This window comes from Streptomyces sp. NPDC031210 (assembly GCF_055570395.1).
Window position 1 is genome coordinate 242,482 of the sequence record NZ_JBVIHH010000002.1, and the last position, 57,671, is coordinate 300,152.

The 57,671-nt window shown below is 71.5% G+C and carries 41 protein-coding genes and 1 tRNA gene (1 of these 42 running past the window's edge); 21 read left to right on the forward strand and 21 right to left on the reverse strand.

What is annotated here, in order from left to right; all coding sequences use genetic code 11:
- On the reverse strand, window positions 1-309 hold a 309-nt coding region (locus ACZ45Z_RS04845), incomplete at its 3' end, for an AraC family ligand binding domain-containing protein (RefSeq protein ID WP_468356132.1).
- 137 nt (window positions 310-446) lie between these two features.
- Between ACZ45Z_RS04845 and ACZ45Z_RS04850 the strand changes: the two genes are divergently transcribed.
- Window positions 447-1,097, forward strand: a complete 651-nt coding sequence (locus ACZ45Z_RS04850; RefSeq protein ID WP_468356135.1) for an NAD(P)-dependent oxidoreductase — start codon at window positions 447-449, stop codon at window positions 1,095-1,097.
- Between the two features lie 73 nt (window positions 1,098-1,170).
- On the opposite strand, the gene ACZ45Z_RS04855 is transcribed toward ACZ45Z_RS04850, so the two are convergent.
- The 3 genes from ACZ45Z_RS04855 to ACZ45Z_RS04865 form a co-directional block, all read right to left on the reverse strand.
- Window positions 1,171-1,246 (reverse strand) — tRNA-His (locus ACZ45Z_RS04855).
- Between the two features lie 107 nt (window positions 1,247-1,353).
- Window positions 1,354-1,974, reverse strand: a complete 621-nt coding sequence (gene orn, locus ACZ45Z_RS04860; protein ID WP_468356138.1) for an oligoribonuclease — start codon at window positions 1,972-1,974, stop codon at window positions 1,354-1,356.
- A 5-nt stretch (window positions 1,975-1,979) separates the two neighbouring features.
- Window positions 1,980-3,275, reverse strand: a complete 1,296-nt coding sequence (locus ACZ45Z_RS04865) for a GlxA family transcriptional regulator (protein WP_468356141.1) — start codon at window positions 3,273-3,275, stop codon at window positions 1,980-1,982.
- Window positions 3,276-4,296: 1,021 nt separating this feature from the next.
- Here ACZ45Z_RS04865 and ACZ45Z_RS04870 point away from each other — a divergent pair.
- Window positions 4,297-4,818, forward strand: coding sequence for a universal stress protein (locus ACZ45Z_RS04870; RefSeq protein ID WP_468356144.1), 522 nt, complete (start codon window positions 4,297-4,299; stop codon window positions 4,816-4,818).
- Between the two features lie 147 nt (window positions 4,819-4,965).
- Here the strand turns inward: ACZ45Z_RS04870 and glmS are convergent, their stop codons facing one another.
- Together glmS and ACZ45Z_RS04880 are read right to left on the reverse strand one after the other, a co-directional pair.
- On the reverse strand, window positions 4,966-6,795 hold the full coding sequence (glmS, locus tag ACZ45Z_RS04875) for a glutamine--fructose-6-phosphate transaminase (isomerizing) (RefSeq protein ID WP_468356147.1): 1,830 nt from the start codon (window positions 6,793-6,795) through the stop codon (window positions 4,966-4,968).
- 66 nt (window positions 6,796-6,861) lie between these two features.
- A complete protein-coding gene (locus tag ACZ45Z_RS04880; protein WP_468356150.1) occupies window positions 6,862-7,137 on the reverse strand; it encodes a hypothetical protein in 276 nt (91 codons plus the stop codon).
- Between the two features lie 205 nt (window positions 7,138-7,342).
- Between ACZ45Z_RS04880 and ACZ45Z_RS04885 the strand changes: the two genes are divergently transcribed.
- The gene (locus ACZ45Z_RS04885) at window positions 7,343-8,938 is read left to right on the forward strand and encodes a beta-N-acetylhexosaminidase (protein ID WP_468356153.1); all 1,596 of its coding nucleotides are present in this window, start codon (window positions 7,343-7,345) and stop codon (window positions 8,936-8,938) included.
- 26 nt (window positions 8,939-8,964) lie between these two features.
- Here ACZ45Z_RS04885 and ACZ45Z_RS04890 read toward each other — a convergent pair whose 3' ends face one another.
- The 4 genes from ACZ45Z_RS04890 to ACZ45Z_RS04905 are packed head-to-tail and all read right to left on the reverse strand — an operon-like array spanning window position 8,965 to window position 14,750.
- Window positions 8,965-10,125 carry an acyl-CoA dehydrogenase family protein gene (locus ACZ45Z_RS04890; protein WP_468356156.1) on the reverse strand — a complete coding sequence of 387 codons (1,161 nt, stop codon included), beginning with the start codon at window positions 10,123-10,125 and terminating at the stop codon, window positions 8,965-8,967.
- 4 nt (window positions 10,126-10,129) lie between these two features.
- The gene (locus ACZ45Z_RS04895; protein WP_468356159.1) at window positions 10,130-11,071 is read right to left on the reverse strand and encodes a hydroxymethylglutaryl-CoA lyase; all 942 of its coding nucleotides are present in this window, start codon (window positions 11,069-11,071) and stop codon (window positions 10,130-10,132) included.
- Entirely contained in the window at window positions 11,068-13,110 is a 2,043-nt protein-coding gene (locus tag ACZ45Z_RS04900) for an acetyl/propionyl/methylcrotonyl-CoA carboxylase subunit alpha (RefSeq protein ID WP_468356162.1), read from the reverse strand. Before ACZ45Z_RS04900 ends, ACZ45Z_RS04895 begins: the two co-directional genes overlap by 4 nt.
- Window positions 13,111-13,118: 8 nt before the next feature.
- On the reverse strand, window positions 13,119-14,750 hold the full coding sequence (locus ACZ45Z_RS04905) for a carboxyl transferase domain-containing protein (RefSeq protein ID WP_468356165.1): 1,632 nt from the start codon (window positions 14,748-14,750) through the stop codon (window positions 13,119-13,121).
- Between the two features lie 134 nt (window positions 14,751-14,884).
- On the opposite strand from ACZ45Z_RS04905, the gene ACZ45Z_RS04910 reads away from it, so the two are divergent.
- The 3 genes from ACZ45Z_RS04910 to ACZ45Z_RS04920 all read left to right on the forward strand — a co-directional run bounded on the left by ACZ45Z_RS04910 (window position 14,885) and on the right by ACZ45Z_RS04920 (window position 17,772).
- Window positions 14,885-15,526 carry an SACE_7040 family transcriptional regulator gene (locus tag ACZ45Z_RS04910; protein ID WP_468356168.1) on the forward strand — a complete coding sequence of 214 codons (642 nt, stop codon included), beginning with the start codon at window positions 14,885-14,887 and terminating at the stop codon, window positions 15,524-15,526.
- Window positions 15,527-15,646: 120 nt separating this feature from the next.
- Window positions 15,647-16,804, forward strand: coding sequence for an acyl-CoA dehydrogenase family protein (locus ACZ45Z_RS04915; RefSeq protein ID WP_468356171.1), 1,158 nt, complete (start codon window positions 15,647-15,649; stop codon window positions 16,802-16,804).
- A gap of 20 nt (window positions 16,805-16,824) precedes the next feature.
- Window positions 16,825-17,772, forward strand: coding sequence for an acyl-CoA thioesterase (locus ACZ45Z_RS04920; RefSeq protein WP_468356174.1), 948 nt, complete (start codon window positions 16,825-16,827; stop codon window positions 17,770-17,772).
- 122 nt (window positions 17,773-17,894) lie between these two features.
- Here ACZ45Z_RS04920 and ACZ45Z_RS04925 read toward each other — a convergent pair whose 3' ends face one another.
- On the reverse strand, window positions 17,895-18,692 hold the full coding sequence (locus tag ACZ45Z_RS04925) for a phosphatase (RefSeq protein ID WP_468356177.1): 798 nt from the start codon (window positions 18,690-18,692) through the stop codon (window positions 17,895-17,897).
- Between the two features lie 191 nt (window positions 18,693-18,883).
- Between ACZ45Z_RS04925 and speB the strand changes: the two genes are divergently transcribed.
- The 6 genes from speB (at window position 18,884) to ACZ45Z_RS04955 (ending at window position 28,162) form a co-directional block, all read left to right on the forward strand.
- The gene (speB, locus tag ACZ45Z_RS04930; RefSeq protein WP_468356180.1) at window positions 18,884-19,855 is read left to right on the forward strand and encodes an agmatinase; all 972 of its coding nucleotides are present in this window, start codon (window positions 18,884-18,886) and stop codon (window positions 19,853-19,855) included.
- 260 nt (window positions 19,856-20,115) lie between these two features.
- Window positions 20,116-20,517, forward strand: coding sequence for an SseB family protein (locus tag ACZ45Z_RS04935; protein ID WP_468356183.1), 402 nt, complete (start codon window positions 20,116-20,118; stop codon window positions 20,515-20,517).
- Window positions 20,518-21,135: a hypothetical protein gene (locus ACZ45Z_RS04940; protein WP_468356186.1), complete on the forward strand. Its 618-nt coding sequence runs from the start codon at window positions 20,518-20,520 to the stop codon at window positions 21,133-21,135.
- Window positions 21,132-25,982 carry a putative T7SS-secreted protein gene (locus ACZ45Z_RS04945; RefSeq protein WP_468356189.1) on the forward strand — a complete coding sequence of 1,617 codons (4,851 nt, stop codon included), beginning with the start codon at window positions 21,132-21,134 and terminating at the stop codon, window positions 25,980-25,982. The genes ACZ45Z_RS04940 and ACZ45Z_RS04945 overlap by 4 nt, the downstream gene beginning before the upstream one ends.
- 11 nt (window positions 25,983-25,993) lie before the next feature.
- On the forward strand, window positions 25,994-26,416 hold the full coding sequence (locus ACZ45Z_RS04950; protein ID WP_468356192.1) for a hypothetical protein: 423 nt from the start codon (window positions 25,994-25,996) through the stop codon (window positions 26,414-26,416).
- 1,425 nt (window positions 26,417-27,841) lie between these two features.
- Window positions 27,842-28,162, forward strand: coding sequence for a DUF1266 domain-containing protein (locus ACZ45Z_RS04955; RefSeq protein ID WP_468356195.1), 321 nt, complete (start codon window positions 27,842-27,844; stop codon window positions 28,160-28,162).
- A 170-nt stretch (window positions 28,163-28,332) separates the two neighbouring features.
- On the opposite strand, the gene ACZ45Z_RS04960 is transcribed toward ACZ45Z_RS04955, so the two are convergent.
- From ACZ45Z_RS04960 to ACZ45Z_RS04970, 3 genes are read right to left on the reverse strand one after another with little or no spacing between them, the layout of a single operon-like run.
- The gene (locus tag ACZ45Z_RS04960) at window positions 28,333-29,016 is read right to left on the reverse strand and encodes a TetR/AcrR family transcriptional regulator (RefSeq protein ID WP_468356198.1); all 684 of its coding nucleotides are present in this window, start codon (window positions 29,014-29,016) and stop codon (window positions 28,333-28,335) included.
- Between the two features lie 2 nt (window positions 29,017-29,018).
- The gene (locus ACZ45Z_RS04965) at window positions 29,019-31,271 is read right to left on the reverse strand and encodes a YhgE/Pip family protein (RefSeq protein WP_468356201.1); all 2,253 of its coding nucleotides are present in this window, start codon (window positions 31,269-31,271) and stop codon (window positions 29,019-29,021) included.
- A complete protein-coding gene (locus tag ACZ45Z_RS04970; RefSeq protein WP_468356204.1) occupies window positions 31,243-32,178 on the reverse strand; it encodes an ATP-binding cassette domain-containing protein in 936 nt (311 codons plus the stop codon). The genes ACZ45Z_RS04965 and ACZ45Z_RS04970 overlap by 29 nt, the downstream gene beginning before the upstream one ends.
- Before the next feature lie 305 nt (window positions 32,179-32,483).
- Here ACZ45Z_RS04970 and ACZ45Z_RS04975 point away from each other — a divergent pair, with 305 nt between their 5' ends.
- Window positions 32,484-35,690 carry a discoidin domain-containing protein gene (locus tag ACZ45Z_RS04975; protein ID WP_468356207.1) on the forward strand — a complete coding sequence of 1,069 codons (3,207 nt, stop codon included), beginning with the start codon at window positions 32,484-32,486 and terminating at the stop codon, window positions 35,688-35,690.
- Between the two features lie 161 nt (window positions 35,691-35,851).
- Here ACZ45Z_RS04975 and ACZ45Z_RS04980 read toward each other — a convergent pair whose 3' ends face one another.
- Complete coding sequence (locus tag ACZ45Z_RS04980; protein WP_468356210.1) at window positions 35,852-36,658, reverse strand: maleylpyruvate isomerase family mycothiol-dependent enzyme; 807 nt, start codon at window positions 36,656-36,658, stop codon at window positions 35,852-35,854.
- A gap of 122 nt (window positions 36,659-36,780) precedes the next feature.
- Window positions 36,781-37,626 (reverse strand): hypothetical protein, encoded by an 846-nt coding sequence (locus ACZ45Z_RS04985; RefSeq protein WP_468356213.1) that lies wholly within the window; start codon window positions 37,624-37,626, stop codon window positions 36,781-36,783.
- A 266-nt stretch (window positions 37,627-37,892) separates the two neighbouring features.
- Here ACZ45Z_RS04985 and ACZ45Z_RS04990 point away from each other — a divergent pair, with 266 nt between their 5' ends.
- Both ACZ45Z_RS04990 and ACZ45Z_RS04995 read left to right on the forward strand, forming a co-directional pair.
- Window positions 37,893-41,900, forward strand: a complete 4,008-nt coding sequence (locus ACZ45Z_RS04990) for an ABC transporter ATP-binding protein (protein WP_468356216.1) — start codon at window positions 37,893-37,895, stop codon at window positions 41,898-41,900.
- 164 nt (window positions 41,901-42,064) lie between these two features.
- Window positions 42,065-43,486: a S28 family serine protease gene (locus ACZ45Z_RS04995; RefSeq protein WP_468356219.1), complete on the forward strand. Its 1,422-nt coding sequence runs from the start codon at window positions 42,065-42,067 to the stop codon at window positions 43,484-43,486.
- A gap of 86 nt (window positions 43,487-43,572) precedes the next feature.
- Here the strand turns inward: ACZ45Z_RS04995 and ACZ45Z_RS05000 are convergent, their stop codons facing one another.
- The 4 genes from ACZ45Z_RS05000 to ACZ45Z_RS05015 form a co-directional block, all read right to left on the reverse strand.
- Window positions 43,573-45,417: a glycoside hydrolase family 3 protein gene (locus ACZ45Z_RS05000; RefSeq protein ID WP_468356222.1), complete on the reverse strand. Its 1,845-nt coding sequence runs from the start codon at window positions 45,415-45,417 to the stop codon at window positions 43,573-43,575.
- Window positions 45,418-45,575: 158 nt separating this feature from the next.
- Window positions 45,576-46,427, reverse strand: coding sequence for a sugar phosphate isomerase/epimerase family protein (locus ACZ45Z_RS05005; protein WP_468357347.1), 852 nt, complete (start codon window positions 46,425-46,427; stop codon window positions 45,576-45,578).
- 180 nt (window positions 46,428-46,607) lie between these two features.
- Entirely contained in the window at window positions 46,608-47,654 is a 1,047-nt protein-coding gene (locus ACZ45Z_RS05010; RefSeq protein WP_468356225.1) for a bifunctional helix-turn-helix transcriptional regulator/GNAT family N-acetyltransferase, read from the reverse strand.
- A 26-nt stretch (window positions 47,655-47,680) separates the two neighbouring features.
- Window positions 47,681-48,769: a LacI family DNA-binding transcriptional regulator gene (locus ACZ45Z_RS05015; protein WP_468356228.1), complete on the reverse strand. Its 1,089-nt coding sequence runs from the start codon at window positions 48,767-48,769 to the stop codon at window positions 47,681-47,683.
- A gap of 157 nt (window positions 48,770-48,926) precedes the next feature.
- Here ACZ45Z_RS05015 and ACZ45Z_RS05020 point away from each other — a divergent pair, with 157 nt between their 5' ends.
- The 5 genes from ACZ45Z_RS05020 to ACZ45Z_RS05040 all read left to right on the forward strand — a co-directional run bounded on the left by ACZ45Z_RS05020 (window position 48,927) and on the right by ACZ45Z_RS05040 (window position 56,057).
- Window positions 48,927-50,078: a Gfo/Idh/MocA family protein gene (locus ACZ45Z_RS05020; RefSeq protein WP_468356231.1), complete on the forward strand. Its 1,152-nt coding sequence runs from the start codon at window positions 48,927-48,929 to the stop codon at window positions 50,076-50,078.
- Entirely contained in the window at window positions 50,075-51,214 is a 1,140-nt protein-coding gene (locus ACZ45Z_RS05025) for a dihydrodipicolinate synthase family protein (RefSeq protein WP_468356234.1), read from the forward strand. The genes ACZ45Z_RS05020 and ACZ45Z_RS05025 overlap by 4 nt, the downstream gene beginning before the upstream one ends.
- Window positions 51,211-52,113 carry a sugar phosphate isomerase/epimerase family protein gene (locus ACZ45Z_RS05030; protein ID WP_468356237.1) on the forward strand — a complete coding sequence of 301 codons (903 nt, stop codon included), beginning with the start codon at window positions 51,211-51,213 and terminating at the stop codon, window positions 52,111-52,113. The genes ACZ45Z_RS05025 and ACZ45Z_RS05030 overlap by 4 nt, the downstream gene beginning before the upstream one ends.
- 268 nt (window positions 52,114-52,381) lie before the next feature.
- Entirely contained in the window at window positions 52,382-54,592 is a 2,211-nt protein-coding gene (recD2, locus tag ACZ45Z_RS05035; protein ID WP_468356240.1) for an SF1B family DNA helicase RecD2, read from the forward strand.
- A 175-nt stretch (window positions 54,593-54,767) separates the two neighbouring features.
- Window positions 54,768-56,057 carry a citrate synthase gene (locus ACZ45Z_RS05040; protein ID WP_468356243.1) on the forward strand — a complete coding sequence of 430 codons (1,290 nt, stop codon included), beginning with the start codon at window positions 54,768-54,770 and terminating at the stop codon, window positions 56,055-56,057.
- Window positions 56,058-56,615: 558 nt separating this feature from the next.
- Here ACZ45Z_RS05040 and ACZ45Z_RS05045 read toward each other — a convergent pair.
- Window positions 56,616-56,897 (reverse strand): heavy-metal-associated domain-containing protein, encoded by a 282-nt coding sequence (locus ACZ45Z_RS05045; RefSeq protein WP_468356246.1) that lies wholly within the window; start codon window positions 56,895-56,897, stop codon window positions 56,616-56,618.
- 187 nt (window positions 56,898-57,084) lie between these two features.
- Between ACZ45Z_RS05045 and ACZ45Z_RS05050 the strand changes: the two genes are divergently transcribed.
- Window positions 57,085-57,671, forward strand: the 5' portion of a protein-coding gene (locus ACZ45Z_RS05050; protein ID WP_468356249.1) for a DedA family protein. The gene runs 358 nt beyond the window's last position; 587 of the gene's 945 nt are visible here — the first part of the coding sequence; the start codon lies at window positions 57,085-57,087; the stop codon falls past the right edge of the window.

Here is a 57,671-nt window from a genome sequence, read left to right on the forward strand (position 1 = left end):
CAGCCGCCCCTCCGCGCCCGTCAGGTCGCCGAAGTGCTGGACCTGTCCCGGCCGGGACCACAGCAGGTCGCCCGGCGTCAGCTCGTGCTCCCGGAAGTCGACGCTGTGCGTCAGCCGGCCCCGGTCCAGGAGCAGCAGGTGGTGGAACCCGGGCCGGTGCGGGGTGGCGAGCCGGCAGGCGTCCGCGCGCTCCCGCAGCTCGGCGAGGGTCAGCACCTCCACGCCGGCCGGCCGCCCGGCCGGCGCGGAGAACGCCACCTCCCGGATCTCCGGAACCGGCGTCTCCGCCACATGTCGCATTCTGACCATGCCCCGTCTCCTGGCTACCCCGGAAAGCCCCGCTGACACCCCTAGCGTAGAAGACGCCGAAGGGCACGCTGACAGAAACCGGAAATCCTCGGTGGCCGCCCTTCCCTCACCCCTCGACCCACAGATGGAGCCCCGCCATGTCCACGATCGCCCTCTTCGGAGCCAACGGCACCATCGGCAGCCGCATTCTCGACGAGGCCCTGCGCCGCGGCCATCAGGTCACCGCGGTCGTCCGCGCCCCGGCAAAGGTCACCGTGCGCCACCCGGCTCTGACCGTGACGACCGGCGACGTCCTCGACCCGGCCTCCGTCACCACCGCGGCCAAGGGCCACGACGTACTGGTCAGCGCGGTCGGCGGCGGCGACGGCCCCGGCCACCTCGCCACCATCGCCCCGGCCGCCGAGTCCCTCGTCGCCGGTCTGCGCGCCCTGGGCGACGCGGCCCCCCGCCTGATCACCGTCGGCGGCGCCGGCTCACTGCGCACCCCGGACGGCAGGCGGGTCTGGGACGCCGAGGGCCTGCCCGCGTTCCTGCTCCAGATCATGCGCGCGCACGGCGACGCGCTCGACTACTACCGCACCGTCTCCGACATCCGCTGGACCAACCTCAGCCCGGCCGCCACCATCGCGCCCGGCGAGCGCACCGGCACCTACCGCACCGCCACCGACGACCTGGTCACCACGGCCGACGGCACCAGCCGCATCTCCACCGAGGACTACGCCGCCGCCCTCCTGGACGAGATAGAGGCCCCCCGCCACCTCGGCGAGCGTTTCACCGTCGGCTACTGACGACCCGCCGCACCGTCAAGACCCCGGACACGACGAAGGCCCGATCCGCTCTCGCGGACCGGGCCTTGGCCGTTGGGGTGAGTAACGGGACTTGAACCCGCGACATCCTGGACCACAACCAGGTGCTCTACCAGCTGAGCTATACCCACCATGACCGGTGCTGTGTGGTTCTTTTTCCCCACCGGCTGAGAAAAAGTGTACAGGGTCCCGAGGGGTGCTCGCTCCCGGGTTTCCCCTCACCCGGGAGCGAGCCGGGTCACTTCGGTGCGGACCGCTCCTCGGCGGCCAGGACGTGCTTGGCGGCGATGGCCTTCGCGGTTTCCGAGTCGGGACCGGGCGGCGGCACGAAGACCGCCTCCCGGTAGTAGCGCAGCTCCGCGATGGATTCGCGGATGTCCGCCAGCGCCCGGTGGTTGCCGTTCTTGTCCGGACTGTTGAAGTACGCCCGCGGGAACCAGCGCCGGGCCAGCTCCTTGACGGAGGAGACATCGACGATCCGGTAGTGCAGGTAGTTCTCCAGGCCGGGCATGTCGCGCAGCAGGAAGCCACGGTCGGTGCCGACGGAGTTCCCGCACAGCGGGGCCTTCCCCGGCTCCGGCACATGCTTCTTGATGTACGCCATGACCTGCGCCTCGGCGTCCTCCAGCGTCGTGCCGCCGTCCAGCTCGTCCAGCAGCCCGGAGGAGGTGTGCATCTGGCGCACCACCTCCGGCATGGTGGTCAGCGACTCGGCCGGGGGGCGGATCACCACATCCACCCCGTCGCCCAGCACATTCAGCTCCGAGTCGGTGACCAGCGCGGCCACCTCGATGAGCGCGTCATTCGCCAGCGAGAGTCCGGTCATCTCGCAGTCGATCCACACCATGCGATCGTTCATATGCCTCACCCTACGGGGCGCTCACGCTGGCTGGGCAGCACGGGGCGGCCCGCGCCCCTGCCTACGGGTGCTTCCGGCAGCCGCGAGGCGAACGCGTCCGACTGCGGTTTGCCGGCTTCACCCGTTTCGGTGCCCCCCAGTGCGGACGCCGGCCCGTGACCCGCGCCCACCGCGGCGGCGGAGAACCGCTCCGCGCCGCCGACCGCCGCCGTACGCTCCCCGCGCTCCGGCCGCTCGGACCGCTCCGGACGCAGCGCGGGCTCGGGAGCCCCGTTCTGCGGCCGGCGCGCGCGGTAGGCCGCGCGGTAGGCCGCCGGCGAGGCGCCGAGCTGCCGCCGGAAATGACCGCGCAGCGCGACCGGCGAGCGGAATCCGCAGCGCCCGGCGACCTCGTCCACCGAATAGTCGGAGGTCTCCAGCAGCCGCTGGGCCTGCAGCACCCGCTGGGTGATCAGCCACTGCAGGGGAGCGCTCCCGGTCAGGGAGCGGAAGCGCCGGTCGAAGGTGCGCCGGCTCATATAGGCGCGCGCGGCCAGCGTCTCCACGTCGAACTGCTCGTGGAGGTGCTCCAGCGCCCAGGCGACGACCTCGGCGAGCGGGTCGGCGCCGATCTCTTCAGGTAATGACCTGTCCAGGTAGCGCTGGTGCCCCATGTCGGAGGCCGTCCGGCGCGGCGGTACGACGAGCCGGCGGGCCAGCGCGTTCGCGGCGTCCGCGCCGTGGTCGGTCCGCACGATGTGCAGGCACAGGTCGATGCCCGCCGCCGTCCCCGCGGAGGTGAGCACGTCGCCGTCGTCGACGAAGAGCTCGCGGGGGTCGACATGGACGGACGGATAACGCTTGGCCAGCGTCGGCGCGTACATCCAGTGCGTCGTGGCGGGCCGGCCGTCGAGCAGTCCGGCCGCGGCGAGGACGAACGCCCCCGTGCACAACCCGACGATTCTGGCCCCTTCTTCGTGCGCGCGGCGCAGCGCGTCGAGCGCGGCGGGCGGCGGGGCCTGGGTGATGGAACGCCAGGCCGGTACGACGACCGTCCCGGCCCGGGAGATCGCCTCCAGCCCGTAGGGGGCCGATAGTTCGAGCCCCCCGGTCGTGCGCAAAGGCGCGTCTTCGCCCGCGCACACAAGAAGCCGGTACCTCGGAACGCCTGCGTCTTGGCGGTCGATGCCGAAGACCGAGAGCGGAATGGAGCTCTCGAAAATGGGGCCGCCGCTGAAGAGGAGCACCGCGACTATTTCGCGGCGTCGTCGGGCGGCGAGCTTGCGTGCGGCATCTGGTACGGCAGCGGAGTCCTGGCTCATGGCACTTAAGCCCCCCTCGGTCGTCTCGCCCTCTCGGTCCTGCACAGTTCCCCCGCCGTTACTACCAAGATCGAATCTACTGTGTCCCGTGAGGATGGAGTGCCAAGTTCACCACCCGCTGGTATGTCGATATGGCAACTTGGCGCGAAGCATTCGATCACGAAGCGTTCCACTCGTCAGGTCTGCATGGGAAGTACGCCTCTCGGCTCTGCCCGTTCGCCGTAGGGCACAACCATGCCCAGCGGTCCTTTCCGCCCTGCTCACGCCCGGGTTGGGGGGTGGTTGGGGCAAGGCGAGCGACCCGGCCGGAAGTTGGCTGAAAACGGTCGCGCGCAGACTTGCGGGAGCCTCAATCGACCGGCGTGCGCCCTACGGAATGCCGTCCGCCGCCGTGCGCCCCTGCCCCGGTATGTACCCTTCTGACCCGGTGCCGTCCGGCTTCCTGGGCCAGGACCCGGGCCGCGGTCCGTTCGGATCGCCGCAACAGGGTTCGACAGGCGCAGGTCACCGCGGCCAGCCCGGCCGCGGTGGCTGCCGCGCCACCGAAAGAGGCCCCGCTCAGGAGGAGGACGCAGGGCACCAGGACGCAACTGAACGCCCCCCAGCGCACCACGTCGCTCACTGGGTCGGGTGAGGTGTCGGACGGAACGGGCACCGCGTACTCCCTTCAGGCAGGCAGCTACTACAACGCGGCCGGCGATCACGGGTCACCGCGAGGGGCGCGTACAGGGGCATGGCGGGGCATTGCCATCCGCGCCACGCTCCGGCATGCTCCGGGGAACCGTTCGAGGCCCGAGATCCGCCGCGCGGGGGCCCGAGATCCCCGGCGGACCCTGGGCAGCGGGGGAGTGGCGCCGTACTCTTGGGGTATGGGCTTGGGAAGATGATTCCCGGTCGTATCGTTCCTCATTGAACTATGGCTCCGCTCCTCGATCGGGCAAGCTGAAGTCAACTGCCGGATCAAGTCAATCGCCGTTCCCCGTTCGCCCCTCCGCAAGAGGACGTCCTCGCCGAGACATCGATGGCCGGTCACGAAATCCCCGAACCCGCGGACCGCAAGCAGGTCGCCGATCCGATGGCGGACCTCCAAGCGGCGGAAGAGACACGCCACTCCTGCGACCCCGCCTTCCAGCACGGCGTCGTGGTCGGCTTCGACGGCTCCATGTCGAGCGAGCGGGCGTTGGCGTATGCAATCGGTATGGCCCGGCGCCTCGGCTCCGGCCTGATCATCGTCCATGTGGCCAACCGGCTGCCGACGACCGTCTGGGCGGGCTGCGAGCCCCCGGTCTTCGTGGACGTCCCCGATCACCGTACGGAAGTCCTGGGCCTGGAGCTGGCCTGCGCCGACCACCTCACCGAGGTCCCCTGGATCCTCGTCGAGCGCGGCGGCGACATCTGCCACGAGCTGGAGGAGGTCGGCCGGGAGTACGAGGCCGACGCCATCGTGGTCGGCTCCACGCACGGCCTCGTCGGCCGGATCTTCGGCTCGGTCGCCGGACGGCTGGCCCGCCGTGCCCAGCGCCCGGTGATCACGATTCCCTGACCGGCGGACGACCGGCCGGCCCCCCCCCCCCCGCGCGCCGGCCGGCATGCCCTCGCCCCGGCCGATGCCTCCCGGCCCGCCACCGGCTGAGCACCCCTCACGCGGGGCCCGGTCGCCGGCGGCCGGGAGGCGGCGCGTCCCGGCGGACTACTCCACCGTGACGGACTTGGCCAGGTTGCGGGGCTTGTCGATGTCCCGGCCGAGGGACAACGCCGTGTGGTAGGCGAGCAGTTGCAGCGGGATGCCCATCAGGATCGGGTCCAGCTCCGGCTCGTTCTTGGGCACGACGATGGTGTGGTCGGCCTTCTCCTGCTCCTGGTGGGCGACGGCCAGGATCCGGCCGCTGCGGGCCTTGATCTCCTCCAGCGCGGCGCGGTTCTTCTCCAGCAGGTCGTCGTCCGGCACGATCGCGACGGTCGGCATCGCGGGCTCGATGAGGGCCAGCGGGCCGTGCTTCAGCTCCGACGCCGGGTAGGCCTCCGCGTGGATGTAGGAGACCTCCTTGAGCTTGAGCGACGCCTCGCGCGCCACCGGGTAGCCGCGCACCCGGCCGATGAACATCATCGACTTGGCGTCCGCGTACAGCTCGGCCAGCTTCTTGATGTCCGCCTCGCCGTCGAGGATCTCGGTGATCTGCGCGGGCAGTTGGCGCAGGCCCTCGATGATCCGCTTGCCGTCCGCGACGGACAGGTCGCGGATCCGGCCCAGGTGCAGGGCGAGCAGCGCGAAGGAGACCACCATGTTGGTGAAGCACTTCGTGGAGACCACGCAGACCTCGGGACCGGCGTGCACGTAGATGCCGCCGTCGGTCTCCCGCGCGATCGCCGAGCCCACCACGTTGACCAGGCCCAGCACCCGCGCGCCCTTGCGCTTGAGCTCCTGGACGGCCGCCAGCACGTCGTAGGTCTCACCGGACTGCGAGACGGCGACGTACAGCGTGTCGGGGTCCACGACCGGGTTGCGGTAGCGGAACTCGGAGGCCGGCTCGGCGTCCGAGGGGATGCGGGCCAGCTCCTCGATCATCTGCGCGCCGATCTGGCCCGCGTGGTAGGAGGTGCCGCAGCCCAGGATCTTCACCCGGCGCACGCCGCGCGCCTCACGGGCGTCGAGGTTCAGGCCGCCCAGGTGCACGGTGGAGAAGCGGTCGTCGATCCGCCCGCGCAGCGCGCGGTCCACCGCGTCCGCCTGCTCGGAGATCTCCTTGTGCATGTACGTGTCGTGGCCGCCCAGGTCGTACGACTCGGCCGCGTACTCGACGGTCTCCGGCGTCGCCGTCGTACGGGAGCCCTCGGTGGTGTACGTGCGGTAGTCGTCGGCCTTGAGGGTGGCCATCTCGCCGTCGTCGAGCGTGACGACCTGGCGGGTGTGCGAGACCAGCGCGGCGACGTCGGAGGACACGAACATCTCGTGCTCGCCGATGCCCAGCACGACCGGTGAGCCGTTGCGGGCGACGACGATGCGGTCGGTGAAGTCGGCGTGCAGCACGGCGATGCCGTACGTGCCCTCGATGTGCCGCAGCGCCTCGCGGACCTTCTCCTCCAGCGTCTCGGCGGCGGAGCGGCCGATGAGGTGGGCGAGCACCTCGGTGTCGGTCTCGGAGGCGAAGACGATGCCGTCGGCGGTCAGCCGGGCGCGCAGCTCGGAGGCGTTGTCGATGATGCCGTTGTGGACGACCGCGACCTTGCCCTCGGTGTCGAGGTGCGGGTGCGCGTTGTCGTCGGTGGGCGCGCCGTGCGTGGCCCAGCGGGTGTGCGCGATGCCGGTGGTGCCCGCGAAACGTTTCGGCAGCCGGGCCTCCAGCTCACGGACGCGGCCCTTGGCCTTGGCGGTCTTCAGGCCGCCCGCGGCCTTGCCGGGGCCCTTGGCGTGCAGGGCGATGCCGGCCGAGTCGTAGCCGCGGTACTCCAGGCGCTGAAGGCCCTCCAGGAGCAGCGGAGCGACGTCGCGTTTGCCGATGTATCCGACGATCCCGCACATACAGTGACCCTCCAGTTGTTCGTTCGTGGGTGCCCGGCCGCCCGGCCGGTCGGTGCCGCGGCCCGCCTAGCCGTAGACGAGGCGGCGAAGCTGGCGCAGCGAGAGTTCCGGCGGGGTCACGGCGCGGTGCGGCAGCTCCTGGGAGATCCGCTCGAAGATCGCCTCGTTGCGCAGCCCCTGGGACTGCAGCTCGCGGTGTCTGCGGCGGACGAACCCCTCCGTGGTCTCGTCGAAGTACGCGAGCACGTCCAGGACCACCCGCGCGGCCTCGCCGCGGTGGAGCGGCGTGCTGCGTACCAGGTGGTCAACGAGGTCCTCATGGGACGGACGGCGATCGGGCACCCGACGATACTGCGGGGCGGCGCGGAGATTCGCAAGAAATCTGCCCGCTATCGGGCACGTCCCCGGGATGGCGGCTGGAAAGTGGTCTAAACCTTGACCTGATCTCAGGCTCACGGTACGCATGGTCACCGTTCGGTCGCTCCATGCCATGCAGAAGGTGCCACCCCCAACGTGCCCTGCACGAAGCTCGCCGAAGGGACCGTAGATGAGACGACGCAGACTCCTCCTCTCGCTGCTGCTGGCCGTGGCGGCGGGAGCGGGAACCGCCGCCGTACCGCCCCAGCCCGCCGCCGCGCCGCCCGTCACCCCCCTGGGCCAGGTGGTTCCGGCCCCCGCGTCCGTCCACCCCGCCACGGACGGCTACCGCCTCGGCGAGCGGACCCGCATCCGCGTCACCGCCGGCGGCGCCGAGGCCCGGCGGGTGGCCGGCTACCTCGCCGGCCTGCTGCGGCCCGCCACCGGCCTCGCCCTCCCGGTGACCACCGAGGACGGCCGGGACGGCATCGTCCTGCGGCTCGGCGGCTCCGCCGGCAAGGGCCTGGGCCCGGAGGGCTACCGGCTGACGTCCGGCGGTGACTCCGTCACCCTCAGCGCCGCCCGCCCCGCCGGCCTCTTCCACGGCGTGCAGACGCTGCGGCAACTGCTGCCCCACAGCATCGAGCGGCGCACCACCCAGGCGGGGCCCTGGCGGCTGCCCGGCGGCACCCTCACCGACTCCCCGCGCTACGGCTACCGCGGCGCGATGCTCGACGTCTCGCGGCACTTCTTCACCGTCGCCCAGGTCAAGCGCTACATCGACCAACTGGCGCTCTACAAGATCAACAAGCTGCACCTGCATCTCTCCGACGACCAGGGCTGGCGCATCGCCATCGACTCCTGGCCGCGGCTGGCGACCTACGGCGGCAGCACCCAGGTCGGCGGCGGACCCGGCGGCTTCTACACCAAGGACGACTACCGCGAGATCATCCGCTACGCCGCCGCGCGCTATCTGACGGTGGTCCCCGAGATCGACATGCCCGGCCACACGAACGCCGCGCTGGCCTCCTACGCCGACCTGAACTGCGACGGCGTGGCACCGCCGCTCTACACCGGCACCAAGGTCGGCTTCAGCTCCCTGTGCGTGCCGAAGAAGGTGACGTACGACTTCGTGGACGACGTCATCCGCGAGGTGGCGGCGATGACCCCCGGCCGCTATCTGCACATCGGCGGCGACGAGGCGCACTCCACCAGCCACCAGGACTACGTGGCCTTCATGGACCGGGTGCAGCCGGTCGTCGCCAAGTACGGCAAGACGGCGATCGGCTGGCACCAGCTCACCGGCGCCCACCCGGCCAAGGGCGCCGTCGCGCAGTACTGGGGCTATGACAAGACCGGCGCGGCGGAGCGCGAACAGGTGGCCGCCGCCGCCCGGAACGGCACCCCGCTCCTCCTCTCGCCCGCCGACCGCGCCTACCTCGACATGAAGTACGACAAGGACACCCCGCTGGGCCTGGCCTGGGCCGGATACGTCGGCGCCAAGCGCTCCTACGACTGGGACCCCGGCACCTACCTGAACGGTGTGCCCGAGCGGTCCGTCCTCGGCGTCGAGGCGCCCCTGTGGACGGAGACCCTCTCGACCTCCGCCCACGTCGAGTACATGGCCTTCCCGCGGCTGCCCGGGATCGCGGAGCTCGGCTGGTCGCCCGCCGCCACCCACGACTGGGACACCTACAAGGTGCGCCTGGCCGCCCAGGGGCCCCGGTGGGACGCCATGGGCATCGGCTACTACCGCTCACCGGAGGTGCCGTGGCCCCCGAAGTGAGGCCGGCCTGACCCGAGGGAGAGGGCCTAGCCCGGGAGCCCCAGCTCCCGGGCGATCAGCATCCGCTGCACCTCGCTCGTGCCCTCGCCGATCTCCAGGATCTTGGAGTCGCGCCACATGCGGGCGACCGGGTATTCGTTCATGAAGCCGTAGCCGCCGTGGATCTGGGTGGCCTCCCGGGCGTTGGTGACGGCGATCTCCGAGGAGTACAGCTTGGCGAGGGCCGCCTCCTTCTTGAACGGCTCGCCGTGCACCAGGCGGGAGGCGGCGTCGCGCCAGGCCAGCCGGGAGGTGTGGGCGCGCATCTCCATGTCGGCGAGCTTGAACTGGATCGCCTGCTGCGCGCCGATCGGCTTGCCGAAGGCGTGCCGGGCCTTGGCGTAGGCGAGCGACTCGTCGACGCAGCCCTGGGCGAGGCCGGTGGCCAGGGCCGCGATGGCGATCCGGCCCTCGTCGAGGATGCGCAGGAACTGGGCGTAGCCGCGGCCCTCCTCGCCCAGCAGGTTGGCGGCCGGCACCCGGACGTCGGCGAACGACAGCTCGCGGGTGTCGGAGGCGTTCCAGCCGACCTTGGAGTACGGGGCGGCGACGGTGAAGCCGGGGGTGCCGGACGGCACGATGATGGCGGAGATCTCCGGGCGGCCGTCCTCCTTGCGGCCGGTGACGGCGGTGACCGTGACCAGGCCGGTGATGTCCGTACCGGAGTTGGTGATGAAGCACTTGCTGCCGTTGATCACCCACTCGTCGCCGTCGCGCACCGCGGTGGTGCGGGTGCCGCCGGCGTCCGATCCGCAGTCGGGCTCGGTCAGGCCGAACGCGCCGAGCAGCTCACCGGCGCACATCCGCGGCAGCCACTCGCGCTTTTGCTCCTCGGTGCCGAAGTGGTACAGCGGCATGGCGCCCAGCGAGACCGCGGCCTCCAGGGTGATGGCCACCGAGGAGTCGACGCGGGCCAGCTCCTCCAGGGCGATGCCGAGCGCGAGGTAGTCGCCGCCCATGCCGCCGTACTCCTCGGGGAACGGCAGCCCGAACAGGCCCATCCGCCCCATCTCCTGGACGATCTCGTAGGGGAAGGTGTGCTGCTCGTAGAACTCGCCGATCTTGGGCGCGACGACGTCGTGTGCGAACGCCTCGACCGTGCGCCGGAGTTCTTCCAGCTCCGAGGGGAGGCGGTGGTCCAGGGACATGGGGTCACTCCTTGTGGGAGAGGGCGCGGACGGTACGGGAGGGGCTCGGGCGGCCCAGGTTTTCGGCCATCCACACGCTTGTGGCGGTGAGCCGGCCGAGGTCGACGCCGGTTTCGATGCCGAGGCCGTGCAGCATCCAGACGAGGTCTTCGGTGGCGAGGTTGCCGGTGGCGCTCTTGGCGTACGGGCAGCCGCCCAGGCCGCCCGCCGAGGCGTCGACGGTGGTGACGCCGTGCTGGAGCGCGGCGAGGGTGTTGGCCAGTGCCTGGCCGTAGGTGTCGTGGAAGTGGACGCCCAGCCGGGAGGTGGGCACCCCCGCGTCGTTGAGGGCGGCCAGCAGCGCCTTGACGTGGCCGGGGGTGGCGACGCCGATGGTGTCGCCCAGGCTCAGCTCGTCGCAGCCCAGGTCGGTCAGGGCGCGGCAGACCCGGACCACCCGCGCGACGGGCACCGGGCCCTCCCAGGGGTCGCCGAAGCACATCGAGAGATAGCCGCGCACGTGCACCCCGGCGTCCTTGGCCCGTTCCACGACGGGTGCGAACATCGCCAGCGCCTCGTCGACGGTGCGGTTGAGGTTGGCCCGGGCGAACGATTCGGTGGCGCTGGCGAACACCGCGATCCGGCGGGCGCCGAGCGCGAGCGCCCGGTCCAGGCCGCGGTCGTTGGGCACCAGGACCGGCAGCCGCCGCGGGTCGAGATCGGCCAGGAGCGGGAACAGCTTCTCGGCGTCGGCCAGTTGGGGCACCCACTTGGGGTGCACGAAGCTGGTCGCCTCGACGGCGGGCAGACCGGCGTCGGCGAGCCGGTGGATGAACTCCGCCTTGATCTCCGTGGGGACGACCGCCTGCTCGTTCTGCAGGCCGTCGCGGGCGCCGACCTCATGGATCCGCACGCGGGCGGGCAGCCCCTCGGCGGTGACCTCCATCGGCAGTCCGGTCACGGTCATGACGCGCTCCCCTCCTCGCCACCGGAGGCGGACGGGGAGTCCTCGTCCGGCTCGTGCGGGGCGATGACGGCCAGGACCTGGTCCATGGCGACGGTGGTGCCCGCGGTGACGTCCAGTTCGGTGACGGTCCCGGCGTGCGGTGCGGCGATGACGTGCTCCATCTTCATCGCCTCGACCACCAGCAGGCCCTGACCGGCGGTGACTTCCTGACCGACGGCCACCTTCACGACGGTGACGGTGCCCGGCATCGGCGCGGTCAGCGCGTCCGCGCCGTGCGCCCCGGCCGCTCCGCGCAGCGCCTCGGCCACCGGGTCGTGATCCTGGACGTGCCAGGAGTCGCCGTCCCGGCCGAGCCAGTCGCCGCTGCGGTGGAAGGTGTGCAGCACGCCGTCGACCGTCACCCGGACCAGGTCCGGCTCGACCCGCACCGTGTCCGGGGCCGCCGCGCCGGGCGTGACGTCGTAGGGGACCGGGTCGTGGCCGGGCACCCGCAGCCAGTGCCGGGTCGGGACCGGTCCGCCGCCGAGCCGGAAGCCGGTCGGGGCGGCGAACGGGTCGCGCCAGCCGTCGTCGCCGACCGCCGGTTCCAGGGCGGCCTGCCGTACCGCGGCCGCCGCGGCGTAGACCTCCGCCGGCACCTCGCGCTCCACCAGCCCGGCCGCCTCCCGCTCCACCAGCCCGGTGTCCAGCTCGCCGGACACCACGTCCGGGTGGGCCAGCAGGCGGCGCAGGAAACCGGCGTTGGTGGGCACGCCGAGGATGACGGTCGAGGCCAGCGCGGCGCGCAGCGCGCGCAGCGCGGCGGCGCGGTCCGGGCCGTGGGCGATGACCTTGGAGAGCATCGGGTCGTAGAGGCTGCCGACCTCGGCGCCCTCGGAGAGCCCGGAGTCGGTGCGCACCCCCTCGCCCTGCGGCTCGCGCAGCGCCAGGACGGTGCCGCCGGTCGGCAGGAAGTCGCGGGCGCCGCCCTTGACGGAGACGGTCTCGGCGCAGATCCGGGCCTCGACGGCGTGCCCGCCCAGGGTGATGTCCTCCTGGGCGAACGGCAGCCGCTCGCCCGCGGCGACCCGCAGTTGCCACTCCACCAGGTCCAGGCCGCGCCGTCCCGCGACGGACACCGTCAGCTCGGTGACCGGGTGCTCGACCTGGAGACGGGTGTTCATCTCCATGAAGCAGTACGCGGAGGGGTCCTTGCCCGGGACGATGAACTCGACGGTGCCGGCGCCGCGGTAGCCGCAGGAGCGGGCGGCCTGGACGGCGGCCTCACCCATGGCGGCGCGGGTGGCCTCGTCCAGCAGGACCGAGGGCGCCTCCTCGATGACCTTCTGGTGGCGGCGCTGGAGGGAGCATTCGCGCTCGCCGAGGTGGACGACGTTGCCGTGGGCGTCGGCCAGGACCTGGATCTCGATGTGCCGGGGCCGGTCGATCCAGCGCTCCACGAGGAGGGTGTCGTCGCCGAAGGAGGCGCGGGCCTCGCGGCGGGCGGCGGCGATCTCCTCGGCGAGCCGGGCCTGGTCGCGGACCAGCCGCATGCCCTTGCCGCCGCCGCCGGCGGACGGCTTGAGCAGCACCGGCACGCCGATCTCGCGGGCGGCGGCGGCCAGTTGCCCGTCGCTCAGCCCGCTGCCGGAGGAGCCCGGCACCACCGGGACGCCGGCCGTGCGGACCGTCTCCTTGGCGCGGATCTTGTCGCCCATCAGGTCGATGGCCTCGGCGGACGGGCCGATGAAGACCAGTCCGGCGTCCGCGCAGGCACGGGCGAAGGCGGCGTTCTCGGCGAGGAAGCCGTAGCCGGGGTGGACGGCCTGGGCGCCGGAGCGGGCGGCCGCGTCCAGCAGCCGGTCGATGGACAGATAGCTCTCGGCGGCCGGGGCCGGGCCGATCCGGACGGCCGTGTCGGCCTCCCGGACGTGCCGGGCGCCGGCGTCCGCGTCGCTGAAGACGGCGACCGAACGGATGCCGAGGGCCCGCAGCGTACGGATGACGCGGACCGCGATCTCGCCGCGGTTGGCGATCAGGACGGTGTCGAACATGGTCATGTGTGCCCTCACATCCGGAAGACGCCGTAGCCGGGCGCGGTGCTGTCCTTGAGCGGAAGTGGCGCGTTTGCGCAGGCCGTCAGCGCCAGCCCCAGCACCTGCCGGGTCTCCAGCGGGTCGATCACCCCGTCGTCCCACAGCCGGGCGGTCGCGTAGTAGGCGCTGCCCTGGGTGTCGTACTGCGCGCGGATCGGGGCCTTGAAGGCGTCCTCGTCCTCGGCGCTCCACTCCTGGCCGTGCGCCTCCAACTGGTCGCGCTTGACGGTGGCGAGGACGGACGCGGCCTGTTCGCCGCCCATCACCGAGATCTTGGCGTTCGGCCACATCCACAGGAAGCGGGGGGAGTAGGCCCGGCCGCACATGGAGTAGTTGCCCGCGCCGTAGGAGCCGCCGATGACGACCGTCAGCTTGGGCACGCGGGTGCAGGCGACGGCCGTGACCATCTTCGCGCCGTGCTTGGCGATGCCGCCCGCCTCGTAGGAGCGGCCGACCATGAAGCCGGAGATGTTCTGGAGGAACAGCAGCGGGATGCCGCGCTGGTCGCACAGCTCGATGAAGTGGGCGCCCTTCTGGGCGGATTCGGAGAACAGGATGCCGTTGTTGGCGACGATGCCGACCGGGTGGCCGTGCAGACGCGCGAAGCCGGTCACCAGCGTCGTGCCGTACTCGGCCTTGAACTCCGCGAAGCGGGAGCCGTCGACCAGCCGGGCGATCACCTCCCGGACGTCGTAGGGCGTCCGGGAGTCCGCGGGCACCGCGCCGTAGAGGCCGGCCGGGTCGGCCTTGGGCTCCTCGACGGGCCGTACGCTCCAGGGCAGCGGTGCGCGGTCGCCGAGGGTGGAGACGATGGTGCGCACGATCCGCAGGGCGTGCGCGTCGTCCTCGGCGAGGTGGTCGGTGACCCCGGAGGTCTTGGCGTGCACCTCGCCACCGCCCAGCTCCTCGGCGGTGACGACCTCGCCGGTGGCGGCCTTCACCAGCGGCGGCCCGCCCAGGAAGATCGTGCCCTGCTCGCGCACGATGACGGCCTCGTCGCTCATCGCCGGGACGTACGCGCCCCCGGCCGTGCAGGACCCCAGGACCGCCGCGATCTGCGGGATGCCGGCGCCGGACATCCGCGCCTGGTTGTAGAAGATCCGCCCGAAGTGCTCGCGGTCGGGGAAGACCTCGTCCTGCATCGGCAGGAAGGCGCCGCCGGAGTCGACGAGATACAGGCACGGCAGGTGGTTCTCCAGGGCGATCTCCTGCGCCCGCAGATGCTTCTTGACCGTCATGGGGTAGTACGTGCCGCCCTTGACGGTGGCGTCGTTGGCGACGATCACCGTCTCGCGGCCGGAGACCCGCCCGATGCCGGCGATCACCCCGGCGGCCGGCGCCGCGCCCCCGTACATCCCGTCCGCGGCGAGCGGCGCCAGCTCCAGGAAGGGCGAGCCGGGGTCCAGGAGGGCGTCCACCCGGTCCCGGGGCAGCAGCTTGCCGCGCGCGGTGTGCCGCGCTCTGGCCTTCTCGCCGCCGCCCAGCCGCGCCGCGGCGAGCTTCTCGCGCAGCTCCGCGGCCAGCTCGCGGTGCGCGGCCTCGTTGGCCCGCCAGGAGTCGGACGCCGGATCGGCGGCACTCCCCAGCACCGGTGCCTGCTCCATCAGTACGAGCCCCCTTGCTCGGTCACGCTGCCCGGGTGCCGCGGTGGCGGGCCGGGCGGTCCTTGAGTTAATGGGCGTTAACCTCATTTCCCTCAGGTTAACGAGCACTAACCCGGCTGTCTACAATTGGCGGCATGAGTAATGCGCACGCTCCCGCCGCGACCAGCCGCCGCGAGCAGATCCTCAAAGAGGCGGCCCGGCTCTTCGCCGAGCGCGGGTTCCACGGCGTCGGGGTGGACGAGATAGGGGCCGCCGTGGGCATCTCCGGCCCCGGCCTCTACCGCCACTTCGCCGGCAAGGACGCGATGCTCGCCGAGCTGCTGGTGGGCATCAGCGAGCGGCTCCTGGCGGGCGGGCGGATGCGGGTCGAGGAGGGCGGCGAGAGCCCCGAGGCGGTCCTGGACGCGCTGATCGAGGGCCATATCGACTTCGCGCTGGACGACCGGCCGCTGATCACGGTGCACGACCGGGAGCTGGACCGGCTGCGCGAGGCCGACCGCAAGCGGGTGCGGCAGTTGCAGCGGCAGTACGTCGAGCTGTGGGTGGAGGTCGTGCGCCAGGTTCACCCGGGCCCGTCCGAGGCGCGGGCGCGCGCCGCGGTGCACGCCGTCTTCGGCCTGCTCAACTCCACCCCGCACCTCGGCCGCCCCGGCGCGCTGCCGGGCCGCACGGAGATGGCGGAGCTGCTGCACCGGCTGGCGCTGGGCGCGTTCGGCGCGGTGGCCGCCGAGCCGGCGGCGGGGCGGCCGGTGGGCGCCACGGCCATGGGGGCGTAGCTCACATCCGGATCGTCGGAGCACCTCTGGACAGTTTGGTGACCGGCCGGTAGCTTTCGCTGGAGAGAAGGCTGAGCAAGCGCTTAGCCAGTGGCGGCGGTCAAGGAGGCGACGGAGCACATGCGCCGTACGGTGTTCAACGAGGACCACGAGGCGTTCCGGGAGACCCTGCGGGCCTTCATCGAGGCCGAGGTCGTGCCCGTGTACGACGAGTGGTTCGCCGCGGGCCAGGCGCCGCGCGACTTCTACTACAAGCTCGCCGAGCTCGGCGTCTTCGGCATCCGCGTCGACGAGGAGTACGGCGGCGCCGGCATCGACTCGTACAAGTTCGAAGCCGTGATGTACGAGGAGACCGCCCGCGCGGGCGTCCAGTTCGGCGGCTCCGGCGTGCACGTGCTGCTCGGCCTGCCGTACATAAAGATGCTCGCCGACGACGAGCAGAAGAAGCGCTTCCTGCCGAAGTTCGTCTCCGGCGAGGAGATGTGGGCCCTGGCGATGACCGAGCCGGGCACCGGCTCCGACCTCGCGGGCATGAAGACCACCGCCAAGCTCTCCGAGGACGGCACGCACTACGTCCTCAACGGCTCCAAGACCTTCATCACCGGCGGTGTGCACGCCGACCGCGTCATCGTCTGCGCCCGCACCTCCGCCCCGACGGCCGAGGACCGCCGCCACGGCATCTCCCTCTTCGCCGTCGACACCAAGTCCGAGGGCTACTCCATCGGCCGCAAGCTGGACAAGCTCGGCCTGAAGACCTCCGACACCGCCGAGCTGGCGTTCGTCGACGTGAAGGTCCCCGTCGAGGACCTCCTCGGCGAGGAGAACAAGGGCTTCTCCTACCTCGGCCACAACCTCGCGTCCGAGCGCTGGGGCATCGCCTTCGGCGCGTACGCGCAGGCCGCCGCGGCCGTCCGGTTCGCCAAGGACTACGTGCGCGAGCGCACCGTCTTCGGCAAGCCGGTCGCCGCCTTCCAGAACACCAAGTTCGAGCTGGCCGCCTGCCAGGCCGAGGTGGACGCCGCCCAGGCCGTCGCCGACCGCGCCCTGGAGGCCCTCGACAAGGGCGAGCTGACCCCGGCCGAGGCCGCGAGCGCCAAGCTGTTCTGCACCGAGGTCGCGCACCGCGTCATCGACCGCTGCCTCCAGTTGCACGGCGGCTACGGCTTCATGAACGAGTACCCGATCGCCCGCCTGTACGCGGACAACCGCGTCAACCGCATCTACGGCGGCACCAGCGAGGTCATGAAGATGATCATCGCGAAGGACATGGGCCTGTAGGCCCCGAGCGCCGCACGCCCGTGAACGACGCACTGCGGTCCCTGCTCGATCTGCTCGACCTGGAGCGGATCGAGCAGGACATCTTCCGCGGCCTGAGCCGGGCCGCGGTCGTGCCCCGGGTCTTCGGCGGCCAGGTCGCGGCCCAGGCCCTGGTAGCCGCCGGGCGGACGGTCCCCGCCGACCGCCCGCCGCACTCCCTGCACGCGTACTTCCTGCGGACCGGCGACCCCGGCGCGCCGATCGTCTACACCGTCGACCGGATCCGCGACGGCCGGTCCTTCACCACCCGCCGGGTCGTCGCCGTCCAGCACGGCCAGCCGATCTTCCACCTCTCGGCGTCCTTCCAGTTCCCCGAAGAGGGCCTGGAACACCAGGAGCCGATGCCGCCGGCCCCCGACCCGCTGACGCTGCCCACCGCCGCCGAGATGCTGCCGCGCTACGCCGACCGGTTCACCGAGCCCGGCGTCACCGAGCGGCTGCTCCAGGCGCGGGCCGCGGTCGATCTGCGCTACGTCGACGCCCCGCCGTTCGGCACCGCCGGCGAGCCCCGCGAGCCCCGCTCGCAGGTGTGGTTCCGCACCAACGGATCACTGGACGCCGCGGTGGCGGGCGGCACCGGTGACGGCAACGCCCTCACCCGGCCACTGCTGGACATCTGCCTGGTCACCTACGTCTCCGACATGACCCTGCTGGACTCGGTGCTGCTCGCGCACGGCCGGGGCGGCTGGGCGGTCGGCGACGTCGTCGGCGCCAGCCTGGACCACGCGATGTGGTTCCACCGGCCGCCGCGCGCCGACGACTGGCTGCTGTACGACCAGGAGTCCCCCACCGCCCAGGGCGGCCGGGGCCTGGGCAAGGGCCGGATCTTCACGGCCGACGGGCAACTGGCGGTCTCGGTGATCCAGGAGGGCGTGATCCGGGTGCCGCGGGGGGCGCGGGCGGCGCGGGTGGCGCCTGGCGGCTCCTAGGGGGCGTCGGCCCGTGTGCGTACCCCGGCCCGTGTGCGTGCGCTGCGGCCCGTGTGCGTGCGGCGCGGGCCGTATGCGTGCACCCGCCCCGTCACCGCAGTTCGGCTCACCGCAGTCCCGCGTCACCGCAGGTCGGCGGCCTCCAGCAGGTAGGCGGTCAGCGGGTCGTAATGCCGGGGGCTCAGGACGTGGTCGTCCAGCGGGATCGTGACGCGCAGGGTGCCCTCGGCCTCGGCGAGGAACAGGGCCGGGTCGTTGCTGTCCGCGAAGCCCACCGCGTCGATACCGCGCCGGCCCGCGCAGCCCGCCCAGCCGTGGTCGGCCATCACCAGGTCCGGCAGCGGCCGGCCCGCCCGCTCCAGCCCGTCCAGGATCGCGGCCATCGGCTCGGGTGAGTGGGTGTGCCACAGCGTCGCCCCGCGCTCCAGCATGGCCACGTCACCGAACTGGAAGACCATGCCGTCGTCCGCCTGCAGACCGTCGGGAATGACGACGATCTCGCAGCCCCCCGCGCGCAGCGCCTCGGCCGTCGCCCGGTGCACGTCCAGCAGCCCGCCCGGGTGCCCGGTCGCGAACAGCACCCGCTGCCGGTCGGCGGCCGCCTTGCGCAGTACCGCCGCCGCCCGGTCCAGGGCGTCCACCGTCAGCTCCGGGTCGATGGTGTCCTGGCCCTGCCGGTGGTGCGGATCGTCGTTCACCCCGCAGCGTTCCGCCATCACGGCGAGCACGTCCTGCTCGTCCGTCCAGCGGTCGCCGAACTCCAGCCCGAACCAGTAGTGACGGTCGCCGTTGGCGAGCTTGCGGTAGTGGGAGAGGTTGTTCTCGCGGGGGGTGGCGACCTCACCCGCGATCCGGGTCCGCACCAGGTGGTCGACGAGTTCGGCACGGGTGGGGGCTGCGACTGCAGAGGCTATCGGCATAGCGCCATTGTGCCCGTACGCCTCTTCGGGGGCGGCGGGGTTCCGCAGCGCGGACAGCGCGCGCCGGGCGCCCGGCGCGACGTGCGCGGCGCGGGCGAGGGCCGCGCCTGGCCAAAATGTCGAACGCCCCCCGGACCGAATCCCGCAAATGTCCATGGGCGAAGGGCGCGACCCTCCCTACCCTCACCCTCATGACCACCGCATCCCGTGAGCCCGTGGGCCCCGTCGACTCCTCCCGCATCCCGCGCTACGCCGGCCCGGCGACCTTCGCCCGCCTGCCCCGCCTCGACGAGGTCGGCGGCCGCGCCGATGTGGCCGTCGTCGGTGTCCCCTTCGACACCGGCGTCTCCTACCGCCCCGGCGCCCGCTTCGGCGGCAACGCCATCCGCGAGGCGTCCCGCCTGCTGCGCCCGTACAACCCGGCGCAGGACGCGTCCCCGTTCGCGCTCGCCCAGGTCGCGGACGCCGGGGACATCGCCGCGAACCCCTTCAACATCAACGAGGCCGTGGAGAGCGTCGAGGCCGCCGCCGACGACCTGCTCGACACCGGCGCCCGCCTGATGACCCTCGGCGGCGACCACACCATCGCCCTCCCCCTCCTCCGCTCCATGGCGAAGAAGCACGGCCCGGTCGCCCTGCTCCACTTCGACGCCCACCTGGACACCTGGGACACCTACTTCGGCGCCGAGTACACCCACGGCACGCCCTTCCGCCGTGCCGTCGAGGAAGGCATCCTCGACACCTCCGCCCTCTCCCACGTCGGCACCCGCGGCCCGCTCTACGGCAAGAAGGACCTCGACGACGACGAGAAGATGGGCTTCGGCATCGTCACCTCGGCGGACGTCATGCGCCGCGGCGTGGACGAGGTGGCCGACCAACTGCGCCAGCGCATCGGCGACCGCCCCCTCTACATCTCCATCGACATCGACGTCCTGGACCCGGCCCACGCGCCCGGCACCGGCACCCCCGAGGCCGGCGGCCTGACCTCCCGCGAACTCCTGGAGATCCTGCGCGGCCTGGCCGGCTGCCACCTCGTCTCCGCCGACCTGGTCGAGGTCGCCCCGGCCTACGACCACGCCGAGATCACCTCGGTCGCCGCCTCCCACGCCGCCTACGAACTCACCACCATCATGTCCCGCCAAATAGCGGCCTCCCGCCCCTGACCGCAGGGCACCCACCGGGCACACAGCGACGGCCCCCACCTCAGACGAGGCGGGGGCCGTCGCTTTATGTGCCGGATCACCCTCGGCGCTCGGCCTCCGGCGCTCGCCGCAGCCGGTACGGATACCCACCCCCTTTGATAATTGAATCCCAAAAGACAGGCGGGCCGGTTTCCTCAACCACGTGTGCCCTCGGCGGCGTTGTCAGTGCCGTATGGCAAAGTGGTTCTTCGTAAGTGAGGGGAACGGGGGGTGGGGGCGCCATGTCTTTGGCGGGTGAAGTGGCGGCAGTTCACGAGGGGGAGTCGGATCCGGCCGCGTTGGTGGGTGAATTCCGGCGCACTCATGTCTTGATTCCGACGGTCAACGACAGTCTCATGTCTGCGGAGTCGGACGGTATCCGCTGGCTTTACGCGTTCACGGACGAAGAGGCCTTGGCGCGCTTCGCGCTCTCCCGTGGCAGTGCGCCCGGCGCGGAGTGGCCGTACGTGAAAGTGGCCGGCGCCCGGGTCCTTGACGTGCTGATTCCCGCCATCGAGGGGCCCACAGGTGTCGCGCTGGACGCGGGCAGCGAGCAGGGGATGCTCTTCCCGCCGGTGGCCGGAATCGTGCCCGACCGGGCGGCTTTGAACATATCTGACGCATCACACGGGGGGATGTCCTAAATGGGACTCATTGACGGGTCGGGGTACAAGTTCGAACCTGAGGCGTTCGAGCAGCTCACCAAGGGCATCAGGGCCGCGACAGCCGAACTCAAAGAGCTTGGTTTCGATATCGAGGCGCAACTGGGGCGCGGTTTCAGTGAATTGTCCCTGGACAGCGTGGAATGCGGCGATGACGGTCTGGCTGCCGCCCTGGATTCGTTCTGCGATCGCTGGGGTTGGGGCGTGCGCACCCTGATGCAGGATGCCAACGAATTCTCCAAGAAACTGGGTATCACGGCTGGTTATTACTACGAGCAGGAGCAGTACGCCTCCGACACGCTGAAGCAGGCCGCGAACGCCGCGTGGGGCGACCCGAAGCTGACCGCCGAGCAGTTGCACAAGAAGTCCTGGGGCGACGTGGCCAACCCTCTGGGCCAGTTCGAGGACATGGATTTCGATCCGACCTCGAAGGACTCCATGGACGCCCACCGGCGGGTGGCGGAGGCGGGGCAGCAGTTCGGTCATGACGTCACCTCGATCCCCGACCGCATCACGAACGGCGGTGACGATCCCGCCGAGACCACGAGCAAGTTGGGGCCGGACACGCCTGCACGGCCGCGCGGGGGTGACCACAAGTGAGCTGGGTCGGAGATGCCGTCAACGCGATCGGCGAAGGCGCGAGCAAGGTCACCCATGCCATCGAACGCGGCGCCGGCGAGTTCGTCGAACAGGGCTCCGACCTTGCGGGGGACATGCTGGAGACGGTGGGCGCGGACGACGCCGCCCATGCTGTCCGCTCCCGTGGCGCCGAGTTGGCGGGTGCGCTGGGCGCGCACGTCGATGAGCGGCGGCTGGGGGAGACGGAGGATCCCAAGGAGCTGATCCGCGGTGACGTGGCGAAGATCAACGAGTCCGCGTCGCACTTGAAGGACTTCTCCGCCGCCTTCGACCGCGTGGCCGACGGGATGCGCAAGCTGGGCTCGCACAGTCACTGGAGCGGCAAGTCCGCCGATGCGTTCCGCGAGAAGTTCGATATGCATCCCAAGCAGTGGATGCACGCCGCCGACGCCTGCGACGACGCGCACAAGGCTCTGAAGTCCTACGCGGAGACGGTCACCTGGGCCCAGCACAAGGCTGTGGACGCCATCGACAAGTACCGCAGGGCCCAGGAAGCCACCCAGCACGCTCTGGACGCCTACCGGGCCAAGGTCGACACCTATAAGCGGCAAGTCGACGCCTACAACGCGGCCGTGTCACGCGACGCCGACCCCGGCGAGCAGCCGCAGAAGCCCGTCATCCACACCGACCCGGGCGCCGAGGGCCGCGAGGCGGCCGAGGACATGCTCAAGGACGCCCGCAGCCAGCGCGACGAGGCAGCCGAGCGGGCCCGTAACGCCATCACGGCCGCCCTGGCCCATGCCCCCGAGAAGCCGGAGTTCACCGAGCTGGCCGGCGCCGGTATCAAGGACTACGGCACGGCGTACGCCGTCGAGAGCGGGCATATGGTCGGTGGGCTGGTGAAGGGGGCGGCGGAGACCCTCAAGCTCGCCCGTACGGTCAATCCGCTCGATCCCTACAACATCACCCACCCCTGGCAGTTCACTTCCAACGTCGCCACCACCCTCGCCGGTCTCGCGTCCGCCCCCCTGCACCCGCTGGAGACCGCGAAGGGTCTGGTCGGATCCGGGTGGGGCAGCGACCCGGGTGATGCCTACGGCACAGCCCTGGCCAACCTCATCGGCGGCAAGGGCGCCGGCGGGCTGGCCAAAGGCGCGGCCAAGGCCGGGGCGAGAGACGCCGCCAAGAGCGCGGCGAGGACCGCCGCCAAGGAAGGCGGCCGGCGCACCATCCGGGACCGGGCCCGCACCGCCTGGTGCAAGACCTTCGGCAGTGACCCCATCGACATGGCCACCGGCCGGATGCACCTGCCGCAAACCGATGTCCAGCTCCCCGGCAGCCTGCCCCTGGTCTTCACCCGCACCTTCGAGTCGTCCTACCGCACCGGCCGCTGGTTCGGGCCGACCTGGATGTCGACGGTCGACCAACGCCTGGAGATCGACGCCGAGGGCATCATCCTCATCGGGGAGGAAGGCAACTTCCTCCTCTACCCCCACCCCGCCGTCGGTGTCCCCACCCTCCCCGTAGAAGGCGACGGCCACCCCCTCGAACGCACCCCCGACGGCGACTACCTCCTGACCGACCCGGTCACCCACACCCGCCGCTACTTCACCACCTACACCGAAAACCTCGCCGTCCTCGACGAGATATCCGACCGTCGCGGCAACCACCACACCTTCGACTACACCGAAGACGGCACTCCCACCGCCATCACCCACAGCGCCGGCTACCGCCTCCTGCTCACCACCGACGAGGGCCGCATCACCGCCCTCCACCTGGCCGGCGCGGCCCCCGACGGCAGTGACCAACTCCTGGTCACCTACGGCTACGACGAGTGGGGCAACCTCACCACCGTCACCAAGTCCTCCGGCCTGCCACTCCTCTTCAGCTACGACGCTGAAGGCCGTATCACGTCCTGGACGGACACCAACGACAGCAGCTACGCCTACGCCTACGACGACCAGGACCGCTGCACCTGGCAGAGCGGCGCCGAAGGCCACCTGCGCGCCCACTTCACTTGGGGCGAGCCCGACCCGGTCACGGGCCTGCGCACCAACCTTCACCACAACTCGCTCGACCAGGTGCTCACCTATCAGGTCAACGACCACCACCAGATCGTCGCGGAAACCGACGCCACCGGTGCCACCACCCGCACCGTCCGCGATGCCAAGCACCGCATCCTGTCGGTGACCGACCCCCTGGGCCGCACCACCCACCTCACCTACGACGACGAGGGCCGCCCCACCACCGTCACCCTCCCCGACGGCACTCGCTCAACCACCACCTACGACACCGACGGCCACCCGGTAACCGTGACCGGCCCCGACGGCACCACCTGGACCCAGACCTACGACGCCGCCGGCAACCGCACCTCAACCGCCGACCCCACCGGCGCTACCACCACCTACACCCACGACGAGCACGGCCACCTCTGCGCCGTCACCGACGCCCTCGGCAACACCACCCGCCTCTACTGCAACAAGGCCGGCCTCCCGCTCACCGTCACCGACCCCTTGGGCGCCACGACCCGCTACCGCCGTGACGCCTTCGGCCGCGTCACCTCAGTCACCGACCCCCTGGGCGAAACCACCCACATGGTGTGGACCGTCGAAGGGAAACTCGCGGCCCGAATAGACCCCACCGGTGCCACCGAACACTGGACCTACGACGGCGAAGGCAACCGCCTCACCCACACCGACGCCATCGGTCAGACCACTCACTACGAGTACGGCCACTTCGACCTCCTGGTGGCTCGCACCGACCCCGACGGCGTCCGCCACGAGTTCACCCACGACACCGAACTCCGCCTCACCCAGGTCACCAACCCCCAGGGCCTGACCTGGAACTACACCTACGACCCCGCCGGCCGCCTGGTCCGCGAAACCGACTTCGACGACCGCACCCTCACCTACACCCACGACCCCGCCGGCCAACTGACCACCCGCACCAACACCGTCGGCGAGGTGACGACCTACACCCGCGACATCCTCGGCCGCATCACCGCCAAAGATGCCTCGGGCCTGGTGACCACCTACGTACACGACGCCAGCGGCAACCTGCACCAGGCAGCCAACCCGGACGCCACCGTTACCTACACCCGCGACACGCTCGGCCGCGTCACCGCCGAAACTGTCAACGGCCGCACCATGACGTTCACCTACGACGCCCTGGGCCGCCGCACCTCTCGCACCACCCCCACCGGCCACACCACCACTTACACCTACGACGCCGCCGGCAACCGCACGGCGATGGACATCGCCGGCCACGTCCTGACCTTCGACCACGACGCCGCAGGCCAAGAACTCACCCGCACCATCGGCGACCACCTCACGCTCGCCCATACCTGGGACCCGTCGGGGCGGCTCACCACCCAATCCCTGAGCGCAGCCTCAACCGCCCAGTCCCTGACCACAGCCGCCACCGGCACCGTCCAGGCACCCAACGCCGCACTCGAGGCACGACGCGTCCTCCACCGGGCCTACACCTACCGTCCCGACGGCAACCTCACCGCCATCGACGACGCCCACACCGGCCGCCGCACCTTCGACCTCGACCGCGCCGGCCGCGTCACCGCCGTCCACGCCACCGACTGGACCGAGACCTACGCCTACGACGAAGCCGGCAACCAAACCCACGCCACCTGGCCCGACCACCACGCCAACCCATCGGCCCGAGGCGACCGCACCTACACCGGCACCCGCATCAACCGCGCCGGCTCCATCCGCTACGAACACGACGACCTCGGCCGCGTCACCCTCCGCCAAAAAACCCGCATATCCCGCAAGCCAGACACATGGCACTACACCTGGAATGCCGAAGACCGCCTCACCACCGTCATCACCCCCGACGGCACCACCTGGCGCTACCTCTATGACCCCTCCGGCCGCCGAATATCTAAGCAGCGCCTTGAAAACGACGCTGCCGCAGTCGTCGAGCAAACAGATTTCACTTGGGACGGCCCGAAACTCACCGAACAAACCACCCGCGCCGCGCACCGCCAGGAAGCCCTATCGCTCATCTGGGAGCACCGAGGCATTACCCCCCTTGCCCAAACCGAACGCAAAATCATTGAGCTGGCTGATGCACCCCAACACGTAATAGATCAGCGCTTCTTTGTCATCGTCACGGACCTGGTCGGCTCCCCCACCGAACTCGTCGAAACCTCCGGCTCCATCACCTGGCAAACCCGCATAACGCTGTGGGGCACCACCACCTGGAACCGGGAAGCAAGCGCCTACACTCCCCTCCGCTTCCCAGGCCAATACTTCGATCCCGAAAGCCAGCTTCACTACAACTTCCATCGCTACTACGACCCGACCACTGGTCGCTACCTCAGCGCCGATCCCTTCGGCCTCGAACCGGCTCCGAACCCTGTCGCGTACGTCCACAACCCGCACACGGGGACTGACCCCTTGGGGTTGGCGCCGTGCGGCCGCGGCATGGACCATATGGAGGACAGCGGCATACCTGCTGGGGCTCCGGTTACGCACGGCCAGACCGGAACTCTCATCGGTTCAGACGGTGCCAGTCGTCGCAACTTCCAGAACGTACTAAACATGGGTGAACACGACGTAGTGGCACACGGATCGAGGGATGGCTTCCTGGAGCTCCCAGAAGGTCCTGCCAATGGAGGGCAGATAGTTGATGCGGTCACCAATAACCCGCACTACCATGGCGGACCTTTGCGCCTCATGGTCTGTCACTCGGGAGCTGACGCATCAGGGATAGGGCAGCAAGTCGCAAACGAGTTGGGGGTCAGTGTGAGGGCCCCTACCAATAAAGTGGGAACAAATCCTGCGCTCGGCCCTGGGCAGATTCCCCAGATTGCCGATGGTGGATACTGGAGAATATTTCTCCCGATAATATAAAGGAGCACCCCTTGGAGCTGATCGGTTTCTTCCGGGAGATGGATCCAAGTAATGCGGATGTATATAGAGAGTCGATCGCAAATGTGATGCGCAAGGGTGACTATGAAGCGCCACCTGTATCCGCATACTTGAGATCTGGGTATCCGGTCCTAGATGTAATGGAGTCCACCGTGGATGTCATCAATGGATCCTTCCGCGTGCCAGGAGGATCCTCCATCCTGACCGACGGTGTATATGTATGGCGCGAAGATCTTGCCGCATACGTCGATCACTACTCCTTGGACCTTCCTGCCCCCTTCTTCGGTCACATCAGAAAAAATAACTTTAAAGTGCCGAGCGTCGCCCGCGAATCTATCTTGGAAATCTCGCTCTCCGTGAGCGCGATTCTTGGGTTTCGTGCAGATCCTGGAGCTGGGCCCCGGCGCGCCCCATAAGTGCATTGCTAGCGTGAAATGGCATGGGCGCGGTAGAAAGTAGACCGACTTTAGGCTGTGCGTGTGTGCCCGCTCGGGGTTCCCTCGGTCCGTCGTCTGACACAACGGCGTCAAGTATCCGTTGACGCAGCAATCGTTAGCGGCTCGCTCCCCAAGCGGGCCGCGGACATGACGAGAGTGCCTGGGGATGACAACCGGGCCAAGCACCGTGCATCTGCCCCTGGAAGCCGACCGGCCGTACGTTGGCGGCTGGGACGGCCACGCCACCTAGGGGGCAGGCATGGATCTGTCAGAGGCGCCCTACGCGCCCTTTTGGAATCGCTAATCGAGCTGATAAGGACTTCTCGTGTAGAGGTTTCAGGCGGAGGTGGCGGTAACGCCGAGCCGAAATGGAAAGATCACGGTGTCGCAGACGCTCGTAGGCGGTGAGTACACGCTCGCGAAGGACGTACCTGAGCAGGTGTTGATTCAGGGGCGGCTGGCAGGGTGAATGGGTACGAGATCCGGCTGGGGCGTAGGCGGCGGGAGGGAGCAGTGTGAACGGGGCGGGGAGTCCGGGTTTGGGGCCGGGGGTGGCGTGGGTGCCGGCTACGGATGTGGAGCAGGGGCTTTACGAGGCGCGGGTGCGGGGGGATTGGGCCGCATATTTTGATGTGCTGGCCGCCACGCATGTGTTCTGGGCGAATGGTCGGTACGCGCCGATGCGGGAGATGTGGCGCCAGGGCCAGGGTCGGCCTGGTGGAATCCTGCGATCGGTCAGTAGTGTCTCACCGTTGTGACGGAGGGGATGTTGCCCGTACCGAGTGCTGTCCCGGTGTTCCAGAGCACGTATCTGGATACGCTCGGGACGTTGTTGGCCGAGGAGGGGTGGTGGCTCGCGGTCAATCCCGGGACACCGTGTGAAGGGTTCTTCCCGCCTAATCCGCAGGTGTGGCGGATGCATATGCGACGGGTGCAGACGTCAGATGAGACGAAGCGGCTACGGGCCATTCGAACCGGGCCGATGCACGGGCCACTGGCTCAAGGGCTCGCGTGTGGTGCGCAGTTGTGCATCAATAACGGGTTTCCATGGAACATGGTCAACTGGCACGGCGCGGGATATATGGGCGAGCGGGAGTCGCTCAAGAAGTGGTGGGGGATCGAGAGTCGCGCCGACTGGATAGAACAGCAGGAGGCGTTGCTCAGTCCTGAGGTGGGTCGTCCTACTGGGAGTTCGTGCTGATGGTCCGCCAGGGGCTCATGCAGGCGGCGGGACAGCAAGTGGATCCTACGACGTGGCGGTCGGCGACGGGGCAGGTATTGCGTGCCGAGGGGGAGAGCGAGAAAGGAATCAAGAAGGCTGACGGGATTATCGGGAAGATCCTGCGGTATGAGGCGCGCTTCCGCGCCGATGGGCTGCTGGCGGAGGGACAGTGCGTACGGTAGGTGCGCGCCTGGTATTTGGGACGGGCGTCGAACATGGCACGGTGGGGGTTGGGTGCACGTTTTTGCGACGTCGGTGAGACGGAACAACGGCTGATACAGACGGCCGGGTTGAGCAGAGAGGCATACGGGTCGTGGGCCGAATTCGGGATGGGGTTCATCCTCGGGCGGTGTCTGCATTTCGATAAAGAGCGGTTCGGTAGGTGGTTCACCGACATGGTGGATGTGTATCGCACGTTGATGTCGGACCCGGGCAGTCCCTGGCTCAATATTCCCTGGCGGGAGGCAGGGGGGGGCGAGAGCCCGCAGATGTCGGTGCGGTGACCGTTTGCGCGTCCGGCAGGGGAATCATGCGCCTGATCGGAGGTCAGCTCGGGTGTGTCCCCCGTGTCACCGATGACATCGTGCGGGCACAGTTCGCCGCAATTGTCGGACTGCTCGCCGCCCGTGCCGTCACCGCACCACGCCACCCGGCCTAACCGGCACGAGCCTCACTAGCCCGAGTGACTGACCTCGGTGGTACCGCTCCTCGGCCCCGCGCTCACCCGCCCCTGTAACAGCCGCGACAGCGACGCGTGGACGTCCTCCACCGAGCGGTGGGGCTGGAAGGACTGCCAGTCCAGGGCTGCCACCAGGACCATGCCGAGGAGGGCGGAGGCGGTGAGGGGGATGTCGAGTTCCTCGGAGAGTTCGCCGGTTTCCACGGCCTCGCGGAGGACGGATTCGACGACGGTCAGGGCGCGGCCGCGTACGGAGGTGAGGGTGGCGCGCCAGGTGCGGTTGGTGCGCCAGAGTTCGGCGACGTAGAGCTGGGTGAGGGCGGGGGAGCGGGCGATGAAGTCCAGGCCGGCGCGGATCATCGCGTCCAGGGCGTCGATCCGGGTGCCGCCGCGGGCGGCGGTGGCCTCGTCCGCGAGGCGCAGGGAGGCGGTGAGCAGGTCGATGCCGTCGCGCAGGAGTTCCTCGTAGAGGACGTTCTTGCTGGTGAAGTTGTAGTAGACGGTGCCCTTCGCGACGCCGGCGCGGTCGGCGATCTCGTCCACGGTGGTGGCGGAGAAGCCCTGTTCGGCGATGAGGGTGACGGCTGCCTCGAAGAGCTTGCGCCGGGTGGCCTCGCGGCGGGGCCCCGGGCCGGGGGCGGCGCCGTCGCCGGCACCGCCCCCCTGGCCGGAACGCACGGTCACAGGCTGAGTTCCGGGTGCAGGTCCTTCATCCGGACGACCTGCCGGCCGCGCGCGGTGAGGGCGGTCAGCGCCAGCGCGCCGAGGGTGAAGGCGGCCAGCACGATGCTGCCCTGCCACACGGGTGCCAGCCCGCCGCCGGTGATGAGCCGGCGCAGTCCGTCGACGACGTAACTCATCGGCAGCAGCGGGTGGATGAAGGCGAAGAAGCCGGGGCTGGTCTGCACCGGGTAGGTGCCGCCCGCCGAGGTGAGCTGAAGCATCAGCACGACCAGGGTGAGTACCCGGCCGGCCGGGCCGAACACCGCGCTCAGCAACTGGATGACGGCGGTGAAGCAGGCCGTGGCCAGCAGCAGGAAGCCGACCGTGCCGGCCGCGCGGGCCATCTCCAGGCCGAGACCCCAGTGGAGTACGGCCATCAGGGCCAGCACCTGCGCCACACCGATCGCGAACGCCGGCAGCCACGAGCCGAGCGCGATCCGCCAGCCGGGCGCACCGGCGGCCAGGGCGCGCTTGCCCAGCGGGGCGAACAGCATGAACGCGACCATCGCGCCGACCCACAGGGACAGCGGGATGAAGTACGGCGCGAGGCCGGTGCCGTAGTTGGGCGCCTTGTGCATCGACTTGGCGGCCAGCTCGACGGGGTCGGACATCACCTCGGTGCGGGCGTCGCGGTCCTTCTTGTCGTAGTCCGGGATCTTGGCGACGCCGCTGTGCAGCCCGTCGGCGAGCTGGTTGGAGCCGTCCTTGAGCTTGAACAGGCCGCCGTTGAGCGAGACCGCGCCGTCCTTGAGCTTGCCGATGCCGCCGTCGAGCCGGTCGGTGCCGTTCTTGGCGTCACCGATGCCGTTGTGGACCTGCCCGGCGCCGTCGGCGACCCGGCCGGTGCCGTCGGCGAGCCGGCCCGCGCCGTCGGCGAGCTGCCCCGTACCCGTGGCGATCTTGCCGGCGCCGTCGGACACCTTGTGGGCGCCGTCGTTGAGCCGGTTGATGTCCGCGACGGCCTTCTCCAGGTCGCGCTCGGAGGTCGGGGCGCGGTCGGCGACGACGGTGGCGACCTTGTCGAGGGTGCGCAGGTCGGCGGTCAGCTTGTCGATGGCGGAGGTGTGGCCGGCGACGACGCGGTTGACCTTCTCCGCGGTGTCGGCGGCGAGGGCGGTGGCGTCCCGGGCCTTCTTCAGCGCCGGGCAGTCGGTGTCGAGGGAGACCGCGGTCCCGCAGCGCTGGTCGTAGAGCGAGTCGAGCTCGTCGGCCGCGTCGCGTGCCTGGGTGGCGGCGCGCTCCGTCTCCTGCGGCAGTTGGCCCAGGTCGTCGGCGAGGGCCCCCGAGGCGTCGGCGACGATCCGGGCCTTCTCGCCCAGGTCCTTGGCGTGCTCCTGGAGGAATGGGCGGGCCTTGCCGGCCATGGCGTTGGCGGTGTCGGCGAGCTTCTGGGTGCCGTCCGCGATCTGCCGGGTGCCCCGGCTGAGTTCCTGGATCTTGGAGTGGGCGAGCCCCAGCTTGTCCTTCAGGGTCTCGGCGCCCTGGTGGGTGTCGCCGGCGCCCTTGCTCAGGTCACCGGAGCCCTTGTCGAGCTTGCCCAGCCCACCCGAGAGCTTGCCGGTGCTGTCCTTGGCGGTGCCGAGGCCGTCGGCGAGCTTGCCCGAGCCCTTCTTGGCGTCGTCCAGGCCGTCGTCCAGCTTCTGCGCGCCGTCGGCGGCCTCGGCCGTCTTGTCGTGCAGGTCGGAGAACGACACGAAGATCTTGTCGAGGAAGGCCCGCGAGGACTTCGCCGAGGTCTTGGCGCGGATCTCGGAGAAGACGGTCTTGGAGATCGAGCCGACGATGTAGTTGTTGGCGTCGTTCGTGCGGACCTGGAGTGCGCCGGTCTGCGGAGAGTCGCCGGAGCTGGAGGCGATCCGCGCGCTGAAGTTCTTCGGGACGGTCAGGGAGAGGTAGTACGTGCCGTCCTCGACGCCCTTGGCGGCTTCGGCGGAGCTGACCTCTTCCCAGTCGAAGGTGTCGCTGTCGCGGACGTTCTCGGCCAGTTGGTCGCCGGCGGTGATCTTCTTGCCGTCGGCGGTGGCGCCCTGGTCGTTGTTGACGAGCGCGACCGGGATCTTGTCCAGGCGGCTGTAGGGGTCCCAGAAGGAGCAGAGGTAGAGGGCTCCGTAGAGCAGGGGTATCAGCATCAGGGCGACGAGGCCCAGTCGGGGGAGCTTTCCCCTGCCGAAACGCCTGAGCTCAAGCGCGGCCAGTTTCGGCGAACGCATCCGCTGCTTCCTCCTTGCGGGTGTCGGCCGGGCCCTGCGGGCCGGACGTGGTGGTGGCGTCGGGGTTGGCGGCATCGGGACGGGCGGCTGCGGTGCCGGCCGGGGCGGTGCCTGTGGTGGCTGTGGTGACTGTGGTGCTTGAGGTGTCTGCGGTGCCTGGAGCGCTTTTGACGTCTGTGGTGCTTTGGGCTTCCGCGGTGCCCGTGGCGCGTGTGGTGCGTACGGTCAGCGCGTCCGCGGGGGCCTCGCTGCCCGCGGCGACGACGGTGGTGCCCTGGCGCGCGAGGTTCCGCAGCACCTGCCAGGCCAGGACGCGTTCGGCGGCGGAGAGCTTGAGGTCGACATCGTCGACGGCCAGCAACTGGGGGCCGTGCATCACGGCGAGCGCGAGGGACAGCCGCAGCGCTTCGAGCCGCTCCAGGTCGCGGACGGTGGTCCGCAGGCCCTTGGGCAGGGTGGCGGGGTCGAGTCCGGCGGCCGCCAGCGCGGCGTCGATGCGGGTGCGGGTGCCGTCCTTGTAGCGGCGGCCCCAGGGCAGCCGCGAATCGCCCAGCGTGCCCGCGACGCGGTGGCCCAACAGGGCCTGCTCCTGGAGGTGTTCACCGGCCGTGAGGGCCGGTTCGAGGTCGGCGACGCCCGGTACGTGGGCCAGGGCGGTGCGGGCGCGCACCGCGCCCATCCGCTTCGGCAGCGGGAAACCGGCGACCGTCGCGTCGCCTTCGGTGATCCGCATCCGGCCGGTGAGGGCGAGCAGCAGACAGGTACGGCCGGAGCCCGAGGGGCCCTCTACGGCGATCAGCGTGCCCGGTTCGGCGGAGACGTCGACACCTCTGAAGGCCCATCCGCGCGGGCCTTCCACTCCGATTCCCCTGGCGTTGACCGCCGCCCCCTGACGGGTGGTGTCCACAACCCCTCCTTTGTTCTGACTGGTCAGTCTAAAAGTGTGCCGTATGCGGGGGCGTCTTGACCAATCGGGGTGGATATCGGGGTGGATCTGGGGTGGCTGTCGGGGCGTCTATCGGGGTGGGTATCGGGGTGTCCGTCGGGGTTGTCCGGGCGTCCATCGGGGTTGTCCGTCGGGGTGGCGCATACCGTGCGGAGTCCGTGCGCCGGGTGGCGAAGTCGCCATAGGGTGCCCTGACGTTCGCGATGTTCACGGTGAAGTCCGTGCCGGAGAACGCGGCACGGGCCGCCCATGTACGACGGAGAACCATGGATCACTCGGCACCCCACCGCCCGGACCGGCCACCGCAGGAGCCGGCCGTACACAAGGCCAGGCCGGCGGCGCGCCGCTCACGCCAACTGGTCGCGCCCCTCCTCGCCGGCGCGCTCGTCGCGGCCCTCGCGCCCGCGTCCGCCTCGGCTTCCGTGTCCGGGTCGGCTTCCGCGTCCGGGGCGGCGACACGCGAGCGGACCGCGCCGCCGCACGGCGCCCCCGGTTCGTGTGCCAAGGACGGCGGGGCGTACGGGCGTGGCGGGAGCGGGAGCCGGATCGGGCGCGGGAGTCGGAACGGAAGCGGAAGCGGGAGTCGGATCGGGAGCGGGAGTCGGAGCGGGAGCGGCGACGGCTGGACGGCGACCGCCACCCGCATCGATCCCGAGGACCCGCACCACGCCTTCGTCGGCAACGGCTACCTCGGGCAGCGGGTGCCGCCCCAGGGCACCGGATACGCCGCCCCCGGTGGGGAGACCGGCTGGCCGCTCAAGACCCCCGCCTACGACGGCTCGTTCGTCTCCGGGCTGTACGCCAAAGGGCCCGGCAACGTCCAGGGCCGACAGGCCATCGCGGCGCTGCCCACCTGGACCACGCTGGAGGTCGCCACCGGCGGCCCGCACTCCGAGACCTTCTCCTCCGCCACCGCGCCCGGCCGGATCTCGCACTACCGCCAAAGCCTCTTCCTGCGCTGCGGCTTCGTCCGTACGTCCCTGACCTGGACGGCCGCCGACGGCCGCGCCACCGACCTCGTCTACGACGTCCTCGCCGACCGCGCCGACGCGCACACCGGCGCCGTACGGCTGCGGATGACACCGCACTGGAGCGGCTCGGCGACGGTCACCGACGTCCTCGACGGGCGCGGCGCCCGCCGGATGACGCAGAGGGGTGGCGGGGCCGGCGATGGCTCGGGCGATGGCTCCGGCGGGGATTCCGGCCGCCGCTCCGGGGCGGGCGCGGATCCCGGTACTCGCTCCGGTTCCGGACGCGGCTCCGGTTCGGGCACCTCCTCCGGTTCTGGCTCCGGTTCGGGCACCCGTTCCGGTTCCGGCTCCGGTTCGGGCCACGGCACCAGTTCCGGCTACGGCACCCGTTCCGGCGGGACCATGGACGTGGCCTTCCGTACGGACGGGACCAAGACCGACGGCGCGGTGGCCTCCACCCTGCGCACCGGCCGCCACGTCCGGGCCGCCGCCCCCCGACGGCAGCCCGACGCGGGCGAGCTGACCAGCCGTCAGCGGGTCACCTTCCCCGTCCGCCGCGGCCGCTCCTACGAGCTGGCCAAATACGTCGGCGTGGACACCGCCCTCACCTCCCGCGCGCCGCGCGCCGCCGCACACGCCGCCTCCCGGCGGGCCGCGCGCCTCGGCTGGGACGCCCTGTTCGCCCGGCACACCGCCGCCTGGCGACGCCTGTGGCGCGCCGACATCGAGATCAACGGGCGGCCCGCACTGCAGTCCTGGGTGCGCGCGGCGCAGTACGGGCTGCTGTCGAGCACCCGCGCCGGCAACCGCAACAGCATCGGCCCCACCGGCCTGACCAGCGACAACTACGCCGGCGAGGTCTTCTGGGACGCGGAGACCTGGATGTATCCCGCGCTGCTCGCGAGCCACCCGGAACTGGCCAGGTCCGTCGTCGACTACCGCTACAGGACCCGGGCCGACGCCCGCGCCAACGCCGAAAAGCTCGGCTACGACGGACTGTTCTACCCCTGGACCAGCGGCGGCAAGGGCGACCTGTGGCGCGAATGCCACAGTTGGGACCCGCCGCACTGCAAGACCCAGAACCACCTCATGGGCGATATCTCCCTCGCCACCTGGCAGTACTACCTCGCCACCAAGGACACCGCCTGGCTGCGGTCTCGTGGCTGGCCGGTCCTCAAGGGCATCGCCGCGTTCTGGGCCTCGCGGGCCACCCGTAATGCCGACGGCAGCTACTCCGTCAAGAACGTCGCCGGGCCGGACGAGTACAGCAACGGCGTCGACGACGGGGTCTTCACCAACGCCGGCGCCGCCACCGCGCTGCGCCACGCCACCCGCGCCGCCGCCCTCGTCGGCGAACGGGCCCCGGCCTCCTGGAAGACGCTCGCCGACAAGCTGCGCATCCCCTACGACGACACCCGAAAGGTCTTCCGGCAGTACGCCGGATACAAGGGCACCACCATCAAGCAGGCGGACACCGTGCTGCTGATGTACCCGCTCGAATGGCCCATGTCCAAGGCCCAGGCGGCCCGGACGCTGGACTACTACGCCGCCCGCACCGACCCGGACGGCCCGGCCATGACGGACTCCGTGCACGCCATCGACGCGGCCGGCATCGGCGAGCCCGGCTGCTCGGCGTACACCTATCTGCTGCGCTCCATCAAGCCGTTCGTCCGTGGGCCGTTCGCGCAGTTCTCCGAGGCACGGGGCGACAAGGCCGGCGCCGGGGACCGGCACGCCGGCCGGCCCGCGCAGGACTTCCTCACCGGCAAGGGCGGCTTCCTGCAGACCTTCACCCACGGCCTGACGGGCCTACGACTACGCGAGGACCGCGTACACCTGGACCCGACGCTGCCGCCGCAACTGTCCGACGGCGTCACGCTGCGCGGCCTGCGCTGGCAGGGCAGGACGTACGACATCGCGATCGGCGCGCACCAGACCACGGTGCGGCTGACCGCCGGCGCGCCGATGCGGATCGACACGCCGGAGGGCGAGAAGGTGGCGAGCCGCGGCCTGCCCGCCGTCCTCAAGACCCGGCGTCCGGACCTCACTCCGACCACCAACGCCGCCCGCTGCGCACCGGCCCGCGCCACCTCGGAGGAGCCCGGTATGTACGCGGCCGCCGCCGTGGACGGCAACGCCACCACCGCCTGGGTGCCCAACGCGACCGACGGCACCCTCACGGTCGACCTGGGCCGGACCACCCGCGTCGGGCAGATCACCCCGCACTGGACCGCGACCCGCCCGAAGTCCTACGTCGCGCAAGTCTCGCTGGACGGGAAGCACTGGTACGGCACGGGTTTCGACGGCCGGACGCCGGCCCGGTACGTACGTGTCGTGGTCCACGGGGACGGGGCGTCCACGGCCGACGGGAAGCCGGCGAAGCACCCGGGGATCTCGGAGCTGACGGTGGACAGGGTGGACGGGGCGGACAGGGCCGGTAGGGGCGGTAGGGGCGGCAGGTTCGATAGGGAGGCCAATGGGGAGAGGGTGGGGGCGGGGTGAGAGCCGGGCCGGCCGGTGGCCGGGTATGAGGGGCGGCTGGGTGGCTAGGCGGATGGGTATGAGGGGCGGCTGAGTGGATGGGCGGGTGCTCAGCCTGGTCGGCCTGTTCGGGTCTCCGGGCCCCCGCCCCCCCGCCCCCCGCCCCCCGCCCCCACCCCCACTCAGAAGACAACGCGGGCCGCGGTGACCGCCGCTCCCGCTTCCGGGTCGCCTTCGTACTCCCGGCCGCCGAGCGGCGCCCGCCCGGACAGGTGCCGCATCAGCGCGACGGCGTCCGCCTGTACGGTCGCGGCCGGCGCTCCCCGGCCCAGGCTCCACCGGCCGCCGGCCGGTCCCGAGAGGTCCAGCAGGACCGGCGGGCCGCTCCAGGCGAGGGCGAGGTCCAGCAGCACCTGCCCGACGATCTCCTTGTCGTGGCCGTCGAGCAGCAGCTCATGGCCGGTGGCGTCGCTGATGTCCACCCGGTGCATCCAGGTGTCGCGTGCCAGCAGGACCCGGTCCAGGTAGTCCACGGAATCCTCCGGCAGCTCCTTCGACTCGGGGAAGATCGGGCTCAGGCGCACCCGCCGCCGCACGGCGGCCGGTATATGGTCCGCCGCCCGCACGCCCTGCGGGCCGAACCGGGTCAGTAGGGCGATCAGCTCATGGGGCGGTACGGTCCGCCGGTCGTCGACCTGGCACTGGTTGTGCCCGTGCAGGGGCGTCAGCCGCGGGTAGCGCTTGCGGGCGCGCAGCTTCCGGCCGATCATCAGCCAGGGCCGGGGGAGTTCCTCGAACTGCCCCACGATGTGGGCGGCGATATCCCGCACCGTCCAGCCCGCGCATGCCGTGTCGCGAGACCAGTCGTCCGGGGCCAGCGTGCCCAGGGCGGCGAGTGTCGCGCGGACCTCCGCCGCGTTGACCTCACGGGCTCGCGCGGACGGCGTGCGGGGGATGTCGACGGCAGGAGCCGGTGCGGTGGTGACCATGGTGCGCACTCCCTGGGGCCGGTTGCTCCCCGAGACACCGCCCACGCTACGCCGGTGGCCCCGCCCCGCAAGGCCGTCCGCCGCGCCCCCACGGTGTGCCGGTGGCGACCGCCTCCCGTCGCCTACCGTTCCGCCGGCAGCCGGTCGTAGGAGCGGAAGGTGTAGGAGGCGGTCGCCCATATGCCGCTCTCCACGCCACTCTGCCCGGAGGCCGCCGGCAGGCGGAGCCGCTTGTTGAGGAGCGTGCCGAGCGGGCCGCAGTCGCGGGCGCGCGGCGCCGCGAAGGTGGTGTCGTGCACCGCGAACCTCACGATCGGCGGCTGCTTGGAGACCCATTCCGTCGCGCCGTCCTGGATCAGCCGGAACTTCACCGGGTCGGCGTCCGAGCCGATCGTGCAGTGTGGGCCCAGCAGCGGATGCGACAGGCGGAACGTCATGTCGAGCGCGCCGCGGTGCACACCGTCGGGGTAGAAGTCGGAGAAGCCCGCGTACCGCGGCCGCACCCGCAGTCCGCCGAACGGTGCGCCGACCGGGCCCGCGTCGGCCGCGCCGGCACGCAGCCCGCCGAACACCTGGCCCCGGCTGCCGTCCGGCAGGGGGCCCTCGGCGTTGGTGGCGGTCATCGGGGCGAGCGCCGGAACGTCCAGCGCACCGGCCTTGAAGTGGCCGTCCATGACGAAGACCTCGCAACGCCACTTGGCCGGGTCGACGCCCGCCGGCAGCGCCGGGCAGTCGCGGAAGTCGAAGGAGGGAGAGGGCAGGGAGGAGGGAGAGGGCAGGGAGGAGGGAGGCGAGGGAGAGGGAGAGGCGGGGGAGGAGGCAGGGGCGGGTGGGGGCGGGGGCGCCGCGGTGGCCGTGGTCGTGCCGGTGATCAGGGCGGTCGCCACGGTCGCCGCGGTGGTCGCGAGGGCCACCGCCACGCGGCGGCGGACCAGGCGCTTCGTCGTGACTCTGAGTCGCTTCTTCATGACTCTCAGCTTGGACCCGGCGTGCTCCCCGCCCATCAGGGATGCCCCTTAGGCGCCCCCCAGGTTTTCCCCGACGCCACGTCAGGGCCGTACCCCGACAACCGGCCCTCGCCGCCCCCCGACGGAGGGCCCTCGCCGCCCCCGACAATCGGCCCTCACCGCACCCCCGCCAAGCGACCTCCCGCCGATTCGTCCCCCGCGGGATGAAATCCGCCCCGCGCGGTGTTGGTGACTTGCGGTAAGGGTCGAGGCACGGGAGGCATCGGGTGGCGGGGACGGATTCGGAACCACAGGGCTGGGCGCGGCGGCTGACGCGCGACTGTTGGCGCTATCGCAAGGACGTCCTGCTCGCGCTCGGTTCCTCGCTCGCCGGGATGGCCGTGATGGCGCTCGTCCCGCTCGTACCGAAGCTGATCATCGACGATGTCATCGTCCAGCACGAACGTCCCCTGGCCCCGTGGGCCGCCCTCCTGGTCGTCGCGGCGCTCGTCGTCTACGTCCTCACCTACATCCGCCGCTATTACGGCGGCCGGCTCGCCCTCGACGCCCAGCACGATCTGCGCACCCGGATGTTCGCCGCCATCTCCCGGCTCGACGGCCGGCGGCAGGACGAGCTGAGCACCGGCCAGGTCGTCGGCCGGGCCACCAGCGACCTCCAGTTGATCCAGAGCCTGCTGTTCATGCTGCCGATGATGATCGGCAACGTCCTTCTCTTCCTGATCTCCCTGGTCGTGATGGCGGTCCTGTCGCCGCTGCTGACCGTCGTCGCGCTGGCCGTCGCGCCCGCCCTGTGGTTCATCGCCAAGCGCAGCCGCACCCGGCTCTTCCCCGCCACCTGGTACGCCCAGGGCCAGGCGGCCGCGGTGGCCGGCGTCGTGGACGGCGCGGTCACCGGCGTCCGCGTCGTCAAGGGCTTCGGACAGGAGGAGCAGGAGACCGCCAAGCTGCGCGAGGCCGGCCGCCGGCTGTTCGCCGGCCGGATGCGCACCGTCCGCCTCAACGCCCGCTACACCCCCGCCCTCCAGGCCGTGCCGGCCCTCGGCCAGGTCGCGATGCTGGCCCTCGGCGGCTGGATGGCCACCCAGGGCCAGATCACCCTGGGCACCTTCGTCGCCTTCTCCACCTATCTCGCCCAGCTCGTCGGCCCGGTCCGGATGCTGGCGATGATGCTGACCGTCGGCCAGCAGGCCCGGGCCGGTGTGGAGCGGGTGTACGAGCTGATCGACACCGAGCCGCTGATCAAGGAGCGTCCCGACGCCCACGAGCTGCCCGCCGACGCCCCCGCCACGGTCGAATTCCAGTCCGTGACGTTCGGCTACGCGCGCCCGGGTGACGCCGCCCCCGGCGAGGCCGCCGGGCCCGACGAAGCCGCCGCTGACGACGCCACCCCCGGCGAAGGGACCCCCGGCGAAGCGACCCCTGACGTAGCAACCCCCGCCGAAGCCGCCCCCGACAAGGCCGCCGCCTCCGACAAGGCCGCCGCCTCCGGGAACGCCGCATCCGCCCGGCCCGCCGCCCGCCCCGTCCTGGAGGACTTCTCCCTGCGTATCGCGCCGGGCGAGACGGTCGCCGTCGTCGGCACCTCCGGCAGCGGCAAGTCCACCGTCTCCCTGCTGCTGCCCCGCTTCTACGACGTCTCTGCCGGCCGCGTCCTGGTCGGCGGCCACGACGTGCGCGACCTGACCCTGCCCTCGCTGCGGGCCGCCATCGGCCTGGTCCCCGAGAGCAGCTTCCTGTTCTCCGACTCCGTGCGCGACAACATCGCCTACGGCCACCCCGACGCCACCGACGAAGAGGTGCGCGCCGCGGCCCGCGCCGCCCAGGCCGACGGCTTCATATCCGAGCTGCCCGACGGCTACGACACCAAGGTCGGCGAGCAGGGACTCACCCTCTCCGGCGGCCAGCGCCAGCGCGTCGCCCTGGCCCGCGCGATCCTCACCGACCCCCGGCTGCTGGTTCTGGACGACGCGACGTCCGCCGTCGACGCCCGTGTCGAGCACGACATCCACGAAGCGCTGCGCGGCGTCATGCGGGGCCGTACGACGCTGCTCATCGCGCACCGCGCCTCCACTTTGGCGCTCGCCGACCGGGTGGCCGTCCTCGACGGTGGCCGGCTGGTCGACATCGGCACCCAGGAGGAGCTGGCCGAGCGCTGCGCCCTGTACCGCAGGCTGCTGACCGACCCCGAGGAGCTGGGGGGCGTCGAGCGCGACCCGGCGGGCGAGCTGGCCGGCGCGTTCGACGGCGAATACGGCGCGGCCGGCTTGCTGGACTTCGCGCCGGACGGCGCCGAAGCGGACGGCGAGAGCGCCGCCGCGGCCGATGCCATCACTCCTGAGCTGTGGGTCCGCCGTGAGCGGGACGCCGAGGAGGAGGCGGCCGGCGCGCCGCTCGCCGCGGCCGCCGCCGCGGGCCCGGGCCTGGCCGCCGCGATCGCCGGCATGCCCGCCACCCCCGATCTGCTCGCCAAGGTCGCGGCCCTGCCCCCGGCCACCGACGAACCGGACATCGACGAGGACCGCGCCGTGCGCCCCGAGCGCTCCTACGGCCTGCGCCGGCTGTTGCGCGGCTTCGGCGCGCCGCTGGTGGTGGCGCTCGCGCTGGTCGCGGTGGACGCCATCGCCGGGCTGCTCGTCCCCATCCTGATCCGGCAGGGGATCGACGAGGGCGTCCGCCGCGGCGCCCTGATCGGCGTGTGGACGGCCGCCGCGCTCGCCCTGGGGGTGGTCCTGGCCCAGTGGGCCGCGCAGGTCGGCGCCAACCGCATGACCGGCCGCACCGGTGAGCGGGTGCTGTACTCCCTCCGCGTCAAGATCTTCGCGCAGTTGCAGCGCCTCGGCCTCGACTACTACGAGCGGGAGCTGACCGGCAAGATCATGACCCGGATGACGACGGACGTGGACGCGCTGTCCACCTTCCTCCAGACCGGCCTGGTCACCGCCGTCGTCTCGGTCCTGACCTTCTTCGGCATACTCGTCGCCCTGCTCGCCATCGACGTCCAGTTGGCCCTGGTCGTCTTCGCCACCCTCCCGCCGCTGATCATCGGCACGTACTTCTTCCGCAAGCAGAGCGTGCGGGCCTACGAGCTGGCCCGCGAGCGGATCAGCGTCGTCAACGGCGACCTCCAGGAGAGCGTGGCCGGCCTGCGGATCGTCCAGGCGTTCCGGCGCGAGGGCAGCGGCGCCGAGCGGTTCGCCGCCCGCAGCGACGCCTACCGCCGGGCCCGCGTCCGCGGCCAGTTCCTGATATCCGTCTACTTCCCCTTCGTCCAGCTCCTGTCGTCCGTCGCCGCGGCGCTGGTGCTGATCGTCGGCGCCGGCCGGGTCGGCTCGGGCACGCTCACCGCCGGCGCGCTGGTGGCCTACCTCCTCTACATCGACCTGTTCTTCGCGCCCGTCCAGCAGCTCTCCCAGGTCTTCGACGGCTACCAGCAGGCGTCCGTCTCGCTCGGCCGTATCCAGGAGCTGCTGCGCGAGCCGACGACGACTCCCGCCCACCGGGCGCCCCGGGCGGTGCCCGCGCTGCGCGGTGAGATCACCTTCGACGACGTCCACTTCCACTACGGCTCGAACGACGAACAGGCCCTGGCCGGCATCGATCTGACCATCCCCGCGGGCCAGACCGTCGCCTTCGTCGGGGAGACCGGCGCCGGCAAGTCCACGCTCGTGAAACTGGTCGCCCGGTTCTACGACCCCTCCTCGGGCGCCGTCCGCGTCGACGGCACCGACCTGCGGGAGCTGGACCTGACCGCCTACCGCCACCGCCTGGGCGTCGTCCCGCAGGAGCCGTACCTCTTCCCCGGTACGGTCCGCGACGCCATCGCCTACGGCCGGCCGGACGCCACCGACGCCGAGGTGGAGGCCGCCGCGCGAGCCGTCGGCGCGCACGCCATGATCGCCACCCTGGAGGGCGGCTACCTCCACGAGGTCGCCGAGCGCGGCCGCAACCTCTCCGCCGGCCAGCGCCAGCTCCTCGCCCTGGCCCGCGCCGAACTCGTCGATCCCGACGTCCTGCTGCTCGACGAGGCCACCGCCGCCCTGGACCTCGCCACCGAAGCCGTCGTCAACCAGGCCACCGACCGGCTCGTCGGCCGCCGTACGACGCTTGTCGTCGCCCACCGGCTGACCACCGCCGCGCGCGCCGACCGCGTCGTCGTCCTCGACCACGGCCGGGTCGCCGAGGACGGCACCCACGCCCAACTCCTCGCCCGGGACGGCCGGTACGCCGAACTGTGGCGGACCTTCACCGGCGAGGAGGAGTCCGTGGCGGCGTAGGTCACGCCGTCGCGGCCCGCCCGTCCGCAGGCGGCCCGCGCCCGTCCGACGAGGGGCGCCGCCGGCCCCCCGATAGCGTCCGGTGATCGCACAAAGGGGGCTGGTGGCGGCCCCGGCGCACGGATAGGTTCAGCCCGACCTTTGTCATCCCAAGGGGAGGGTGCATGCGCAAGGCCATCAGATGCCTGCTTTCGCTCGGCGTGCTCATCGGCACGGTAGGAGTCGGCGGCGCGTCGGCAGGGGCGGCCACCGCCGCCGAGCCGAAAACCACGGACATCAAGGACCGGATCCTCGCGATACCGGGCATGAGTCTCATAGAAGAGAAACCGGTTGACGGTTACCGCTACTTCGTCCTGAATTACACCCAGCCCGTCGACCACCGCCACCCGTCCCGGGGGACCTTCCAGCAGCGGCTGACCCTGCTGCACAAGTCGGTGGACCGCCCGACGGTGTTCTTCACCTCCGGCTACAACGTCAACACCAACGCCTCCCGCAGCGAGCCGACGAAAATCATCGACGGCAACCAGGTCTCCCTGGAATACCGCTACTTCACGCCGTCGCGGCCCGCGCCGACCGACTGGAAGAAGCTGGACATCCGGCAGGCCGCCAACGACCAGCACCGGCTCTTCAAGGCCCTGCACCGCGTCTACGGCAAGAACTGGATCGCCACCGGCGGCAGCAAGGGCGGCATGACGGCGACGTACTACCGCCGCTTCTTCCCGCACGACATGAACGGCACCGTCGCCTACGTCGCGCCCAACGACGTGCGCAACGACGAGGACTCGGCCTACGACCGGTTCTTCAAGACCGTCGGGACCGCGCAGTGCCGCGCCGACCTCGCCGCCATCGAGCGCGAGGCCCTGGTGCGCCGCGGCGAGATGGTCGACCGCTTCCAGAAGTGGGCCGAGAAGGAGAAGCAGACCTTCAAGACCGTCGGCAGCGCCGACCGGGCCTACGAAGTCATGGTCACGGACCTGGTCTTCGGCTTCTGGCAGTACCAGCCGGCCGCCACCGCCTGTGCGCAGGTGCCCAAGCCGACCGTCTCCACGGACGACCTGTGGAAGTGGATGGACGAGGTCGGCGGCTTCTCCAGCTACACCGACCAGGGCATGGAGCCGTACACGCCGTACTACTACCAGGCGGGCACCCAGCTCGGTGAGCCCGGCTACGGCTACCCGCAGCTTTCCGACCTGCTGAAGTACCCGGGCATCAACAACTCCCGGTCGTTCGTGCCCAAGGACATCGAGATGCGCTTCGACACGCGCGCCATGCCGGACGTGGACCGCTGGGTGCGGCACCACGCCAACCGGATGATGTTCGTCAACGGCCAGTACGACCCGTGGAGTTCGGAGCACTTCGAGCTCGGCAAGGGCGCGCGGGACTCCTACGTCTTCACGGTGCCCGGCGGCAACCACGGCTCGAACATCGCCAAGCTGAAGGAAGCCGACCGCGCCAAGGCCACCGACGAGCTCCTGGACTGGGCCGGCGTCAAGGTCCCCGCCAACGGCCAGGCCACCCCGCAGGCCCCGTACGACAAGAAGCTGGACAAGCAGGAGATCCGGCGGATGCCGCTGCTGCGGCCGTGACCCGGCCCCGGTAACCGGCGAACGAGGCGGCGCGCCCCCCTTGCGAGGGGAGCGCGCCGCCCTTGCGTGTCACGGGCACCCTGCCCTCAGTACCCCAGGCCGTGCCCGACCGGGAACAGGACGGTGGCCGGGGCGTCCGCGCGCATCACCGGGACCGGCAGCCTGCCCACCGGCTCCCGCTGCCCGGCGATCACCCGCGCCGCAGCCCGCAGCTCCACATCGGTCCACGAATAGCTCGCCAGGCCCGCCCTGACGCCGTCGAGGTGGGCGATGTCGTACGGATTGCGGACCGCCAACTGCACCACCGGCTTGCCCGTGGCCAGGAGGGCGGCGACCAGCCGCCGCTGCCCCGAACCGGCGGAGACGTTGTACGTGGCCACCACCACCGCGTCCCGCTCCCCGAGCGCCGCCACCGCCCGGTCGATCGCCTCCTGCGTCGGCGCCGTGCCCGTGGACAGCGCGGTGGCCGTGAAGCCCAGCTCGGTCAGGGTGCGCGCCAGCACCGCGGTGGGCGGGCCGCCGGTGCCGGACGGCGCGGCCGGGTCCGCGCCCACCACCAGCACCTCCCGCTCGCGGCGGCGGGAGAGCGGGAGGACGCTGCCGTCATTGCGCAGCAGTGTGGTGGTGCGGTCCGCGATCCGGTCGGCGGTCGTCAGATGGGCGCGGGTACCGACCACCCGGTCGACCGCCCGATGGGTGGTGTACGGGTCCGCGAACAGGCCGCGCCGCTCCTTGAGCAGCAGGATGCGCAGCAGCTTGGCGTCGATCTCCCGCTCGGACAGCTCCCCCTCCCGCATCGCCGTGACGACGGCGGCGTGCGCGAGGGCCAGGTCGGGCGGGTTCAGCAACTGGTCGACGCCCGCCTTGAGGGCGAGGACCGGCACCCGGGCGTCGCCGTATTTCACCCGTACGCCCTCCATGCCGAGTGAATCGGTCACCACCACGCCGTCGTAGCCCAGCCGTTCGCGCAGGAGGCCGGTGAGGATCGGCCGGGAGAGGGTCGCCGGGTCCTCGCTCGCGTCGAAGGCGGGGACGACGATGTGCGCCGTCATGATCGAATCGATGCCGGCCGCGATCGCCGCCTTGAAGGGCGGCGCGTCCAGCCGCTCCCACTCCTCGGTGCTGTGGTGGATGTACGGCAGCCCCACATGGCTGTCGGTGTCGGTGTCGCCGTGCCCGGGGAAGTGCTTGGCGCACGCCGCGACCGAGGCGGCCTGATAGCCCTTCACCTCGGCGGCGACCATCCGGGCCACGGCCTGCGGGTCGGCGCCGAAGGACCGCACGCCGATGACCGGGTTGGCCGCGTTGACGTTGACGTCCGCGTCCGGCGCGTAGTTCTGCCGGACGCCCATCGCGTACAGCTCCTCGCCCGCGATCCGGGCGGCGGTGCGGGCGTCGTCGCGGGAGCCGGACGCGCCGAGCGCCATCGCCCCGGGGAAGAGGGTGGCGGGCGCTCCTATACGGGCCACTATTCCGTGCTCCTGGTCCGTGGAGATCAGTAGCGGTACGGGGACGCGCTGGGCGGCGGCGGCCTTCTGGATGCCGTTGGAGAGATCGGCGATCTGGTGCGGTTCCCGGGTGTTGTGCGCCCAGCCGAAGTAGATGATGCCGCCGACGTGGTAGGTGGCGATCAGTTCGGCGGCGTTGGCGACCCCGATCTCCTTCTGGTTCGCGGCGGCGTCGGCCGGGTCGGGGTCGGTCGCGGAATGCCCGAAGACCCGCATCACGAAGAGCTGGCCGGCCTTTTCCTCCGGCGTCATACGGGAGATGAGCCTGCGCAGCCGGGCCGTGACGGCGGCGGAGGGCGGCGGGACGGCGGGGACCGGCCGGGGACCGGGAGCGGGATCTCCGGCGTTGGCGGCGGCGGTGCCCGCCGCGCAGGCGGCGGCAGCGGCGGCAGCGGTGGCAAGGACGGTACGTCTGGAGTGCATGTGCGCTCCTTCCGGAGTGCTTCCTCGGCGAAGTGAAGGAAACTTCCAAGGAGACACGGATAGCCGGAAAACTATTGCCGGTCAATGACGCGGAGCGTGGTGGCGCCCAGGGATTGCGGGAGCGGGCGGGGTGTGGGAGGGGGCTCGATGAGGGGCCGTCAGGTCGTCGTGGGTGCCTCGGCCAGGAGGCGTTCGAGGTGGGCGCGGCCCGGCGCCAGGAGCGGGGGGAGTTCTGCCGCCCCGGGATACCAGCGCTTTTCGTACTCCCAGCAGATCCAGGGGCCGGGCTCCGGGCCGTCCGCCGGGCCCTCCGCGGCGCCGGCCGGACCGCTGCCGAGCGTGGCCAGGGCCGCGGCGAGCGGCAGGCTGCCGGCGCCGAGCGGCAGGGGAGTGGTGTCCTCGGCCGAGGCGACATCCTTGACCTGGACGTAGCCCAGATACGGGGCGAGCGCGGCATGGGTGTCGGCGGGGTCCTCGCCGCCGAGCCAGGTGTGCAGTACGTCCCAGAGCGCGCCGATCCGGCGATGCCCCACCGGGCCCAGGACGCGGGCGGCCGCCGCGCCCGTACGGTGCGAGTCGTGGGTCTCCAGCAGCACCCGCACGCCCCGCTCGGCGGCGAGCGGGGCCAGCGCCCCGAGCCGGCGGGCGGCATCCGCGTCCGCCTCGGCGGCCGGCCGGTCCCCGCCACCGGGGAAGACCCGGACGAACGGCGCCCCCAGATCGGCGGCCAGCAGCACCAGCTCGCTCAGCTCGTGCGCCAGCTCCTTCTCGCCGGTCTCGTCCCGGGCCGCGGCGACCTGGGCGTATCCGGCGACGGCCAGGATCTCGACGCCCGCCCGCGCGAACCGCTCGCGCACCGCGGCCCGTTCGCGCGCCCCGATCAGCGGATGCACCGGCTCCTGGGGATGGGCGCGCAACTCCACGCCGTGGTAGCCGGCGTCGGTGGCCAGCCGCAGGACGTCGGGCAACGGCATCCCCGGCACCCCGAGGGTCGAGAACGCGAACCGCACCGGACCCCCGCCGCCGTTCGTGGCGTTCGTGCCCTTGGTGGCGCCCAGGCCACCGCCGTCGCTCATACCGCTGGTGCCGCCCATGCCGCCGTCTCCGCCGCCTTCCGTCTCCGGGCGCGCCCCGCCGACGCGCATGCCGCCCCGCATCCTCCGGTCCGCCCGTCGGGCGGACCGGAGCCTTCACAGGACCAGACGCCAGTCCTGCCCGACGAGGTCCTGGCCGAAACTCCGGTGCGCCGTCTCGCCGGTCAGCTCGAACCCGACGCGCTCGTAGACGCTCCGGGCCGCGCTCAGCACGGAATTGGTCCACAGCACCATCTCCGCGTACCCCGCCTCGCGCGCGAAACCGACGCACGTCTCCACCAGGCGGCGGCCCACACCGAGCCCCCGCGCGCCGGGCTCCACCAGCAGCAGCCGCAGCCGGGCGACGCCGGGACGGCCGTCCCGCACGCACATCACCGCCCCGACCCTCTCCCGCGCGCCCGGCCCGGCCCCGCCGCGCGTCTCGGCTATCCAGGTGCGGTCCCACCGGGGATCGAAGCCTTCGGCGTACTCCGCGACGATCCGGGCCACCAGCGCCTCGTAGCGCAGGTCGAAGCCGTACTCGGCGGCGTAGAGCGCGGCGTTGCGCTCCACCATCCAGCCGAGGTCGCCGGGAGCGCTGGTGCGCAGCGTGACTTCGGGGGCGGCGGGGGAGGCGGTCGCGGCGTCCCCGTCGGTGCGGTCGGGGTCCAGCAGGCCGCGGATCGTGCGCATCGACGCCGCCAGGCGGGCACGCTCCGCCGGACCGAGCCGCTCCAGCAGCGATCCGACGGCCTCCTGGGAGCGGGCCTCCAACAGTCCGGCCGCCTCCCGGCCCCCCTCGGTCAGGGTGATGCGCTGGCGGCGCGGATCGCGGTCCGAGGCGCCGCGGACGATCAGCTCGCGGTCCTCGAACTTGCCGAGCAGACGGCTGAGATACCCGGCGTCCAGCGACAGCGAGGCCCGCAGGTCCGCGGCGTCGACCCGTTCCTGATGGGCCACCTCGTAGAGCACCCGCGCCTCGGTGAGGGTGAAGGGGGTGTAGAGATGCCGGCCGTAGTCCAGCGCGCCGATGAGGTTGGTGTAGAAGCGGTTGAACCCGCGCAGCTCACGGACGGCCGGATCGGCCGCCCCGCCGCTGCCCGCACCGGATGTCGTCCCGCCCGTGGCCCCTGCCGCCTGCGCGGCCGTCGACCTGTCCGCCATCACGGACCCCCTGACCCTTGACTGAGTCAAGGATAGGCCACGGCGGTCGATCCGCGCACTATCAATTCCGCCGGCAGTGTCGCCAGTCCGCCCGGCGGCCGCTCCTCGCGCCCCGTCGCCAGCCGCCCGGCCCGCGCCCCGGCCTCCCGCAGCGGCAGCCGGACGGTCGTCAGCGCGGGCGCGGCGTCCACACTGAACGGCAGATCGTCGAAACCGGCCACGGACACGTCCTCGGGGACGCGCAGCCCCCGGTCCCGCAGGGCCGCGCAGACGCCCAGCGCGGCGGTGTCGTTGGCCGCCACGATCGCCGTCAGGTCCGGGTCCCGGCGCAGCAGTTCCACGGCCGCGTCGTAGCCGGACGCGCGGTCGTAGGCGCCGTGCACGGTGCGCCGCGGGGTGTCCTCGATGCCGTGGGCGGCGAGCCCGGCGCGGTGGCCCGCCAGGCGCTCACCGGTCGTGGTGCGCCCGGCCGGCCCCGCGACGCAGCCGATGCGCCGGTGACCGAGCCCGGCGAGATACGCGGTCAGCCGCTCGGCGCCGCCCCGGTTGTCGAACGCCAGGGTGGTCGGCGGCACGACACCGGGCGGCACGACACCGGGCGGTGTGTCCGCCGCGCGGGAGGCGCCGCCCGCGGGCCTGCCGCAGAGCACGATCCGGGTGCCCGCCGCCGCCAGCCGCGCCAGTCGGGCGGACAGCGCGTGCGCGTCGTCGGCGTCCTCGGAGGCGCTGCCGGTCAGGACGACCGCGGCCGCCCGCTGCCGCTGGAGGAGGGTGAGGCAGCTCAGTTCGCGCTCGGGTGAACCGCCCGTGGTGCACACCACGGCCAGCTTCTCGCCGCCCGGGCCCCCAGCCCCGCTCAGCTCGGCCTGGACGGCGCCGGCGATGAGCCCGAAGAAGGGGTCGGCGATGTCGTTGACCAGCACGCCGACCAGGTCGGAGCTGGCCGCGGCGAGGGCGCTGGCCGGGCCGTTGACGACGTACTCCAGCTCCTCGACGGCCCGCAGCACCCGGGCGCGGGTGCTCTCGGCGACCGGATAGTTGCCGGCCAGCACCCGCGAGACGGTGGCCGCCGAGACGCGGGCCCGCACCGCCACGTCCGCCAGCGTCACACCCATCGCCCGCACCCCGAGCCCGTCACGTTCCCCGTACTCCCCACGTTCCCCGTAATGGTCATGTCCCGCCTCTTGTCCGTGTCTTGAGGCGCAGGCTAGCGTCCCTGGCGGTAGAAAGCGCTTACTGGATTTCCGCAGCCACGAGTGAGGGAGGCCCGGCGTGACACGCACGACCGTACGCATCGCCATGAACGGCGTGACCGGCCGCATGGGATACCGCCAGCATCTGGTCCGCTCCCTCCTCGCCCTGCGCGAACAGGGCGGCCTCGACCTGGGCGACGGCACGGTCATCTGGCCCGAACCGGTGCTCGTCGGCCGCGCGGAGCACAAGCTGCGGGCGCTGGCCGAACGCCACGGCCTGACGGAGTGGAGCACCGACCTCGACGCCGTACTGGCCGATGACACGATCGACATCTACTTCGACGCCCAGGCCACCGCCGCCCGTGCGGAGGCCGTGAAGAAAGCGATTGCCGCCGGAAAACACCTCTACGTCGAGAAACCCACCGCCGACAGCCTGGCCGGCGCCCTGGACCTGGCCCGGCTGGCCCGCGACGCGGGCGTCAAGCACGGCGTCGTCCAGGACAAGCTCTTCCTGCCGGGCCTGCGCAAGCTCCGCCGCCTGGTCGACGGCGGCTTCTTCGGCCGGGTCCTGTCCGTACGCGGCGAGTTCGGCTACTGGGTCTTCGAGGGGGACTGGCAGTCGGCGCAGCGCCCCTCCTGGAACTACCGCGCCGAGGACGGCGGGGGCATCGCCGCCGACATGTTCCCGCACTGGGAGTACGTGCTGCACGAGCTGTTCGGGCCGGTCAGGACCGTCCAGGCCCACCTGGCCACCCACGTCCCGCGCCGGTGGGACGAGTCCGGGGCGCCCTACGAGGCGACCGCCGACGACGCCGCGTACGGCATCTTCGAGTTGGCCGGCGGCGTCGTCGCGCAGATCAACTCCTCCTGGGCGGTGCGGGTGCACCGCGAGGAGCTGGTGGAGTTCCAGGTGGACGGCACGCAGGGCTCCGCCGTCGCCGGGCTGCGCGGCTGCCGCGTCCAGCATCGCGCGAGCACCCCCAAACCCGTCTGGAATCCGGACCTCCCGGCCTCCGAGCCGTTCCGCGACCAATGGCAGGAAGTCCCCGACAACGACGACTTCGACAACGGGTTCAAGGCGCAGTGGGAGCTGTTCCTGAGGCATGTCGTGCGCGACGAGCCGTGGCGCTGGGACCTGCTGGCCGGCGCCCGTGGCGTGCAGCTCGCCGCACTGGGCGCCGAGTCCTCGGCGCGCGGCCGCCGCCTGGACGTACCGGAGCTGACGCTGTGACGGCGCCGGACCCCTCCGGCGGCGGCACCCCGACCGCCCCCGGCCGCACCCGACACGGCGCCCCCGCCGCCTCCCGTACCGTCTTCGCCGCCGCCCACGTGGTCGCCGACCCCCTGGCCGACACCACCCCCGACGGCCCGGCCGCCCTCGACTGGGACGCCACCCTCGCCTTCCGCCACCACCTGTGGTCGCACGGCCTGGGAGTGGCCGAGGCGATGGACACCGCGCAGCGCGGGATGGGCCTGGACTGGCCGGCCGCCGCCGAGCTGATCCGCCGCTCCGCCGCCGAGGCGCGGGCCGTCGGCGGCCCGCTGGCCTGCGGAGTGGGCACCGACCAACTCCCGCCCGCCGGCGCCACCCTGGCGGACGTCCGGGCCGCCTACGAGGAGCAGCTCGCGCTCGTCGAGGACGCCGGCGCCCGGCCCGTCCTGATGGCGTCCCGCCACCTGGCCGCGGCCGCCGCCGGACCGGCCGACTACGAGGAGCTCTACGGCCACCTGCTGCGCCAGACCACCCGCCCGGTCATCCTGCACTGGCTCGGCCCCATGTTCGACCCGGCGCTCGACGGCTACTGGGGCAGCGCGGACCTCGACACCGCCACGGACACCTTCCTGCGGATCATCGCCGACCATCCCGGCAAGGTGGACGGCGTCAAGGTCTCCCTCCTGGACGCCGGCCGGGAGGTGCGGCTGCGCCGCCGGCTGCCCGCGACCGTGCGCTGCTACACCGGCGACGACTTCCACTACCCCGAACTGATCGCGGGCGACGCCCACGGCTTCAGCCACGCGCTGCTGGGCGTCTTCGACCCGCTGGCCCCTCTGGCCGCCGACGCCGTGCGCCTGCTGGACGCCGGGGACACCGAGGGCTTCCGGGCCGCCATGGACCCGACCGTCGCACTCGCCCGGCACCTTTTCCAGGCACCCACCCGCTACTACAAGACCGGGGTCGTCCTGCTCGCCTGGCTCGCCGGCCACCAGACGCACTTCACCATGGTCGGCGGCCTCCAGTCGGCCCGCTCGCTGCCCCACCTGCGGCGCGCCCACGAACTGGCCGACGCGCTCGGCCTGTTCCCCGACCCCGAGCGCGCCGCCCACCGGATGCGGCGGCTGCTCGCCGTCCACGGGGTGGCCGCATGACGGACGCGACCAGGAGCCGGACACCCGCCGGCGCACTCGGGAACGGGACGGCCGCCGACGCGCTCCTGGAGCGGCTGAGCCTCAATCAGGAGACGATCAAGCAGTGGTCGTTGCCCGAGCTGGCGGACGGGTGCGCGCGGGCGGGCGTACGGGGCGTGGGCCTGTGGCGCGCGCCGGTGCGGGAGTACGGCGTCGGCGCGGCGGCCCGGCTGATGCGGGACGCCGGGCTGAGCGTCACCAGCCTGTGCCGCGGCGGGTTCTTCACCGCGGTGGACCCGGCCGAGCGCGCCGCCGCCCTCGACGACAACCGCGCCGCCCTCGACGAGGCCGCGCTCCTGGGCACCGCCACCCTGGTCCTGGTCTCCGGCGGACTGCCGGCCGGCAGCCGGGACCTGCCCGGCGCCCGCGAGCGGGTCGCGGACGCGCTCGCCGAGCTGGCCCCGTACGCCGCCGAGCGGGGCGTACGGCTGGCGATCGAACCGCTGCACCCGATGTACGCGGCTGACCGGTGCGTGGTCTCCACGCTCGCCCAGGCGCTCGATCTCGCCGAACGGTTCCCCGCCGACCGGGTGGGGGTGGTCGTGGACACCTACCACCTGTGGTGGGACGACACGGTCGGCGCGCAGATCGGCCGCGCCGGGGCCGCCGGCGGGAGCGGCGGGCGGATCGCGGCGTTCCAGTTGGCCGACTGGATCACGCCCCTGCCCGAAGGCGTCCTCCTGGGGCGCGGCCGGCTCGGCGACGGATCGGTGGACCTGCGGTGGTTCCGGGAGCGGGTGGACGCGGCCGGCTATCGCGGGCCGATCGAGGTCGAGATCTTCAACCCGGCGCTGTGGAAGCGGGACGGCGCACAGGTCCTGGCCGAGGTCGTGTCCCGTTTCCGCGCCCATGTGAGCTGAGGCCGAACGCGTCGCCCCGGGCCGTACGTGCCGTGAGCGGAAAATAACTCAGCGGATACGCACAACCGTTGGCGGCCCGCGGAAGTCATAGCTGGCGTCGGTCCCGCGAGGGGAGGATCCGGGGGGATCCGGGGACCGGCGCGGAGGGGGAATCGAGGGGCCCGGCAGCGTACGGGCCCCTCGATGAGGTTCCCGGCGCGGCGCGGGCCCCGGCCCCTCGTCCAGCGGTCCGGGGCGCGTTGTCAGACCTCGGCGGTACGGTCGGGGCATGGTCAACCCAGCCGTGGTGGAAGGGGTCCTGGAGCGGATCACCTACGCCAACGAGGACAGCGGCTATACGGTCGCGCGCGTCGACACCGGCCGCGGCGCGGGCGATCTGCTCACCGTCGTCGGCGCGCTGCTCGGCGCGCAGCCGGGCGAGTCGCTGCGCATGGAGGGGCGTTGGGGCTCCCACCCGCAGTACGGCAAGCAGTTCCTGTGCGAGAACTACACCACCGTCCTGCCCGCCACGATCCAGGGCATCCGGCGCTATCTGGGCTCCGGTCTGATCAAGGGCATCGGCCCCAGGATCGCCGACCGCATCGTCGAGCACTTCGGCACGGACACCCTCGACATCATCGAGCAGCGGCCCGAGCGGCTGGTGGAGGTGCCCGGGCTCGGCCCGAAGCGGACGAAGATGATCGGCGCGGCCTGGGAGGAGCAGAAGGCCATCAAGGAAGTGATGGTCTTCCTCCAGGGCGTCGGCGTCTCCACCTCCATCGCCGTGCGGATCTACAAGAAGTACGGCGACGCCTCCATCTCCGTCGTCCGCAACCAGCCCTACCGCCTGGCGTCGGACGTCTGGGGCATCGGCTTCCTTACCGCCGACCGCATCGCCCAGTCCGTCGGCATCCCGCACGACAGCCCCGAGCGCGTCAAGGCCGGCCTCCAGTACGCCCTGTCGCAGTCCACCGACCAGGGCCACTGCTTCCTGCCCGAGGAACAACTGATCGCCGACGCGGTGAAGTTGCTCCAGGTCGACACGGGCCTGGTCATCGACTGCCTGGCCGAGCTGGCCGCCGACCCCGAGGGCGTGGTGCGCGAGAAGGTGCCCGGCGGCGAGGACGGCGTGCCCGTCACCGCCGTCTATCTGGTGCCCTTCCACCGCGCCGAGCTCTCGCTCGCCGGCAAGCTGGCCCGGCTGCTGCGCACGGACGAGGACCGCATGCCGGCGTTCCAGGACGTGACCTGGGACAAGGCGCTGGCCTGGCTCGCGCGGCGTACGGGCGCCGAGCTGGCGCCCGAGCAGCAGGCGGCGGTGCGCCTGGCGCTGACGCGGAAGGTCGCCGTCCTGACCGGCGGCCCCGGCTGCGGCAAGTCCTTCACGGTCCGCTCGGTGGTCGAGCTGGCCCGCGCCAAGAACGCCAAGGTGGTGCTGGCCGCCCCCACCGGCCGGGCCGCCAAGCGGCTCTCCGAGCTGACCGGCGCCGACGCCTCCACCGTCCACCGCCTCCTGGAGCTCAGGCCCGGCGGGGACGCCGCCTACGACGCGGACCGCCCCCTGGACGCCGATCTGGTGGTGGTCGACGAAGCGTCCATGCTCGATCTGCTGCTCGCCAACAAGCTCGTCAAGGCGGTCCCGCCCGGCGCCCATCTGCTGCTCGTCGGGGACGTCGACCAACTGCCGTCGGTGGGCGCCGGCGAGGTGCTGCGCGACCTGCTGGCCCCCGGCGGCCCGGTCCCGGCCGTGCGGCTGACGCGGATCTTCCGCCAGGCCCAGCAGTCCGGGGTGGTCACCAACGCCCACCGCATCAATTCCGGCGTCCCGCCCCTGACGACCGGGCTGCCGGATTTCTTCCTCTTCGCCGAGGAGGACACCGAGGAGGCCGGCCGGCTGACGGTCGACGTGGCGGCGCACCGCATCCCCGCGAAATTCGGCCTGGACCCGCGCCGTGACGTGCAGGTACTGGCTCCGATGCACCGGGGCCCGGCCGGCGCCGGCGCGCTGAACGGCCTGCTCCAGCAGGCCGTCACCCCCGCCCGTCCCGACGTGCCGGAGCGCCGTTTCGGCGGCCGGGTCTTCCGTGTAGGTGACAAAGTCACCCAGATCAGGAACAACTATGAAAAGGGCCGTAACGGCGTCTTCAACGGCACCGTCGGTGTGGTCACGGCGCTGAACGCCGACGAACAGCGGCTGACGGTCCTCACCGACGAGGACGAGGAGGTCCCCTACGACTTCGACGAACTGGACGAACTCGCTCACGCCTACGCCGTGACGATCCACCGTTCGCAGGGTAGTGAGTATCCGGCGGTGGTGATTCCGGTCACCACCGGCGCCTGGATGATGTTGCAGCGCAATCTGCTGTATACCGCCGTGACCAGGGCGAAACGACTGGTGGTCCTGGTCGGCTCCCGAAGGGCTCTGGGGCAGGCCGTACGCACGGTATCCGCCGGTCGGCGGTGCACGGCGCTCGATCACCGGCTCGCCGGCGCGCTGTGACCCCGCCCCTTTCCGCATCGGCGAGAAGGAGAGCAAGATGGGCCACTCAGGCGGCACTGAGTGCCGCGATGAGGCCCTATGGCCGACCCCGAGTGCACATCCAAGGTCCAAATGGGGGAAGGTATAGGCAGTCAGGGCACCTCGAAGAAGAGGCACAACGTCGGTGAGGGATGACGTGAGCGACAACTCTGTAGTACTGCGTTACGGGGACGGCGAATACAGCTACCCGGTCGTCGGCAGCAGTGTCGGCGACAAGGGCTTCGACATCTCGAAGCTGCGTGCCGAGACCGGTCTGGTGACCCTGGATTCCGGTTACGGCAACACCGCCGCGTATAAATCCGCGATCACCTATCTCGATGGTGAACGAGGGATTCTGCGCTACCGCGGCTACCCGATCGAGCAGCTCGCGGAGCGCAGCACGTTCGTCGAGACCGCGTACCTCCTGATCAACGGCGAGCTGCCCACCGTCGATGAGCTGGCGAACTTCAAGCAGGACATCACCTACCACACCCTGCTGCACGAAGACGTCAAGCGTTTCTACGACGGTTTCCCGCGGGACGCCCACCCGATGGCGATGCTGTCCTCGGTCGTCAGCGCGCTGTCGACCTTCTACCAGGACAGCCACAACCCGTTCGACGAGCAGCAGCGCCACATCTCCACGATCCGGCTGCTGGCCAAGCTCCCGACCATCGCGGCGTACGCGTACAAGAAGTCGGTCGGCCACCCGGTCGTCTACCCGAGCAACGACCTCGGGTACGTCGAGAACTTCCTGCGGATGACCTTCTCGGTGCCGGCGGCGGACTACGACCTCGACCCGGTCGTGGTCAGCGCCCTGGACAAGCTGCTGATCCTGCACGCGGACCACGAGCAGAACTGCTCGACCTCCACCGTGCGCCTGGTCGGCTCCTCGCAGGCGAACCTCTTCGCCTCGATCTCGGCCGGCATCAACGCCCTGTGGGGCCCCCTGCACGGCGGCGCCAACCAGTCCGTGCTGGAGATGCTGGAGGGCATCCAGCGCGACGGCGGCGACGTCGACACCTTCATCCGCAAGGTGAAGAACAAGGAAGACGGCGTGAAGCTCATGGGCTTCGGGCACCGCGTCTACAAGAACTTCGACCCCCGGGCGAAGATCATCAAGGCGGCGGCGCACGACGTCCTGTCGGCCCTCGGCAAGTCCGACGAGCTGCTGGACATCGCCCTGAAGCTGGAGGAGCACGCGCTCTCCGACGACTACTTCGTCTCGCGCAAGCTCTACCCGAACGTCGACTTCTACACCGGCCTGATCTACCGGGCCATGGGCTTCCCGACCGAGATGTTCACCGTGCTCTTCGCGCTCGGCCGGCTGCCCGGCTGGATCGCCCAGTGGCACGAGATGATCAAGGAGCCCGGCTCCCGCATCGGCCGCCCGCGCCAGATCTACACCGGCGTCGTCGAGCGCGACTTCGTCCCGGTCGAGCAGCGCTAGAGCCCGGCAGCGCCGACCGGTCGCGGCGAGAAGCGGCAAAAAGAAAGCGCCCCGCCTCCCGATCCCCCCACGGGTCCGGAGTGCGGGGCGCTTCCCATGTCCCGGGTCGGATTCCCCCCACGGGATCCGTCCGGGCGTTCTCGGGTCGCACCCGCGATCTGCCGGGACGCGCACGTTCGGGAGGGCCGCTCAAAGCTCCCCGGGCGCGTCGCCCCGGCCACGCGTCGCCGAGCACGATCCCCCAAGATCGGCACGGCAGTTGCGATGCAAGCCCCGCCGGGGTGCCTGCACTGCCCGGTTAGACTCGCGACCCCCCTCAATGGTTACGTTCGGATGAGTGTGATCTGGGTCTCTTGCCATATGAGGGCGAATACGGTCAAGGGCCACGATTTGCAGATCGCGGCCCCGAGGTATGGGTGTTGTGTCAGTTGTAAGAGCTATGTGAATGTTCGTGCCCCTGCGGGCTGTTCGCGTAGGTAGGCGCGCGGCCCGCGACGGATGAGGCGCGGACCGCCCCGCCGAGGGTGAGCCGGTCCGCGCCCGAGGGGCGGCGGGCGATCAGGCCCGGCCCGCCAGCTCGTAGCCCGCCTCGTCGACGGCCGCGCGCACGGCCTCCTCGTCGAGCGGCGCCTGAGAGGTGACCGTCACCAGGCCGGTGGCCGCCTCCGCCCGCACCGAGCTGACCCCGGCGATCTCCTTGATCTCGGACGTCACGGCACCCTCGCAGTGGCCGCAGGTCATGCCCGTGACCCGGTATGTCGTGGTCACCTCGCCGGCCTGCGCTTCGCCGCCGGAGTGGCAGGAGCCTTCGGGGTTGCAGCAGGAGCTGTTCTCGGCCATGGGTCTCTCCTTGTGGTGCCGGGGTGGGGTCTCGACAATCCTCGACTCGGATTCGAGACTATACCCCTAGGGGGTATGAATCCAAGCGGAGTCGCCCCCCGATTCCCCGCCCGTCCGCGTTGCCGTGCGCCCCGCCACGCGTCAGCCTTGGGTTACGGGCTCGGGGCGGATCCGAGGAGGCGGCCGGATGGACGCACTCGCCCTCTACGGCCTGCTGGCGCTCACCACCCTGCCGCCGCTGGTGCCCAACTCCGCCCTGCTCGTCACCGCCGGCGTCCTCGCCTCCCGGCACCACGAACTGCTCCCCCTGATCCTCTTGGTCGTCGCCGGCAGCGCGATGACGGGGGACGTGCTGATGTATCTCGTCGCCCGGCGGTTCGGCGGCCCCGTACGGGCCTGGATGCGGCGCCGGGAGCGCAGCCGGGTGCTGCTGGAGTGGACCTCGCGGCGGATCGAGCGCTACGGCGTGCCGTTCGTGATCGCCGTACGGTTCCTGCCCAGCGGGCGCATCGTCGGCGCGCTGGCCGCCGGTGTGCTGCACTATCCGCTGCGCAGGTTCGCCCTCGGCGCGGGCGTCGCCGAGGTGGTGTGGGCGACGTACTCGGTCGGCCTCGGCTTCGTCGGCAGCGCCGCGGCGGGCAACCCCTTCTACGCCGCCGGTATCGGCCTGGCCGTCTCGGCCGCGGTGGCCACCGCGGCCAGTCTCATCCAGCGCGCCAGCCGCCGCCACGAGCTGCGACCGCCGGCCGGGGACGGCGGGGAGGAGGGGGATTC

Coding starts and splice junctions, on each gene's coding strand:
- ACZ45Z_RS05030 (WP_468356237.1), top strand. CDS start 51,211: ATGACGGACGCGACCAGGAGCCGGACACCCGCCGGCGCACTCGGGAAC.
- ACZ45Z_RS04980 (WP_468356210.1), bottom strand. CDS start 36,658: ATGGTCACCACCGCACCGGCTCCTGCCGTCGACATCCCCCGCACGCCG.
- orn (WP_468356138.1), bottom strand. CDS start 1,974: ATGAACGATCGCATGGTGTGGATCGACTGCGAGATGACCGGACTCTCG.
- ACZ45Z_RS04940 (WP_468356186.1), top strand. CDS start 20,518: ATGGGACTCATTGACGGGTCGGGGTACAAGTTCGAACCTGAGGCGTTC.
- ACZ45Z_RS04985 (WP_468356213.1), bottom strand. CDS start 37,626: ATGAAGAAGCGACTCAGAGTCACGACGAAGCGCCTGGTCCGCCGCCGC.
- ACZ45Z_RS04905 (WP_468356165.1), bottom strand. CDS start 14,750: ATGGAGCAGGCACCGGTGCTGGGGAGTGCCGCCGATCCGGCGTCCGAC.
- recD2 (WP_468356240.1), top strand. CDS start 52,382: ATGGTCAACCCAGCCGTGGTGGAAGGGGTCCTGGAGCGGATCACCTAC.
- ACZ45Z_RS04890 (WP_468356156.1), bottom strand. CDS start 10,125: ATGTCCCTGGACCACCGCCTCCCCTCGGAGCTGGAAGAACTCCGGCGC.
- ACZ45Z_RS04885 (WP_468356153.1), top strand. CDS start 7,343: ATGAGACGACGCAGACTCCTCCTCTCGCTGCTGCTGGCCGTGGCGGCG.
- ACZ45Z_RS04915 (WP_468356171.1), top strand. CDS start 15,647: ATGCGCCGTACGGTGTTCAACGAGGACCACGAGGCGTTCCGGGAGACC.
- ACZ45Z_RS04895 (WP_468356159.1), bottom strand. CDS start 11,071: ATGACCGTGACCGGACTGCCGATGGAGGTCACCGCCGAGGGGCTGCCC.
- ACZ45Z_RS04925 (WP_468356177.1), bottom strand. CDS start 18,692: ATGCCGATAGCCTCTGCAGTCGCAGCCCCCACCCGTGCCGAACTCGTC.
- ACZ45Z_RS04995 (WP_468356219.1), top strand. CDS start 42,065: ATGCGCAAGGCCATCAGATGCCTGCTTTCGCTCGGCGTGCTCATCGGC.
- glmS (WP_468356147.1), bottom strand. CDS start 6,795: ATGTGCGGGATCGTCGGATACATCGGCAAACGCGACGTCGCTCCGCTG.
- ACZ45Z_RS04965 (WP_468356201.1), bottom strand. CDS start 31,271: ATGCGTTCGCCGAAACTGGCCGCGCTTGAGCTCAGGCGTTTCGGCAGG.
- ACZ45Z_RS04870 (WP_468356144.1), top strand. CDS start 4,297: ATGGCCGGTCACGAAATCCCCGAACCCGCGGACCGCAAGCAGGTCGCC.
- ACZ45Z_RS05015 (WP_468356228.1), bottom strand. CDS start 48,769: ATGGGTGTGACGCTGGCGGACGTGGCGGTGCGGGCCCGCGTCTCGGCG.
- ACZ45Z_RS04900 (WP_468356162.1), bottom strand. CDS start 13,110: ATGACCATGTTCGACACCGTCCTGATCGCCAACCGCGGCGAGATCGCG.
- ACZ45Z_RS05000 (WP_468356222.1), bottom strand. CDS start 45,417: ATGCACTCCAGACGTACCGTCCTTGCCACCGCTGCCGCCGCTGCCGCC.
- ACZ45Z_RS04850 (WP_468356135.1), top strand. CDS start 447: ATGTCCACGATCGCCCTCTTCGGAGCCAACGGCACCATCGGCAGCCGC.
- speB (WP_468356180.1), top strand. CDS start 18,884: ATGACCACCGCATCCCGTGAGCCCGTGGGCCCCGTCGACTCCTCCCGC.
- ACZ45Z_RS04865 (WP_468356141.1), bottom strand. CDS start 3,275: ATGAGCCAGGACTCCGCTGCCGTACCAGATGCCGCACGCAAGCTCGCC.
- ACZ45Z_RS04910 (WP_468356168.1), top strand. CDS start 14,885: ATGAGTAATGCGCACGCTCCCGCCGCGACCAGCCGCCGCGAGCAGATC.
- ACZ45Z_RS04975 (WP_468356207.1), top strand. CDS start 32,484: ATGGATCACTCGGCACCCCACCGCCCGGACCGGCCACCGCAGGAGCCG.
- ACZ45Z_RS04935 (WP_468356183.1), top strand. CDS start 20,116: ATGTCTTTGGCGGGTGAAGTGGCGGCAGTTCACGAGGGGGAGTCGGAT.
- ACZ45Z_RS05010 (WP_468356225.1), bottom strand. CDS start 47,654: ATGGCGGACAGGTCGACGGCCGCGCAGGCGGCAGGGGCCACGGGCGGG.
- ACZ45Z_RS05045 (WP_468356246.1), bottom strand. CDS start 56,897: ATGGCCGAGAACAGCTCCTGCTGCAACCCCGAAGGCTCCTGCCACTCC.